The organism is Edaphosphingomonas laterariae (assembly GCF_900188165.1).
Taxonomy (GTDB): Bacteria; Pseudomonadota; Alphaproteobacteria; order Sphingomonadales; family Sphingomonadaceae; genus Sphingomonas_E; species Sphingomonas_E laterariae.
This window is the reverse complement of sequence record NZ_FZOS01000022.1, coordinates 1-56488: the sequence shown is the minus strand read 5'-3', so window position 1 is coordinate 56488 and position 56488 is coordinate 1. Positions and strand designations below refer to the sequence as shown.

General features: G+C 65.9%; 53 protein-coding genes, 1 tRNA gene, 1 other RNA gene and 2 pseudogenes (1 of these 57 cut by a window edge). 30 read left to right on the top strand and 27 right to left on the bottom strand.

Going from position 1 to position 56488, the window contains the following annotated elements; genetic code table 11:
* A protein-coding gene (locus tag CHB74_RS16080) for a hypothetical protein (RefSeq protein WP_089220657.1) crosses the window boundary here: on the bottom strand, positions 1 to 287 show its 5' portion. It extends 295 nt beyond the left edge of the window; only the first 287 of its 582 coding nucleotides appear in the window; its start codon is at positions 285 to 287; its stop codon lies beyond the left edge, outside the window.
* A gap of 127 nt (positions 288 to 414) precedes the next feature.
* On the opposite strand from CHB74_RS16080, the gene CHB74_RS16075 reads away from it, so the two are divergent.
* The 4 genes from CHB74_RS16075 (at position 415) to CHB74_RS16060 (ending at position 2329) form a co-directional block, all read left to right on the top strand.
* Positions 415 to 729 carry an MbcA/ParS/Xre antitoxin family protein gene (locus CHB74_RS16075; RefSeq protein WP_089220656.1) on the top strand — a complete coding sequence of 105 codons (315 nt, stop codon included), beginning with the start codon at positions 415 to 417 and terminating at the stop codon, positions 727 to 729.
* The gene (locus CHB74_RS16070; RefSeq protein WP_089220655.1) at positions 726 to 1478 is read left to right on the top strand and encodes a 3'-5' exonuclease family protein; all 753 of its coding nucleotides are present in this window, start codon (positions 726 to 728) and stop codon (positions 1476 to 1478) included. The genes CHB74_RS16075 and CHB74_RS16070 overlap by 4 nt, the downstream gene beginning before the upstream one ends.
* Positions 1479 to 1558: 80 nt before the next feature.
* Entirely contained in the window at positions 1559 to 1774 is a 216-nt protein-coding gene (locus CHB74_RS16065; RefSeq protein ID WP_089220654.1) for a helix-turn-helix domain-containing protein, read from the top strand.
* A gap of 120 nt (positions 1775 to 1894) precedes the next feature.
* A complete protein-coding gene (locus CHB74_RS16060; RefSeq protein WP_089220653.1) occupies positions 1895 to 2329 on the top strand; it encodes a hypothetical protein in 435 nt (144 codons plus the stop codon).
* A gap of 506 nt (positions 2330 to 2835) precedes the next feature.
* On the opposite strand, the gene CHB74_RS16055 is transcribed toward CHB74_RS16060, so the two are convergent.
* From CHB74_RS16055 to CHB74_RS16040, 4 genes are all read right to left on the bottom strand, one after another.
* Positions 2836 to 4764 (bottom strand): hypothetical protein, encoded by a 1929-nt coding sequence (locus CHB74_RS16055; RefSeq protein ID WP_218821449.1) that lies wholly within the window; start codon positions 4762 to 4764, stop codon positions 2836 to 2838.
* 230 nt (positions 4765 to 4994) lie between these two features.
* Complete coding sequence (locus tag CHB74_RS16050) at positions 4995 to 6374, bottom strand: site-specific integrase (protein ID WP_089220651.1); 1380 nt, start codon at positions 6372 to 6374, stop codon at positions 4995 to 4997.
* Between the two features lie 1339 nt (positions 6375 to 7713).
* The gene (locus CHB74_RS16045) at positions 7714 to 8424 is read right to left on the bottom strand and encodes an RES family NAD+ phosphorylase (protein WP_089220650.1); all 711 of its coding nucleotides are present in this window, start codon (positions 8422 to 8424) and stop codon (positions 7714 to 7716) included.
* 6 nt (positions 8425 to 8430) lie between these two features.
* Positions 8431 to 8841 carry an MbcA/ParS/Xre antitoxin family protein gene (locus CHB74_RS16040; RefSeq protein WP_245842973.1) on the bottom strand — a complete coding sequence of 137 codons (411 nt, stop codon included), beginning with the start codon at positions 8839 to 8841 and terminating at the stop codon, positions 8431 to 8433.
* A 286-nt stretch (positions 8842 to 9127) separates the two neighbouring features.
* On the opposite strand from CHB74_RS16040, the gene CHB74_RS16035 reads away from it, so the two are divergent.
* The 7 genes from CHB74_RS16035 to CHB74_RS16010 all read left to right on the top strand — a co-directional run bounded on the left by CHB74_RS16035 (position 9128) and on the right by CHB74_RS16010 (position 14991).
* On the top strand, positions 9128 to 9367 hold the full coding sequence (locus tag CHB74_RS16035) for an XRE family transcriptional regulator (protein ID WP_179220874.1): 240 nt from the start codon (positions 9128 to 9130) through the stop codon (positions 9365 to 9367).
* Between the two features lie 210 nt (positions 9368 to 9577).
* A complete protein-coding gene (locus tag CHB74_RS16030; protein WP_089220664.1) occupies positions 9578 to 9817 on the top strand; it encodes a ribbon-helix-helix domain-containing protein in 240 nt (79 codons plus the stop codon).
* The gene (locus tag CHB74_RS16025) at positions 9814 to 10140 is read left to right on the top strand and encodes a type II toxin-antitoxin system RelE/ParE family toxin (protein ID WP_089220648.1); all 327 of its coding nucleotides are present in this window, start codon (positions 9814 to 9816) and stop codon (positions 10138 to 10140) included. The genes CHB74_RS16030 and CHB74_RS16025 overlap by 4 nt, the downstream gene beginning before the upstream one ends.
* Before the next feature lie 239 nt (positions 10141 to 10379).
* On the top strand, positions 10380 to 10679 hold the full coding sequence (locus CHB74_RS21690) for a hypothetical protein (RefSeq protein WP_144033821.1): 300 nt from the start codon (positions 10380 to 10382) through the stop codon (positions 10677 to 10679).
* A gap of 317 nt (positions 10680 to 10996) precedes the next feature.
* Positions 10997 to 12085 (top strand): AAA family ATPase, encoded by a 1089-nt coding sequence (locus CHB74_RS16020; protein WP_089220663.1) that lies wholly within the window; start codon positions 10997 to 10999, stop codon positions 12083 to 12085.
* On the top strand, positions 11991 to 14447 hold the full coding sequence (locus tag CHB74_RS16015; protein ID WP_089220647.1) for a S8 family peptidase: 2457 nt from the start codon (positions 11991 to 11993) through the stop codon (positions 14445 to 14447). Before CHB74_RS16020 ends, CHB74_RS16015 begins: the two co-directional genes overlap by 95 nt.
* Before the next feature lie 310 nt (positions 14448 to 14757).
* Entirely contained in the window at positions 14758 to 14991 is a 234-nt protein-coding gene (locus tag CHB74_RS16010; RefSeq protein WP_144033820.1) for a hypothetical protein, read from the top strand.
* Between the two features lie 137 nt (positions 14992 to 15128).
* Here CHB74_RS16010 and CHB74_RS22055 read toward each other — a convergent pair whose 3' ends face one another.
* From CHB74_RS22055 to CHB74_RS15965, 9 genes are all read right to left on the bottom strand, one after another.
* The gene (locus CHB74_RS22055) at positions 15129 to 17234 is read right to left on the bottom strand and encodes a site-specific integrase (protein ID WP_179220873.1); all 2106 of its coding nucleotides are present in this window, start codon (positions 17232 to 17234) and stop codon (positions 15129 to 15131) included.
* Between the two features lie 80 nt (positions 17235 to 17314).
* Positions 17315 to 17389 (bottom strand) — tRNA-Gln (locus tag CHB74_RS16000).
* A gap of 77 nt (positions 17390 to 17466) precedes the next feature.
* The gene (locus CHB74_RS15995; protein ID WP_245842972.1) at positions 17467 to 18378 is read right to left on the bottom strand and encodes a TIGR03619 family F420-dependent LLM class oxidoreductase; all 912 of its coding nucleotides are present in this window, start codon (positions 18376 to 18378) and stop codon (positions 17467 to 17469) included.
* Complete coding sequence (locus CHB74_RS15990) at positions 18378 to 20081, bottom strand: FAD-binding protein (RefSeq protein ID WP_245842971.1); 1704 nt, start codon at positions 20079 to 20081, stop codon at positions 18378 to 18380. Before CHB74_RS15990 ends, CHB74_RS15995 begins: the two co-directional genes overlap by 1 nt.
* Before the next feature lie 10 nt (positions 20082 to 20091).
* On the bottom strand, positions 20092 to 20862 hold the full coding sequence (locus tag CHB74_RS15985) for an SDR family NAD(P)-dependent oxidoreductase (RefSeq protein ID WP_089220662.1): 771 nt from the start codon (positions 20860 to 20862) through the stop codon (positions 20092 to 20094).
* An 11-nt stretch (positions 20863 to 20873) separates the two neighbouring features.
* Positions 20874 to 21770, bottom strand: a complete 897-nt coding sequence (locus CHB74_RS15980) for a TIGR03619 family F420-dependent LLM class oxidoreductase (protein ID WP_089220642.1) — start codon at positions 21768 to 21770, stop codon at positions 20874 to 20876.
* A gap of 24 nt (positions 21771 to 21794) precedes the next feature.
* The gene (locus tag CHB74_RS15975; protein ID WP_089220641.1) at positions 21795 to 22556 is read right to left on the bottom strand and encodes an SDR family NAD(P)-dependent oxidoreductase; all 762 of its coding nucleotides are present in this window, start codon (positions 22554 to 22556) and stop codon (positions 21795 to 21797) included.
* Positions 22557 to 22763: 207 nt separating this feature from the next.
* On the bottom strand, positions 22764 to 23207 hold the full coding sequence (locus CHB74_RS15970; protein WP_089220640.1) for a nuclear transport factor 2 family protein: 444 nt from the start codon (positions 23205 to 23207) through the stop codon (positions 22764 to 22766).
* A 106-nt stretch (positions 23208 to 23313) separates the two neighbouring features.
* Positions 23314 to 24312, bottom strand: a complete 999-nt coding sequence (locus tag CHB74_RS15965) for a GDP-mannose 4,6-dehydratase (protein WP_089220639.1) — start codon at positions 24310 to 24312, stop codon at positions 23314 to 23316.
* A 137-nt stretch (positions 24313 to 24449) separates the two neighbouring features.
* Between CHB74_RS15965 and CHB74_RS15960 the strand changes: the two genes are divergently transcribed.
* Entirely contained in the window at positions 24450 to 24620 is a 171-nt protein-coding gene (locus CHB74_RS15960; RefSeq protein WP_089220638.1) for a YegP family protein, read from the top strand.
* A gap of 1 nt (position 24621) precedes the next feature.
* On the opposite strand, the gene CHB74_RS15955 is transcribed toward CHB74_RS15960, so the two are convergent.
* Positions 24622 to 25716, bottom strand: coding sequence for an NAD(P)/FAD-dependent oxidoreductase (locus CHB74_RS15955; protein WP_089220637.1), 1095 nt, complete (start codon positions 25714 to 25716; stop codon positions 24622 to 24624).
* Positions 25713 to 26666 carry an alpha/beta fold hydrolase gene (locus CHB74_RS15950; protein ID WP_089220636.1) on the bottom strand — a complete coding sequence of 318 codons (954 nt, stop codon included), beginning with the start codon at positions 26664 to 26666 and terminating at the stop codon, positions 25713 to 25715. Before CHB74_RS15950 ends, CHB74_RS15955 begins: the two co-directional genes overlap by 4 nt.
* Before the next feature lie 50 nt (positions 26667 to 26716).
* Here CHB74_RS15950 and CHB74_RS15945 point away from each other — a divergent pair, with 50 nt between their 5' ends.
* Genes CHB74_RS15945 through CHB74_RS15915 form a run of 7 tightly spaced genes read left to right on the top strand, consistent with a single transcriptional unit; the run spans position 26717 to position 33672 of the window.
* A complete protein-coding gene (locus CHB74_RS15945; protein WP_089220635.1) occupies positions 26717 to 27187 on the top strand; it encodes an A24 family peptidase in 471 nt (156 codons plus the stop codon).
* Between the two features lie 43 nt (positions 27188 to 27230).
* Positions 27231 to 28244, top strand: coding sequence for a Flp pilus assembly protein CpaB (gene cpaB / locus CHB74_RS15940; RefSeq protein WP_089220634.1), 1014 nt, complete (start codon positions 27231 to 27233; stop codon positions 28242 to 28244).
* A gap of 1 nt (position 28245) precedes the next feature.
* Entirely contained in the window at positions 28246 to 29742 is a 1497-nt protein-coding gene (locus CHB74_RS15935; RefSeq protein ID WP_089220633.1) for a type II and III secretion system protein family protein, read from the top strand.
* Positions 29743 to 29750: 8 nt separating this feature from the next.
* Positions 29751 to 30398, top strand: coding sequence for a CpaD family pilus assembly protein (locus CHB74_RS15930; protein WP_089220632.1), 648 nt, complete (start codon positions 29751 to 29753; stop codon positions 30396 to 30398).
* On the top strand, positions 30398 to 31675 hold the full coding sequence (locus CHB74_RS15925; protein ID WP_089220631.1) for a CpaE/TadZ family protein: 1278 nt from the start codon (positions 30398 to 30400) through the stop codon (positions 31673 to 31675). The genes CHB74_RS15930 and CHB74_RS15925 overlap by 1 nt, the downstream gene beginning before the upstream one ends.
* Before the next feature lie 4 nt (positions 31676 to 31679).
* Positions 31680 to 32654, top strand: a complete 975-nt coding sequence (locus tag CHB74_RS15920; RefSeq protein WP_089220630.1) for a type II secretion system F family protein — start codon at positions 31680 to 31682, stop codon at positions 32652 to 32654.
* A gap of 19 nt (positions 32655 to 32673) precedes the next feature.
* On the top strand, positions 32674 to 33672 hold the full coding sequence (locus tag CHB74_RS15915; protein ID WP_089220629.1) for a type II secretion system F family protein: 999 nt from the start codon (positions 32674 to 32676) through the stop codon (positions 33670 to 33672).
* A 35-nt stretch (positions 33673 to 33707) separates the two neighbouring features.
* On the opposite strand, the pseudogene CHB74_RS22820 reads toward CHB74_RS15915, so the two are convergent.
* The 5 genes and pseudogenes from CHB74_RS22820 to CHB74_RS15890 form a co-directional block, all read right to left on the bottom strand.
* Positions 33708 to 33809, bottom strand: a pseudogene (locus CHB74_RS22820) (PEPxxWA-CTERM sorting domain-containing protein); the annotation flags it as partial.
* A 1156-nt stretch (positions 33810 to 34965) separates the two neighbouring features.
* The gene (locus CHB74_RS15905; RefSeq protein WP_144033819.1) at positions 34966 to 35379 is read right to left on the bottom strand and encodes a hypothetical protein; all 414 of its coding nucleotides are present in this window, start codon (positions 35377 to 35379) and stop codon (positions 34966 to 34968) included.
* 51 nt (positions 35380 to 35430) lie between these two features.
* Entirely contained in the window at positions 35431 to 38094 is a 2664-nt protein-coding gene (gene ppdK, locus CHB74_RS15900; protein WP_089220627.1) for a pyruvate, phosphate dikinase, read from the bottom strand.
* Between the two features lie 86 nt (positions 38095 to 38180).
* A complete protein-coding gene (glyS, locus tag CHB74_RS15895) occupies positions 38181 to 40373 on the bottom strand; it encodes a glycine--tRNA ligase subunit beta (protein WP_089220626.1) in 2193 nt (730 codons plus the stop codon).
* Positions 40374 to 40490: 117 nt separating this feature from the next.
* Positions 40491 to 41363: a glycine--tRNA ligase subunit alpha gene (locus tag CHB74_RS15890; protein WP_089220625.1), complete on the bottom strand. Its 873-nt coding sequence runs from the start codon at positions 41361 to 41363 to the stop codon at positions 40491 to 40493.
* Between the two features lie 122 nt (positions 41364 to 41485).
* Here CHB74_RS15890 and CHB74_RS15885 point away from each other — a divergent pair, with 122 nt between their 5' ends.
* The 8 genes from CHB74_RS15885 (at position 41486) to CHB74_RS15850 (ending at position 46999) form a co-directional block, all read left to right on the top strand.
* Entirely contained in the window at positions 41486 to 42388 is a 903-nt protein-coding gene (locus tag CHB74_RS15885) for a TraB/GumN family protein (RefSeq protein WP_089220660.1), read from the top strand.
* A gap of 124 nt (positions 42389 to 42512) precedes the next feature.
* The gene (locus CHB74_RS15880) at positions 42513 to 43130 is read left to right on the top strand and encodes a 50S ribosomal protein L25/general stress protein Ctc (protein ID WP_089220624.1); all 618 of its coding nucleotides are present in this window, start codon (positions 42513 to 42515) and stop codon (positions 43128 to 43130) included.
* A gap of 25 nt (positions 43131 to 43155) precedes the next feature.
* Positions 43156 to 43569: a hypothetical protein gene (locus CHB74_RS15875; RefSeq protein WP_245842969.1), complete on the top strand. Its 414-nt coding sequence runs from the start codon at positions 43156 to 43158 to the stop codon at positions 43567 to 43569.
* A gap of 46 nt (positions 43570 to 43615) precedes the next feature.
* Complete coding sequence (gene pth / locus CHB74_RS15870; protein ID WP_089220622.1) at positions 43616 to 44185, top strand: aminoacyl-tRNA hydrolase; 570 nt, start codon at positions 43616 to 43618, stop codon at positions 44183 to 44185.
* A 4-nt stretch (positions 44186 to 44189) separates the two neighbouring features.
* The gene (locus CHB74_RS15865; RefSeq protein ID WP_089220621.1) at positions 44190 to 44792 is read left to right on the top strand and encodes a TIGR02466 family protein; all 603 of its coding nucleotides are present in this window, start codon (positions 44190 to 44192) and stop codon (positions 44790 to 44792) included.
* A 113-nt stretch (positions 44793 to 44905) separates the two neighbouring features.
* Positions 44906 to 46006, top strand: coding sequence for a redox-regulated ATPase YchF (ychF, locus tag CHB74_RS15860; protein ID WP_089220620.1), 1101 nt, complete (start codon positions 44906 to 44908; stop codon positions 46004 to 46006).
* Between the two features lie 11 nt (positions 46007 to 46017).
* The gene (locus tag CHB74_RS15855; protein WP_089220619.1) at positions 46018 to 46476 is read left to right on the top strand and encodes a MaoC family dehydratase; all 459 of its coding nucleotides are present in this window, start codon (positions 46018 to 46020) and stop codon (positions 46474 to 46476) included.
* A 91-nt stretch (positions 46477 to 46567) separates the two neighbouring features.
* Positions 46568 to 46999: an OsmC family protein gene (locus tag CHB74_RS15850; RefSeq protein ID WP_089220618.1), complete on the top strand. Its 432-nt coding sequence runs from the start codon at positions 46568 to 46570 to the stop codon at positions 46997 to 46999.
* On the opposite strand, the gene CHB74_RS15845 is transcribed toward CHB74_RS15850, so the two are convergent.
* From CHB74_RS15845 to CHB74_RS15825, 5 genes are all read right to left on the bottom strand, one after another.
* Positions 46971 to 47984 carry a diguanylate cyclase domain-containing protein gene (locus tag CHB74_RS15845; RefSeq protein WP_089220617.1) on the bottom strand — a complete coding sequence of 338 codons (1014 nt, stop codon included), beginning with the start codon at positions 47982 to 47984 and terminating at the stop codon, positions 46971 to 46973. The two genes, CHB74_RS15850 and CHB74_RS15845, sit on opposite strands and share 29 nt — an antisense overlap.
* Positions 47985 to 48098: 114 nt before the next feature.
* Complete coding sequence (gene purH / locus CHB74_RS15840) at positions 48099 to 49688, bottom strand: bifunctional phosphoribosylaminoimidazolecarboxamide formyltransferase/IMP cyclohydrolase (protein ID WP_089220616.1); 1590 nt, start codon at positions 49686 to 49688, stop codon at positions 48099 to 48101.
* Positions 49689 to 49806: 118 nt separating this feature from the next.
* Positions 49807 to 51552, bottom strand: a complete 1746-nt coding sequence (locus tag CHB74_RS15835; RefSeq protein ID WP_089220615.1) for a heparinase II/III family protein — start codon at positions 51550 to 51552, stop codon at positions 49807 to 49809.
* Positions 51549 to 52211 (bottom strand): ribulose-phosphate 3-epimerase, encoded by a 663-nt coding sequence (gene rpe, locus CHB74_RS15830; RefSeq protein ID WP_089220614.1) that lies wholly within the window; start codon positions 52209 to 52211, stop codon positions 51549 to 51551. Before rpe ends, CHB74_RS15835 begins: the two co-directional genes overlap by 4 nt.
* 62 nt (positions 52212 to 52273) lie before the next feature.
* Positions 52274 to 52804, bottom strand: coding sequence for an NUDIX hydrolase (locus CHB74_RS15825; protein ID WP_089220613.1), 531 nt, complete (start codon positions 52802 to 52804; stop codon positions 52274 to 52276).
* Positions 52805 to 52903: 99 nt separating this feature from the next.
* On the opposite strand from CHB74_RS15825, the gene mscL reads away from it, so the two are divergent.
* From mscL to CHB74_RS15810, 3 genes are all read left to right on the top strand, one after another.
* Complete coding sequence (gene mscL, locus CHB74_RS15820; RefSeq protein WP_089220612.1) at positions 52904 to 53332, top strand: large conductance mechanosensitive channel protein MscL; 429 nt, start codon at positions 52904 to 52906, stop codon at positions 53330 to 53332.
* Between the two features lie 3 nt (positions 53333 to 53335).
* Positions 53336 to 53691, top strand: a transfer-messenger RNA (tmRNA) gene (gene ssrA / locus CHB74_RS15815).
* A 214-nt stretch (positions 53692 to 53905) separates the two neighbouring features.
* Positions 53906 to 54175: a hypothetical protein gene (locus CHB74_RS15810; protein WP_089220611.1), complete on the top strand. Its 270-nt coding sequence runs from the start codon at positions 53906 to 53908 to the stop codon at positions 54173 to 54175.
* Between the two features lie 110 nt (positions 54176 to 54285).
* Here CHB74_RS15810 and pnp read toward each other — a convergent pair.
* A pseudogene (gene pnp / locus CHB74_RS15805) lies at positions 54286 to 56488 on the bottom strand (polyribonucleotide nucleotidyltransferase); the annotation flags it as partial.

The window sequence follows — 56488 nt, the reverse complement described above, 5'->3', positions numbered from 1 at the left end:
TTCGCCCACGCGTCGCGGAGCGCGTCGGCGATCGCTGGCCATTGGTGCAGCACCGTCGCCGCCGCGGACGCCGGGCGCACGCCGCAATCGAGCAGTTGGAAGGCCAGCGCGGTCTGGAGCACCGCCTCGCCGTCGTAGACCGCGCGCTGGCGCCCGACATTGGCTTGCGCCGGCAGGTGCAGCCGCTGAAAATATTTGAAGCGCCCATCGAGCGCCATGCGCTGTTCCGCAGGCAGATCGAACATCTGCTGGATCAGCTGGACGAGCGTGGCGTAACCGAGCTCCATACCGCATGGTAGCATGTCCCATCGGGAGCGGCATCCGCCGTGCGCCAATCCGTGATTCGACCCGGCGACACCTTGACGTTATGCTACATATATGTAGCATGGCAGTCCATTGGTAAAGGCCAGGGACATGATTTCCGACCAGCGCGCGATCGCCGCGGCCTGGCAGCTCTCCGCCGATGGAGACCAACGGCTGGCGCGCGCGTCGACCGCGCACGTGGCGGCCTGCCACGACATCGACCAGGCGCTGCTCCACCTGCTCGGCGAGCGCCGGCAGGTGGTGCGCTGGCTACGCCGGCCGCAACCCCCGCTTTACCACGGCCGACCGCTCGACATCATTCTGGCGACGCCCGCCGGCGCGCACCAGATCCGCCGCCTGCTGCTCGCCGAGCTGGCCGCGCGCGATCCGGGCGACGGCATCGTCGCGGCGGCGCTCGCCCGATGAGCCGGCACCGGAGCCTGGTCGTCGATATCGAGACCGCGCCCGATCGCGCCACCCTCGCCCAATGCGGTCGACGGCCACGCGATGCGGCGTCGCGGATCTGGCTGCATGGCCTGGCCGCGATCAGCTGGCTGGCCTTTACCGAACAGGACGATGGCACGGTTGGCGCGCTGGCGCTGACCAGCATCGCCGTCGCCTGCGCCAACGACGTGGATTCGGTCGCTATGCGCGAACGCGACGCGCTGGCGCGGCTCGAGTCCGCGCTCACCGCTCTCGATGACGGCGGGCGGCTGATCAGCTTCAACGGCCGCCGCCATGACCTTCCGTTTCTCAAATTGCGTCGGCACCACCACCATCTGTTCGACGCGACCCGGCTCGACCGCTTTCTGGGCGCGGACAGCGACCGCCATTGCGATCTGCTCGAGATATTGACGCGCGACGGCTTACGCTGGCCTTCGCTCGACGAGGCCTGTGCGGCGCTGCGCATTCCCCATGGGGTGGAGAACGTGGAGTGCGGCGGCTGCGCCCCGGCTGTCGCCAGGAGCCAGGTCGATGTGCTCGCAACCTTCCTGCTCGACCGCTTTCGGTTCGCGAGCGACGCCCATGCGCCTCTGGCGTTCGCGCGTGCCTGGTCGGTGCTGGCGGCGTGGTGCGTAGGGCAAGGTCGGCGATGGCCGCATCTGGTCCAATTTGCGACCCTCCCGGCGGCGCGGGCCGCATTGTTGGCGGCCGGCCGGGCGTCACCCGGCTGAGACCAGGCCACAGCGATCACGGCGTCCCGCGACCATGATCGGCGCTGGCGCATGGACAGGATTGGTGGCTAAAGGGCGGAATGGGTTCCGTCCTGGACAAAATTGGCGCCAACATCCGGCGGCTGCGCGAAGCGCGCGGCTTGACGCAGGCCGAACTTGCCAAAGCGATCGACGCCAATCGCAATACGATCAGCCGAATAGAGTGCGGACAGCAAAATGTATCTATCTTAATTCTGGTAGATATCTCCAAAGCCCTGCGCGTCAGCCTGGGAGCGATCCTCCAGGATTGCCTATAGAGCCAAGTCTCCCCGCGTTGCCTACCTCAACTCATCGATAATTCACATCAGCGTATCGGCAATTCCGATCGTTCGTGCTACATATATGTGTCATCGCCATCGACTGTCAAGCGACAAGGCATGCCCTATATTCTCGAATGGCAAAGCGAGCCCGATCGCGATCCGCTGTGCCTGGTGCGCCATGTCCGGGTGTTCCGCCGGGCGGGATCCTTGAAGACCTTTGTCGCCTCGCGGGCGTTCGCGCGTGTCCAGGTGCGCGAGCTGCGCCTGCAACGGCGGTTCGCGGGGGCAGCGCCCGAAATGGTCTTCACCTCGCCGGCCGCGATCGCGGCCTGGGATCCGACCCAAAGCGGGCTGCCTGCCCCGCTGGCCGACGCACGCTGGGCGGAGAGGCTGGCGGCGATGGGCGTGCGCGCGCATCTGGTCGAGCGGATCGCGGCCGATCTCGCCGACGCGGGTCGGCTGGAGCTGTTGAGCGGCGCCCAGATCGGATCGCTGCTTGCGCAGCTGAAGGCGATGCTCGCCGAGACCGCGGCCGCTTCCCCGCATCGCTGATCGCCGCGGGGACGACCGCGCCAGAGGCTTCCGCCACGCCGCCTACGGCATAGCGCGCATCGTCGGCGGCGCGGGCGGCGGCATCCTTGGTCGCCAGCTGTGTGATCAGCCCGCGCTGCACCCGGGTCTCTTCGCGCAAGGCCAGGACCATGGCGATCAACTCTGCCTTACCACGCCGTGCAAGCGCCGGATCATGGCGCAGATGATGGATCGCACGCGAGCGCGGGGGCGAGCGGCGCATCGCCCGGTACACGACAGCAATGCGCGGGTTGCGCAAGATCGTCGTTTCGGCGATGCCGACCCCATCGGGGTCGATGGCCCGGTCTCGGCGGCGATCCGGAACAGGCTGACCGAAGCACCGCGATCGCGCAGCCGGCGCAACGCGCGCAGTCCCAGCCAGGCCGCCCGGCGGAACCGCGACCGGCTGCGATCGGCGAAAGCGGCAGGTGCCGGTTTACGCGGTGGCGGATCGGTCGGCGCGCGAGTCCTCGCGAGAGCGAGACGGGTCATGACGGTCCCGTCTCGTCATGGGCCACGGCATCGAACAGGCGCGCCAGCCCGGCCTGCATCTGCGGGGTTGCCTGGCAATAAATCCGCGTCGCGCTTCGCCCGTCACCGGCGACCAGCGAACTTTCCCCCTCACGATGGTGGAGGATCAGGCCGATGGTCGGGATATCGACGCCCTTCTGCAGCAGATGCCGACCAAGGCCGTGCTTCAGATCATGACTGCGCACGTCGCGCGGCCACAGCGCGAGCGCGATCGCCATGTTAATTTCGCTGCGATCGCAGGCATAGCCGCCCCGCTGGTAGAGATAGCGCGCCGGTCGACATTTGCGATCGAGCGTGGCGGCCGGCGCCAGGGTCTGGAGCGGCCAGCCATTGGCCTTCATCACGCCGAGCACGGCGATGAGCGCATCGACGTCGGCGCCGCTCAGCCAGAAATCCTCAGGCTCGGTTCGCATCTTTGCGATCGCCCGATAGGCGTAGAGGGGCTCGGGCTGGACGGCGATCCGCGTCAGCTGACCGGGGCCATGGCATTGCTGCATCACTTCGCCGATGCGCGCGCCGCGCAGGCAGCTGCGCGCGGCCGCACGCGCGACGGTCATGGCATGGTGGAGTTCGTGCACGGGTATGAGGATGATCTTGTGGGCGAGACATCGGTTGGCGAGGGTCCGCGCCAGGCCATCCTGCGCGCGAAACAGGCGCAGATGGCGAAGCACCTTGGGCCAGCGGCGATCGCCGATCGCGCTCGCCAGCGCACGGGCCTGGTCGGCCGTCCGGTAGCGCGCCAGGCTGAACCCGCCCGCGGCATAGAGATCCAGGATCGGAAGGCCATCGCCCGGCTGCCGCGGCCCGAGATAGACAAGGTAGAGGTCGTGATCGGCGCCGGGCGCTTCGGCCATCCAGCGCGCCGCTTTGCCCCGATCGAGCCGGCGATAGAGATAGGCGCGGCTGACAACGGCAAAGTCGAGATCGCGCGTGCCGGCGTCCAGCCTGCCGTCAATCGCGGTGCGCGGCAGCGTGCAGGCGAAGCGGAGGCGGCCGCGCTGCAGCGCCAGCTCCCCTGCGCGGATCTTGGCGCACTGGGCATCGAAGCTTGCGCGGATCGCGGCGATTTCGCGGGTGCGATTTTCGAGCGCGGCATGGATCCCGGGAAGGTCATCGGCCACCGCCTGGCAGGTCGCGAGCCGCCGCGCCTCGGCCGCCGCCCGCGTGGCGGCCCGCAAGCGCCTGACCCCGGGCCGGGCCCGGTGTTCGGGCAGGGCAAAGCGGAGCGGCGCGCAGCGTGCGGCGATCTCAGGGTAGCGCGTCAGATAGCGATCGACGATCGCGACATCGGCAAGCCACTGCCCCCACAGCGCCTGGCGCGAATAGGTTGAGCGGTTCACGTCATCGAGAAAGTGGCCAATGCGCTGCGTCCGCCAGCGCGCGTCGCGCGGGTCGCCGCCGGCCAGCAGGCGATCGAGCGCTTCGGCGGCGTGGACGCAGGCATCGATCACCGAGCCGTCGCCGCGCGCAGCGCGGATATAGAGCGCCAGGCCCATCATCCACCGGATCGCCGGTGCGGTGAGCGCGCCGACGCGTGCGCGATGGCGCAGCGAGGGTGCCGGCAGCATCGCCGCCTGCGTCTCGGGGGCGGCCCCTGCCCGGCCGCCGGTCGCTTGCTCCCTCCCGCCGGGCAGGCGCAAAGCGGGGTCGAGGCTGGTCTCGGGCAGCGGTCCCACCTGGCCGAGGATCCAGGCCTCGAAGGCGGCCGCCGCCTGCGCATCCGCTGCGCGCCGTGGCGTGCGGTGGACGGGGGGATGACCGAGGACCTGACGCACGGATGCGACGACGGCGCGACCGGTCCGCGAGGTCGCGCCGATGGCGTCGTGAATTTGCGCGTCGGTGGGCGGCGGGCGATCGCGGAACATCGCGATCACCGCTTGACTCACGGCCTCGGGGTGGGGGTAGCGAACCACCCGCAAGGACCGCCGCAACCGGCTATAGTCGCGCAGGAACTGCGCCGGCGAGCGGGTTGGTGCCGCGGCGACGCACGCCTCGAGCACCGCAATCGCCCGCCGGTGACCACCGGGCTCGCGCCGCCAGGCCGGCGGCGCGAGACGCCCGCGCGACCGACGGCGGCGGGCTGGCGACCGCGGCATACGCGGGCGGACCTGGGGCATCAATCGTCTCCTGCCAGGAATTGGGCGATCCGCGGATCGTCGGCCGGGGGCGGCGGGACGGTGGACGGCGGTGCGCCATCGCGCCCTGCCGGATCCACGGCATAGAGGAGGCCGGCGAGCGCCTGATGGTCGTGTTCGCGCAGCTGGGGCGCATAATGGTCGACCATAGCCGCGCCCGTGCGCCAGCCCATCATCTCGGCGTAGATCGCGATCATCGCCGCTTCATGCGCCTTGTCGCGGGCGAGGCCGCGGATCTTGAGGAGGGCGCGGAGTGCGTGTTCGCGGCGCAGTCGGTGCGTGGTCACGCCGGGGAGGCCGATCGCGCGCATTGTCGGCCGGAAATAGTGGTCGGCAAAAAGCGAATAGGAGATCGCCGTGCCTTTGGCATTGAGAAAGAGCGGCATGGTGGCGAGCACATCGTGCCGCCCGTCGGCGGCCAGCCGCCGCGCCTGTGCCAGCGAGACGCCGGTTTGCGCGCGACGCGCGGTTTCGACATAGGCGACCAGGGCTTCGCGCGCGCGCGCCGGAAGGTAGAGGATTTTGGTGCGCGCGCCGTGCGATCCCTTATTGCTGGCGGCGATGCGGTTGCCGAAGTCGAACGCGGACCAATCGCCGAGCGTCAAGGCGAGCGCCTCGAAAATGCGATTGCCGCAGGCCGCGGTGAGCGCGGTGGCGGCGGCAAGGCCGGCGGGCCACGCCCGCGCGGCCTCGACAATGCGCGGCGCCAGAAAGTCCCAGTCGCGTGGCGGCCGTGCCGGTGGTGGCATCAGCACGACAAACTGACGCCCGGCATAGCCAAGATAGGCGTCACCGCGGCGAACCGAGGCCTGCGCCTCGCGCCGGACAAGCGCCGCGGCATTGTCGACGCGCATCGGATTGGGGAAACGCCAGATTTCGCGAAGGATCAGCTGGTCGTAGACATGCCCGAGCGCGATCAGGGCGAGCTCGATGCGGCGCGCTTGGCGGTGCGGCTGCGCGCCAGAGCGATGGCTCCGGTCGGCGAGCGCAACAGGGCTTGGCGCACCAGTCACATGATAGCTCCCGTCGCCATAGCGGCTCGGCTTGAGTTGTCCGCCAAGCGCGTGGAGCATCGCGGCGACCGCGGCGCGGGCCTGGGCGACGTCGTGGAACAGGCGCGCGACCCGCCTCGGCTGCGCTCCCGCCCAGCCGGTCAACGCCCACTCGAGCGCGCGCGCATAGGCGTCGATGGTGCGGGGCTCGAGTTGGCCTTCGAGCGCGGATAGCCCCACCGATAGCGGCCGGACGCAGGCACCTGCCGGATCGAGCACATAGCGTGAATATCGCGGGACGCTGAGCGTGAGGATCTGAAAGCGCGGGCCCGGCCAGGCCGGCGGCCGCGCAGCGTGGTTGGGGGACATGACCGCCCTCCCTGCAAACGGATCAGGCGGGTCGGGACGATCAGGCGACCGTCCCGGCCCAGCGGCTCAGGGCGCGCTCAGGGCGCGCCGCCCGAGGCGCGACCGCCGCGATGGCGCGGCGGGGTCCGCAACACCCGGGCGAGCCCGGCGCTGGCGCGTAGGCTCCCGACGGGGAGGCGGACATGGTGGCTCGAGCGGAGCGGCGGCGGTGTGGGCGCGCGATCGCGGTGGAAGTCGACTGTCACAGCGACGTGCGCGGCGTGACGGGGCAGCGTCAGTTTGAGATGCTTGGCCATTGTTCACCTCCTGCGGGCGCGCGGGCTTGCGCGCATCTTGGGGCCTTGCTGCCACCCCGCTCCCACGAGTCGGTTGGGAGAGTATACGCCCCAACCGGCCGCCGGGAAAATGGGGGGAAGCCCCCCATTAAGCGCGCGGCGGGTAGCCAGTACCGCACGCCTCATCCACGCTGACGCGACCGCCACGCGGCCCGCTTGGTCCTGCTGGTAGCGCTGCGCGAGGGCCCCGCGGACGCGTCGGTCGGACGCGTCCGGCGCCACTCGTGTCGCGGCCGACTTTTCACGAGTCCCGCGAAGCTCGCGAAACGCGCGGTGGGTCGACCATGGTCGCTGTGCTACCAGCAATGCACACACCTCAACGCGATTATCAGGTCACATAAATTCGTCTCAGAAACATACTATCCACGTCAACCCCAATAATATCGCGCTGTCTTGTGATTATATTTTTGGCCAGATCACTCCCCTAAACATTGCTCGTCCCAGCAATGTCAAAACTCCCTGCAAGATCCTTCCATTTTCACAAACCTTGCTTTCATCTATACGATGACTTTAATTTGTTTATCTTTTATATAGTTGAACTCCATGTAGGGACTATTGCAAACACCTCCCCGCCGGCAATGCTCCCTGATCGAAGCCGATCAATCCCTTAAGCGCGCTCCGCAATGGACCCTGTGCGCAAGAGGCAATGGTCCCTGAAGTCGACGAGCCGCTAGTACGCATCGGGACTACCGAAACCATCGGTCGCCCCCCCTCCCGCCGGCCAGAGACACCTCGTTGGACGCTCGGCCGCCCCTGGCGAATCGCGATTCGTACCCACTCCACGGACCGGAAACGTCATCGATTCGCACCCACGCCCACCGCAGCAGCACGCCGCCCTAGCCCTGAGTGCCAACGCCATCGGACGCCGCCAAGCCCTCGCCAGGAAGCCCCCCATCTCAATCGCCGATTTTCAGCACGCCCAAGATGCTCGAAGGCCAAACCGCGTCACCAACAGACAAAGCAAGCGACGTCACGTGGGTAGAAGCAACCCCGGGATCAGGATCTCACGGGTCGAGCCGGTAGATCGCCCCATCGCCATCGAGCCGGAGCTCGCGGATCATATCGATCCGCCTGCCGTCCCAATGATAGCGGAAGTGCCGCCCCTGCAACGGCTTGGCGACGACATCCGGCCAGAAGGCTGCAACGCATTCGCCCCCGGGGTTCCGCACAGATGGATAGACGATGCCATTGCGGCGAGCGTCGCGGCACGCCCGCGCGAACGCTTGCGATGGAGCATAATCGTCCGGCGCGAGCAGTGGGGCGAAACCACCACCCCGGATATCAGTCAATTCGGTCCGTACCGCGCCAACCAGCTCGCGCATGTCCGATATCCAGCCAGGCTCATCACGGCTGTCGGCCAGCCTCCGCGCCTGATGATATGCCACTTCGGCGACCGCGGTCTCAAAATTTCGTGCGGCGTAATACGCGCCATAGCTTCCGTCGTGGAACCGCCCCGGCTTGTCCGGCGAACAATGGGTGAAGGGCGCCATCACATAGCTCGCCCCCGGACCCGAGACGCGGCGTGCGACGGGCACCAGATCGAGATTGCCGATCGTCTCCGCAACCCTTGGATTGGTTCTGGTTTCGGCGGCCGCGAGCAGTTCCCAGTCCTCGGGGTCAGCGAGATCCTCGAACAGATCGATCGGCGGATATTTGCTTTCGATCAGGCGGACAGCCATCGGCCAGTCGACCACAGACAGAGGCGCATCGGGCATCCACCCTCACCATGCGCCACGATTGCTGTCGAGATAGCGGCGCACCCGCATCAGATCGGTCAATTGTCCACCGAGCATCACCTCCAGCGCCGAGCGATCGCCAAAAGCCTGGTTCGGCGCCTTGATCCAGCGATATCCCCGCTCCGCCTCCGTGTAGAGCAGGCGCAGTGCCTTATGAATGCCCATCAGGTTCGAAAGCCGGGCCGCGAGATCGACGTTCCAGCGACCATATTCGCCCTGCTTCCACCGCTGGTAGGTGCGCACGGCGATATCGCCGAGCAGCGTCGCCGCCTGTGCGTCCGTGATCTTCCAATGATCGAACAGACGGATCACCGCGCGCTGCATCGCCTGGACCTCTTCGGTCGAGAAATCCAATCCGGGCGGTGGAGCCTTACCCTCGATGGCAATGAGCTGCACAATAGCCTCCTTCAGCAATTGGCGCATATATCGATTTTTACGCCAATTGGCAATGTAGCACTAGATCGCCCCGAGCGACATCTCGATGGGCAGCATCGCGGCGCCGTTGTTCGGTGCGCCGAAGAGCCTACATGATGAGGTCTGCCGAACAGGTGATCCGCGCACGGAGATCAAGCGGGATTGGCCGGATGAAACGTCCGCCGGGGCGCCCGCCAAAAGTGAACCGGACGGCGGTTGAATGTAGAGGTTGGTCGACATGGTTACACACGCAGGTTCCAGCGGGAACGTGTTCGCCGATCTGGGCCTTTCCCACCCTGAAGATCGCCTGGCCCAGTCCAGGCTCGCTGCCGCCCTGCAACGGCGCCTGGAGGAATTGGGCCTCACTTACGCTGCCGCCGCCTCTGCCATGGATATGCCGCCGTCCAAATTGCTGGAGATTCTTCGGGGCCGCTGCGAGGGGTTAAGCGAAGGCTACGTCGCCGAGCGCCTTGCGAAACTCGAACGCACCGTCAAGAATGCCCACTAAGCATCCCTCGAGCTGTCCGCGCCGCGCTTGGGGTCGACAATCAGCCCCAAGTTCCAGTCACACCGCTCCCGCGGGGTCGGATCCAGATCTGAATGTCCCATGGCTCATCTCCTTGGGCCGGAATCCGCCGAAAGGATTCTGGCTCCGCTTCCGATCGCCGGCTCGTCCAACGATCTTGCCAATTTTTGCCAAAATCGCTATTTGCGGGACATGAGCACGATGAACATCTCGCTACCTGAGGCGCTCAAGGCATTCGTTGACCAACAGGTCTCGGGTCGCGGCTTCGGGACGAGCAGCGAATATGTCCGGGAACTGATCCGGAAGGACCAGGATCGCCAGTATCTGCGGGGGCTTTTGCTGGACGGTGCGGCTTCGGCGCCGACGGAAGCGGTGGATGCCGGATATTTCGACAGCTTGCGTGATCGCGTTCGGCGTCGCGCCACGAAGTGACTGCCAAGCCGGTGATCCCGCGCGCTACGGCCGGGCGGGATGTCGATGAAGCTGCGGACTATTATGCGGACGAGGCGGGCGCTGACGTTGCCCTGCGCTTCATCGATGCGCTTGAGCGAGCATATCGACTGATTTCTGCAAGGCCCGCGACAGGTTCGCCGAGATACGCCCACGAGCTGGATTTGCCGGGATTGCGCAGCCGCCAGTTGGCGGGCTTTCCGTATCTCGTTTTCTATCTTGAACGGGAAGATCACATCGACGTCTGGCGCGTGCTTCATGCCCAGCGTGACATCCCATCGTGGATGACCGAAACGGGTAGCTGATAGGCGCCACCTGCCCCATGGCTGTAATCTACCACCTCGCGGCGGCGCCCGAAACGCGCCGTTCATTCCGCTATCTATTGAGGTCACCACCTCGCTTGCGCGCGGGTTTTCCCCGAGTTGACGGCACACGCGCGGCGGGCATGTTGTCTGGCGGCCCACGTGGCCCGGAATGAATCAGGCAACCTGCAATTTTCTCGAGATCGCACGGTTTAGTTGAAAGCGAGGGGGGAGCGCACAGGATGGCAAAGGCACCCGATTTCCTCTGGGACGTTGCCAATGATGATTACCCCCCGGCAGCAGCATCGGCCGTCTCAGCCGACGCTGACATTTCAGCTGATCAATGGGAGCAGCTAAAGGCCGGAATGGTCTTGCTGCATCCGCGCGCTCGAGTAGCGCTCGAACGCGCGCGATTAGCCGGTATGCGGCCTGAGTGGCTCTTTGCTGCACTCGTCGCTGATCATGGCGATCCGAAGTGCCGGCGTGCCTCATTTCTCTTTCGGCAACCCGGTGGCGAAGGGCGAGGCGACTTCCACACCTGAAATGTGGAGCAGGTCGATACAGGCGCAAATTGGGTGCCGTCGCCAGATCTGCGGCAACCGCCTGCCCAAACATCGCTCGGCCTCAACCGGTTCATTCCAGCTGCACCGACACAGCGGACATTTCCAGCCCCCCTCGGGCGAGCGTCAGTTGCCGTCCCGTCCAGTAGCCGGCGGGGCCGACAGTGGGACCTCCGCGACGGTCCGGTTTGGAGCAGGGATGGGGGTAAGCGGCCGTTCTGGCGCAACGCCCAGTTCATGTGTTATCTAAGCGGACAACGGGGGGTGTATCGCGAGCAATTCCGCGATACATAATGGACATGGCATCAGCGCAGCAACTCATAGGTCTCGTAAAGAGCCACGCGGAGGGGGATTCCGATCGCTTCTTCGACCTCGCGATGCAGCTATCGGCTGCCGAGGAGCAGAAGGGACATAAACGGCTCGCCGAAACCCTGCGTCAATGGGCCAATGCTGGCCAGGCACCGCCGCAACCGGCCTCGCGAACGCCCAACCTCACACCGATCGCTGCGCCTCGCGGCGATCTCGCGCAATTCCTGTTCGCCTCCTATCCGAGCGAGCGGTTGAATAGCGTCATCCTGCCTCCTCTGATCGAGGAGGAACTCTCGCACATCGTCGTCGAGACGCGGATGCGCGAGAAGCTCGAGGAAAAGGGTCTCAAGCCGAGGCGACGCATTCTCCTGTCTGGGCCTCCAGGCACCGGCAAGACCTTGAGCGCCCATGGCCTAGCCGGTGAGCTTCAATTCCCGCTCTTCTCGGTGATGCTGCATGGCCTCATTACGAAGTTCATGGGTGAAACGGCCCAGAAGCTGAAGCTCGTGTTCGACGCGATCAAAACGACGCGAGGCGTATATTTGTTCGACGAGATTGACGCCCTCGCAGCAGCGAGAGGCGACGGAAACGATGTCGGCGAAGCGCGCCGCGTTCTGAACTCATTCCTCCAGTTTCTCGACGAGGACACCGGCCCCTCGATCGTGATCGCTACCACAAATCTCGCCGAGATCCTTGATCGCGCAGTGCTGCGTCGGTTCGATCTCGTTCTCTCCTACGAACTGCCCGATGCGGCCGCTATCCGCGAGGCTCTCGAACGACGTCTGACCGGTTTCTCCCACGCTCGCCTGTCATGGAAGAAGGTCACCGACTGTGCCATCGGCCTGTCGACGGCCGACGTCGTAGCGGCGGCCGAAGACGCCGCCCGCCGGGCCGTACTTGGCGATCGGAACACGATAACAACGCTTGATCTGGTAAACTCGCTGGAGCGCCGTCGCTCGCTACAGGAGCTGGGAAGAGGCGCGAATGCCACGGAATCTACGTCATTTTCTCCTGAAGGATCTCGGAAAGGCGCATCCGTTTCGAGCAAAAGGCGGGGGCGGCGGCAAACCGCCAAGTGACATCCTCAATCGGTCGGGCCACGCACAGGCTCTGCTCCAAGCCATTGATCTCCTCCCCCCGATAGCGACCGACGGCCTTCCCGGCGTCTATCTCGAGGTCAAAGGGCGACCGAACGAACCGCTGGCGAAAGATAGTCTGGGATCGAGTGGTATCGCGCTGTTGCGTAGCGATGCCGAGGTCAGCGAAGCGGGGACGACCGAGACAGCGACCGTTTTCGCCACGGCAAAGGGCGTCGAGAAGCTCCGCAAGAAGATCGAGCAGTTCGAAACGGAAGATACGCCCGACAGGGAAAAGGACGGCCATCTGATCCCTGGTCGGCCCAAGAACGCCAATCTCGTCCAGAGCCTGGCCGCCATCACCGAAGCTGGCCTGCGGGCGCTCTGGCGGGGTCCGCAGGACAAGTTCCCGGCGGGTAACGGCGCTACGCACTGGGAAATCTGGCTGGAACCCGAAGAAGCGGACGCCTTCATCGCGCAGGCCGCTGCCTATCAGGTGCAGATCGGAACCGATCGTCTGTATTTCCCGGAAGATGTCGTCATCATAGGACAGGCAACGCCGGATCATATCGCTCTCGCCGTGCGACGGCTTGGTGCCGTTCGCGCTCTCGCAGCGCCTGCGGCCACCGCCGATTTCTTCGACGCAATGGACGTGCAGGAGCAGGTTGCCTGGGTTGAGGACCTTTCCCAGCGAACGACCTATACCGGCGGGGCGAATGGCGGCTATGTCACCCTACTCGACACGGGCATCAGCCGTGCCCATCCGCTGCTCGTTCCTGTGCTTCTCGCGCAGGACCGGCATGCCGCTGACCCTGCATGGGGGCTGGATGACGTCAGGGGCCATGGAACCCAACTTGCCGGTCTCGCGCTCTTTGGCGATCTGACCCTCAACCTGCAATCGACGATGCCGGTCACGGTCTCGCATCGGCTGGAATCGGTGAAACTGATGCCGGATGCAGGAGTGAACCCGCATCACCTGCTGGGCGTTATGACCCGCCGCGCGATTAACACGGTCGAGCAGACGGTTCGCAGGCGGACCTTCACCATGGCCGCCACAACTGACGAGGACACTCCCCATGACGGTGCGCCGACGTCATGGTCGACCGAAGTCGACCAGCTTGCCGCCGGCGTATCGGGCGATCGCACAAACCCACGATTGATCTTGGTGTCAGCCGGCAACACCAACAATTTCAAGTTTACTGCGGATCCTTATCTCGACACCTGCGACCATCCCGACAATGAGCTGGAATCACCGGCGCAGGCGTGGAATGCGATCAGTGTTGGGGCCTACACCGAAAAGACGATGCTTCCGGCGGCCGATGGCCTCACCATCGTTGCGCCTTTCGGCGACCTCTCGCCCAGCTCCCGAACAGCATCGTGGTCATCTACATGGCCACTTAAGCCCGACATCGTCCTTGAAGGCGGAAACTGGGCTGCCAGTACGATGCCTCCACCCATGCGGCATCACGACCTGTCGCTGCTCACAGTCCATCATGCCTATCCACAACGCTCGTTCAGCCTGACCTATGACACGAGCGCTGCAACGGCGATCGCGGCCAAACAGATCACCGAGCTGTGGTCGGACTATCCACTACTCTGGCCCGAAACTATCCGGGCGCTCTATGTGACATCCGCCCGCTGGACGCCGCAGATGCGCTCGCACCTTCCCGCGCAACCGAACAAGGGCAGCTATGCGCGACTTTTTCAGCGCTATGGCTACGGGGTGCCCGATCTCGACAGAGCCCATCGCAGCGCATCCAATGCCCTGTCACTGATCGTTCAGGACGTCATCATTCCTTACGGCCTCTCGGAGCAAACGGGCCAAGACGTCCACAAGGAGATGCGGCTCTTCACCCTGCCATGGCCGGTCGAGGAGTTGCGCAAGCTAGGCAATACGGAGGTAACGCTCAGGGTCGCGCTCAGCTCCTTCATTGCCCCCAATCCCGCCGAAGCATCCCGCGGTTCGCGCTATCGCTACGCGTCCCACAACCTCCGGTTCAAGCTCAACCGCGCCGGCGAGAATGCCCAACAGTTCATGGCCCGCATCAGCAAGGCCGCCGAGCCGGCCGGACCCCAGATTGATGAAGATGATCTGTGGGACTTTGGAAGCAGCCGACGCGACGTCGGCTCCCTTCATATCGACCAGTTGACGTGCAAAGCGTCGGACCTTGCCCGGCGCAATCTCCTGGCCATTCATCCAGTCGCCGGATGGTGGAAACGCACTGCGATGTTGAAGGACGGAGAACCGCAGGTGCGCTTCGCTCTTATCGTCGAAATCGATACGCAAGGGGTCGAAGCGGATCTATACGCCGAGGTACAGACGGCCGTCACCGCCCTCAATGCGGCTCAGGCCATAATCATCTGAACCGCACCACGTACATCGCACATTATTATACCGATCGATGTCCGCTTCCGAGCAGTTGCCACGGCGGGCAGACCGTCCAGAAAGGGTCGACAGCCGTCGAAGCGCTGGCGCCAGGGCGGTCGGCAGTTCAATCGGAGGCGTCCTGGCCGCGCGCCCATCCCATCGGCACGCAATTTTGATAGTGGGGCGGTATAAATCCCATAGCTCAGCCAAAGAGGACATGGTCGAGCGATGCACGACGACCACCAAGGACGAAAACGCGGCTCTTAAGTGCGCCCACCGGCAGCAGCACCGTCTGGCGAGCATATCAATGGCCGATCAGAACCAGGCCTGCGAACTCCTCGGCCATGTCGGCGACGATCCATTCGCTTGGTTGGGGCGGAAGGTGGAGCAGCGCGAGGTGCTGCGCTTCATGGTCGACGGCCGCGCCGTCTACCCGCTCCTCCAGTTCGACCTGGCCGCGCACCGAATCTACCCTGCCATGCGCCACCTGCTGGCGATGGAGCCGACCATATCAGCGACCTCCGCCTGCTCTATTGGCTGATACGGCCGCATCTCGATTTCAACGATAGCCCGGGCGCGGCGCTCGGCAGCGAACCCGACGCCGTAATCGCAGCCTTCGCGCGCGAGATCGAACCCCAAACCCACGGGTGACCGCGACGCCCACTCGTCCTCGGGCCACTAGCGACCAGCTGGCACCTGCCTGGCGAGCGACGGCGTCCGTCGCCGCGGCCGCTCGACTGTCACCGGCATTGGCGATGTGCGCAGCCCGCTTGCCTCGCCGTTGGAGCGCCTCATCCGGCGTCGGACCGGGCGCGCGAGAACCGGAGGCGTCTCGCCGCAGGACCTCGCGACGCCTGTACCATTCGACCGCACCTGCTGAGGCACTGGCTCGAGATGCGCCGTCACATTGGGAATGAGGTCGATGATCGCGGCGAGCTTCCGCAGCCGTGTCGCCTTGGAGTAACGATGGGCCATGCCGCTGGTCGTGACATGGCCCAGCAGGTCATTGCGGGTCTCGACATAGACCTCGGCATCCTTGAGCTCGGTCGAGACCATGTGGCGGAACGCATGGACCGCCTGGCCGGGCTTGAGGAATGGCAGGTGGCGCGCGATGGCCCGCCAATGCCGCTTGTAGAAGACGTCGCCCATGGCGCGACCCGGTTTCGGCGGAACCAGCTCGGGAAACAGCACCGTATCGCCCCGCGCGCGGGCCGCTTCGACAAAGTCGAGGAAGCCGAGCCGGATCAGTTCCTGGGCGATCGGGATGAGCCGCTTCGACTGGCGGTTCTTGATCCGTCCGGTCGGCGTCACCGCAATGGCGATATACCTGATCCCCGCTGCGCCCCCGATGTCCGCCGTCATCAGCTTGCTGATCTCCTCGCGCCGCGCGCCCGAATACCAAAGCAGCAGCGGCACCCAGTAAGCAGCGCCGTGAAAGACACGATCGCCCGGCTTGAGGCACCGCGCCCGGCTGGCGCAGCCCGTCCAGATCGGCAGCGCAAACAGCGCCTGCCCCTGCTCGGGCGTGAACGCATCGCGCAGGTCGCGATCATCACGGTCGTCGGAGAACAGCAGGTCATCCCAATAGAGCGGTGCCATCTGCGGCACGTCGCGCCGCAGCCATTTGCACAGCTGGCGCAGGAAACGGAAATGGCGGTTGGTCGTCGGCGGCAACAGGCCGATCTTGCTCTCCGCGAGCTTGCCGGCCGCGACCATATCCGCCGCTTCATCGGCGATCGCCTCGAGGCTCATCGCGGCATGACGCGGGCTCTTGTGATGGCTCTGCGGTAACCGGTCGAACAGCGCCGAAAGGTCGAGCAGATCGTCCTGCGTGATCTGCCAGAGCGGCCGGGTGAAGCTCTTGCCGAGCAGCATCGCGGCGGTCAGGAACTGACGGCGGGTCTTGTCATCCCAGCCCCGCCGGGCACGCTTGGGCGGCGCCTTCGCGTCACCACCGGCGCGCGGCATGCTCGCGACGTAGCGCGCGGCGGCCTCAGTGACGCTGAGCGAGGTCCATGCCGGTGATGGCGTCGACCGGGGGCGCCCGCGCGGCTCGCGCGCGACCGTCCGGTGGCGTGGCCCCCAATCGCCGGCGGACGCGGGCAAGGGCGGCACGACATCACTCGGTGGCTCCGCCCCGTCGTCACCCGCGGGCGTCGCATCGTCGAGCCGGTAGGCCGTCGTCGGATCGGCAAGCCGCCGACGAAATTCATCGATCCCGGCCAACCGCGCTTCGTGGATCACCTTGAGCATCGCCCGGGTGACCGCCGGGGTGGCGACGAGCCCCTGCCCCTCGAGCGCACCGATCACCTCGGCCTGCCAGAGCTCACGACACCGCGCAGAGACCCCGGCCAGTGCGCTGCCGGCAACCGGCGCCGACGATGGCAGGCCGTCCTCGACGATCGCGCGCGACAGCCGCGCCAGATCGTCGAGCACCGCTGCGAGATGGTCGGCGGGGCGCATCACCGCCGGCGCCTGGCCCAGAATGTCGAGGTGAAGCGCCTCGAGCCGGTCGCGTCGGCGCGCAATTGGCTCCGAAAGATCGCTGCACGCTGCGTATAGGATAGAGGCGGATTCGCTGTGCCACCCTCGAGCTGGCGGCGAAGCGTTTCGCAGTGGTCGGCGAGACGGGCGGCGCAGGCTCTTGCCACGGCAAGTCTCCTCGTCAGCAGGCTTATCGCTATACGATAATTTGTCCCATCGGACCAGCGAATAGACCGGCGGAAGTAATAGACCGCACCACGCCGGAAGAGGTTGCTGTCGGTTCGCATCGGTATCGTCCACACCATGTGGCTACAGGTGCTGGTTACACACAAGCAGCCGGGACCCTGCCGCCCTGATTTATGGGATACTTAGCGAAATACTGGCTGGGGCGGCAGGATTCGAACCTGCGAATGCCGGTACCAAAAACCGGTGCCTTACCGCTTGGCGACGCCCCAGCATCGGAAAGCGGCGCCCTTATAGCGGGGGATTGTCCGCTGGGAAGGGGGCCGCTGCCTTTTCTTGATCGCTATGTTCAGCGGCGCAACGATGCCTTGAACGTGGCGAGCTTGGTTGCCAGCGCCTCGGCGCCGGCGCGATCCTTGGTGAAGTGGAGCGGGAAGAGTTCGATTTCCGTCACGCCCGCCTCGACCATGGCGTGGGCGTTGTCGAGCGTGCGATCCACGTCGAGCCGGCCGTCTGCGCCTTTCACCGCGCGCGGCACCGCGCGGACCATCAGGCTTTTCGGATCGCGGCCGCGTTCAACAAAGGCGGCGCGCAGCTTCACGATGCCTTCGGCGATGCTGGGCACATCGGCCTGGATCGGCAGCCAGCCATCGGCATGATCGGCGATGCGCGCGACATTGCGGTCGCTGGGCGCGATGCCGAGCATGATCGGAATGCGATCGCCCTGCACCGGGAAGGGCCGGCTGTGGATGCGATCGAAGCTGACGGTCTTGCCATGATAAGCGGCCGGCGCGTCGCGCCACAGCGCGCGACAGACCTCGATCTGTTCGACCATCAGGCCGAAGCGGCCCTCCCACGGCACGCCGCTCGCTTCATATTCCTCCTTCTGCCAGCCGACGCCGAGGCCGATCGAGACACGTCCGCCCGAAATCACGTCGAGCGTGGCGAGCTGCTTGGCGAGCAACACGGCGGGACGCAGCGGCGAGATCAGGATCGCGGTCTGCAACCGCACCCGCTTCGTCGCCTGCGCGATGGCCGACAACAGCGCGATCGGCTCCCACCACGGCCAATCGAGCGGCATCGGGAACGGGCCGTAGGGATAATTTTCCAAGGCCTCGCCCATCACCACATGATCGGTGAGCGTGACGCCGTCGATGCCCAGATCCTCGGCGACGGCCAGCCAGTCGATCATCGCGCGGACATCGCCGCCGAACAGGGTTTCGAGGCCGATCAGGCCAAGGCTGACACGCACATCACCCATCACACATTCGCCTTGGCTATATGGCGCGCCGCGCGGCGGCCGGAAAAAACGCAGTCGGCATAAGACAGGCCCGAGACATAGGTCTGCGATGCGATGCCGACGGCGGTGCGGCCGGCGGCGTAGAGGCCGGGAATCGGCTTGCCGCCGCCATCCAGCACCTGGCCCGTATTCTCCTCGACGCGCAAGCCGCCAAAGGTGATCACCGGCAACGGCAGGAACTTGCTCGCGATCGAAATGTCCATCGCATAATAAGGCCCCTGCTCGATCACCTGCATGTCGGGCGGCTCCTTTTCGAAGCGATCGGCCTCCTCGCCGCGCGCCGCGCGGTTATAGGCCGCAACGGTGGCCGCGATCGTCGCGCGGTCGAGCCCGATCTTGTCGGCCAGCGCATCCAGCGTCGGCGCCTTCTTGTAGTTGAACAGCAGGTTGAGCAGCGTCACATCGCGCTGGAAGGGGACCAGCACCGGATCGAACGCCTGGCTGAACGCCTGCTTGCGCAGATTGGCGTCGTAGATCAGCCAGCCCGACCCGCCATGATGATCGACGATATGTTCGCCCATGGTGGCGCCATAGACGGTTTCATCGACGAAGCGTTCGCCCTTGGCGTTGACGACGATCGCGTCGGACCACGCCTTGGGCGGATTGATGAAGCGCCAGGCCGAAACCTTGCCCATCAACGCGGTCGATCCGCCCGCCGTCATGCCCATGATGATGCCCGAACCCTGATCGCCCAGAGTGCCGTTGGGCATGCCGGCCGCATAGGCCGGGGCATAATGCTGGACCATCCTGGGGTTCATGATGAACCCGCCGGTCGACAGCAGCACGCCTTCCTTGGCGCGGATCCAGCGGGTTTCGCGGCCATGCGCCTCGATCCGCATCGCCTTCTTCAGATAATGGTTGCCGATGCCGATGGTGATCGCAGCAAAGGGCAGCGACGGCGGCAGCATCGCCAGGAAGAAATTGGCGCGGCGGATATGGTTGGTGAACGCCGTGGCGTCCTTCGATCCCGGCGGAATCGTCAGCACCTTCAGCCCGACGACGCGGCCATTGGCGTCGATGGCGAGCTGGCGCGCCTCGGTCAGCGGCCGGAATTTGAGGCCGAGCTTCAGCGCGGAATCGCGCAGCGGGTTGTAGATGCCGATGCCGACGCCCCAGGCCTTCTTGCCATTGGCGATATGGGCGCGGTGGCCGCGCGCGGCGGGCTTGGCGACCTTCTTGTAGCGGGCGACCAGCGAATTATCGGGGTGGTAGAGGAAGCGATCGAGCGGCGGATAGCTCGCCTTCTTCTTCCACACCGTGCCTTTCAGCTTGCCGCCATGGTGGAGAATCCAGTCCACCGTCGACACGCTTTCATCGACGAACTTGCGCAAGGTGGAATCGGCGACGACATCGCCGGCTTCCATCTTGAGATATTTGTACATCTCCTCCGGCGTGTCGTCCTCGCCCGCTTCCTTCTGGATGACGGTGCCGCCGCCGGCATAGAAGATGCCGCCATTGGCGGCGGTCGAACCGCCGCCTTCATAGCGATCGACGGCGATGACGGAGACGCCGCGTTCCAGCGCCTCCACCGCCGCGGCAACGCCCGCGCCGCCAAGGCCGGCGACGACCAGATCGGCCTCCTCGTCCCACATGTGGGCCGCCACGTCGTCGAGGATCAGCGGATCCTCGACATCGAGACCGACTTCCTGTGCCTTCGCCGCCACGCCCACGCGATCAGACCCCGAAGCCGCCCGAGACGGAGATGGTCTGCCCGGTCACATATTTCGCCCGGTTCGAGGCGAAGAACACCGCCGCCTGGCCGATATCCTCCGGCTGGCCCCAGCGCTTCAGCGCCAGCAGTTTGTGGGTTTCCTTCACCCATGCCTCGTCGAACACGCCCTGCTTGGTCAGTTCGTGGAACATGCCGGCGTCGATCACGCCGACCAGCACCGAATTGGCGCGGATCTCGAACTTGCCCTCTTCCTTGGCGATGCCCTTGATCAGCGCCTCATTGGCTGCCTTGGGCGCCACCGAAAGCCCGTCCATCGCCGGCCACCAATCATGCCCCGCCGAACCGAGATGGACGAAGGAGCCGCCGCCATTGGCGCGGAAATGTTCGATCAGCACCTGCGATGCGGTGAAGAAACCGAACACCTCGACGTCGATGGCGTTGCGATAATGGTCCTGCGTCCATTCCGCGATGTGGATCTGCGGCACGAGCGGGCCGGCGCCCCACACCATCGAGTGGACGCGGCCATGTTCCTTGGCGGCGGCGGCAACGGCGGCCTCCACCTGCGCCTTGTCGCGCACGTCGACCTGATGGATCGACGCCTTCACGCCATAGCCACGGATTGTCTCGGCGGTCTTTTCGGCCACATCCTGCTTGGAACGGTAGCAGATCGCGACCGCCGTGCCCGACTTGGCGAATTCGATCGCGACGCCCTGGCCGATGCCGCCGCTGCCGCCGAACACCATCACCGCGCCTTCGGGGAAATCCTTGCTCATCATTCCGTCTCCTAAATATGCTTGGCAATGATGCGATCGGCGTAACGGCTGATCGCGTCTTTCTTGACCTGAAGCTGGCGGAAATCCGCGCCGTCGTCGGTAAACCGCTCCACATCCCACGGGCTCGGCAGCCAGGGCATGGCGGACAAATGGCCACCCACCTCGTCCAGCCGGGCGATCGCGTCGGCGGTCAGCGGTTCGGCCAGCGACAGGATGGGGGTGAAGCCGTCGCGCGACTTGCCCTGTTCCTCGCGCAGGCCGAGCAGCTGGTTCACGATCGCGAGATTGCCCGCCAGATCGAGCGGCAGCCCCAGCCAGCCATCGTTGCGCGCCGCGCGGCGCAGCGCCGGAAGCGCCGATCCGCCGCACAGAACGGGGATCGATTCCGCCGGCGAAGGCTTCGTCAAAATCTTGTTGAAGTTGAAGAATTCGCCTTCATGGCTGACGATTTCGCCCGTCCACAGCTTGCGCATGACGGCGATCATCTCGTCGAGCTTGCGGCCGCGCGTGGTGAAATCGACGCCGACCGCGTCATATTCTTCCTTGAGCCAGCCGGCGGAAACGCCACACACGGCGCGGCCGGGTGCGAAGGCATCGACGGCGGCAATGGCGCGCGCCGCCGTGAAGGGATCGCGCAACGCCGCCAGATAGATGTTGGTCGCCAGCTTGATCCGCTTGGTCTGCGCGCCGATCACCCCCAGCGTGACCCAGGGATCAGGCCACGGGGTTTCGATCGGCCAGAACCATTCGCCATCCTGCGAATAGGGATATTTGGTCGAGAATTCGGTGGGCATGACAAGGTGATCGGCCACGGTGACACCGTGAAAACCGCATTCCTCGGCATGTTGCGACAGCGCGACCAGTTGGTCGACCTCGGCCACGCCCATCAGCACCAGCCAGAACTTCATTTGCTGTCCTCCCGCGCCTGCCGGTCAGTTGAAATTGGCCTGGCCACCGTCGAGCGGCATCGTCATGCCGGTGACGTAGCGGGCATCGTCGCTGCACAGGAACACCACCGCGCGGCCGATATCCGCCGCGCAATCGCCGATCCGGCCCAGCGGTACCGTCTTCTTGAACGCCGCCGCTTCTTCCGGCCGGTCGCGTTCCCAGCCTTCCAGCGCGGGCGACAGGGCGAAGGGGGCGACCGCATTGACGCGGATATTGTCCGGCCCCCATTCGGCCGCCGCCGCGCGGGTGAGCGAGCGGATCGCCTGCTTGACCGCGGCATAGGTGCCATAGCTCGACATATCCCAGCGCACCGCCGCCGACGTGGCGAGATTGACGATGGCGCCCCGGCCCGATGCCTTGAGATGGGGGTAAGCCGCCTTCATGAAACGGAAGGTGGCGAGCGGACCGGACTGGAAGCCAGCCTCGAACCCTTCGTCGCTCTGGTCGAGCAGCGGGCCGAGGAACACCTCCTGCGCATTGTTGACGAGGATGTCGACGCGGCCGAGATCGCGCGCGACCGTTTCCACGATCCGCCTGATATCGGCCGGATTCTTCACGTCACCCTGGATCGGCAGCGCCTTGCCGCCGGCTTCGGTGATTTTGGCGACCGTATCATGCAGCTTAGCTTCGGTCCGCCCGGTCACCGCGACGGCGGCGCCTTCGCGCGCCAGTTCCAGCGCGATGCCCTGGCCGACACCCTGGCCCGCACCCGTGACGATCGCCACACGCCCTTCGAGACTGCCCATCCGCTCTCTCCCAGATCAAGCGACATGCGTATTCCTTGTGCCGGAATATCGCCGGTTACGTCGCACAGGGTCTAGAGGAGCGCCATCATGCGGAAAAGTCCAGACTCGGGACCGCGAAAAGCGATGGCCCGATCAGTGGATGATGCAGCCCCGCCGATGTGGGCGAAATCCGCACCGCCGGGTGCCCCGGCGATGCGGCAATCGCGCTCAGCCGGTAATGCCGTTGCCCGGCTTGACGGTCTTGAGTTCGGTCCAGTCGATCAGCAGCGTGCGCGACGCGATCTTCCACACGCCGGCTTCACGCCGGAACTCGTCCTGATAACGGATCGACCACATGTCGTTGGTGGCGGTGCCATCCTCGGCAACGCTGATATGGTTGGCATAGCTCTTGGTTTCGCCACGGGCCTGATCGCCATCGACGGTCACGTCCTGCGCGATCACCTGATGCAGCGTGCGGGCGAACATCTGGCCCAGCATGCCGGGGATGGTGCGGATGCTTTCGATGCCCTCCATCCGGTTGAACGGCGTCACGATGAAAGCATCGTCGGTGAACAGCGCCGCGAAGCGCGCCGCATCGCCGGCATCGCCGGCAATGGTATAATCTTCGACAAGCGCGCGAATGGCGGCGCGATCGGCGGCGACGTCGGTCATGGCAAAGGCATCCTTCCTTGGTTGGCGCCCTTGTTCCGCCGCCCGTTGCCCAAGACAAGGGGCTTGGCGCGGCATGGCCCGATCGCCAATGCCTGCATGTCCCAAATCAGACAGAGCGATAGGCACGATACCAGTCGACGAAGCGCGGCACGCCAAGATCGATCCCGATGTTCGGCGCAAAGCCCAGATCGCGCTGGATGGCCGAGATGTCGGCGTAGGTTTCCTTGACGTCGCCGGGCTGCATCGGCTGATAGTCGCGGATCGCCCGCCGGCCGCATGCCTGCTCGATCACATCGATCAGGTGGCCCAGCTCCTCCGCGCGATGGTTGCCGATATTGTAGAGACGGTGCGGCGCATGGCTGCCACCGGCCTTTTCGGTGCCGTCGTCGGCCGGCGGCTGATCGAGCGAGGCGACCACGCCGCTGACGATATCGTCGATATAGGTGAAATCGCGGCGCATATCGCCGCCGTTGAACACGCTGATCGGCCGCCCTTCGAGGATCGCGGCGGTGAACAGCCACACCGCCATATCCGGCCGCCCCCATGGGCCATAGACCGTGAAGAAGCGCAGGCCCGTCAACGGCACGCGATAGAGATGGGCATAGGTCTCGCTCATCAGCTCATCCGCCTTCTTGGTGGCGGCATAGAGCGAGATCGGATGATCGACGCGATCTTCGACGCGGAAAGGCAGGCTGTCATTGCCGCCATAGACCGACGAGGAGGACGCATAGACGACGGGAAGCCCGCCGCGTTCGCGGGCGACTTCCAGCATGTTGAGGTGCCCGACGAGATTGGACTGCGCATAAGCACGCGGATTTTCGATCGAATAACGCACGCCGGGCTGGGCGCCGAGATGGACGATGCTTTCGATCGTCACGCCGCGCAACGCATCCGCCAGCGCGCCATGATCGGCGAAATCGACCTCGGCGAAGCGGAAGGCATCGCCATGGCGGGCCTGAAGATCGGCGATGCGATCGCGCTTCAGGGCGACGCTGTAATAGTCGTTCAGATTGTCGATGCCGAGAACGGACTGACCGCGCGCCAGCAGGCGATGGGCGACATGGAAACCGATAAAGCCCGCCGCACCCGTCACCAGAACCGTCATTCACACCACTCCATCCCTGCCCGGCTGCCTTGCAGGGATGGAACCATCGGTCATCCCAAAAGGCTGCTCCGGCCGTTGGCACATGCCGGCAACCCGGCTAGGCTGGCACCGCCGTAACAACTTCAGAAGGACATTTCATGAAGTTCACCGTCTACAAGGACAAGGCCGGCGAATTTCGCTGGCGGCTGGTTCACGCCAACGGCAACATCCTGGCGACCGCGAGCGAGGGCTATTCCTCCAAGGCCTCCGCGCTCAAATGCATCGACAATGTGAAGGCGTCGGCCTCGGCCGAGGTGATCGAGGAATAGATCAGGCGAAGCGGCCGGGGGCATAACGATCCGCGTCCACGGCGCGGACGGCCTCCGGCATCGCGCGGGCCATCAGCAGCGCCGCGCCCAGCATCGCCGCCGCCGGCGCGGTCTGGATGCCGAAGCCGCCCTGCCCGGCAAACCAGAAGAAGCCCGGCGCGCGTTCATCGAAGCCATAAACCGGCGCGCGATCCGGCGCGAAGCTGCGCAGCCCCGCCCAGGCATGATCCTTGGCGAGAATCCGGCCGACGCCCAGCCGCTCATACCGATCGATCGCGATCGCGATGTCCAGTTCCTCAGGCGCGGCATCGCAGGGTGGGCAGGCAATCTCGTCATGCGGCGAAAGCCATAGCCGCCCACCGGCTTCCGGCTTGAAGTAGAAGCGGCCCAGTGCATCGACGATCAGCGGCAGATCGGCCGGCGCGGCCGGATCGACCGCGATCTGCACCATCGTGCGGCGATAGGGCGTGATCGCGATCGGCGTCGCCTTTGCCAGCGCGCTCACCTCGCTCGCCCACGCCCCGGCGGCATTGACGATGATATCGGCCACCACCGGCCCCTGCCGCGTGGCGATGCGCCAGCCTGCGCCTTCGCGGGCAAGGCCGGTCACGGCGGCATCGGCCAGCAATGTCGTGCCATTCTGGCGCGCACGGCGGAGATAATCTGCATGGAGCGCAGCCACTTCGATATCCGCGCAGCTCGGTTCGGCAAGGCCAAGCGTCCATTCGGGCGCGAGGCCCGGCAGCAGGCGATCGAGGCCCGCGCGATCGACGGGATCGAGCGCGACGCCGGTGCCGGCGAATTCGGCCTGCATCGCGGCAAGCGCGGCGATGCCATCCTGATCGGCGATGTGCAGCGCGCCGCGATCCTTCAGGAAATTGCCGTCGCGCAGATAGGCGCCCGATGCCGTGGTCAGCGGCTGCACCGCCGGGCCGCCATAGGTTTCCGACCAGAAGGCGGCGGATCGGCCGGTGGAATGATAGCCCGGCTGGCTTTCCGCCTCGATCAGCACGACATCGACGCCCGCACCGATTTCGGCGGCGATCGATGCCCCCGCCATGCCGGCGCCGATGATGGCGATATCGGCGCGGATCATCGCGCAACCTCCTCCAGAAACCGATCGATCGCGGCGAGCGCGGGCAGCCGAACCGCGTCCGATTCGCGCAGCAACTCATGCGCGCCGTGATCGAACCAGTGCAAGCGGGCATCGGGCAGAAACCGGGCCGCGCGCGCGATCGCCTTCGCATCCACCAGCTTGTCCTGCCGCGTCGCGAGAATCAGCAAGGGCGTTTCCACCGTCGCCAGCACCTCGCGGCGCGCAAGCCCGGCCATCGATTCGGCGGCGGCGTGGATCCAGCCCCAGCTTGGCGCACCGACGACGAGTTCGGGATGCTGCGCGCGCCACCAGAGTTCATCCGCATAGCGTGCCGCACTATGCGTCAGGTTGCGCTGGCGGTGCGCGGGCATCGCATCGCGCCCGCCGCCCCATGCCGCCCGTTCGGCGAGGCCCAGCCGGCAGGCGATGGCCGAAAGCCCGCGCGCCAGCCACGCCGGCAGGCCGGACGCGGCAAAACCCAGCATCGGCGCCAGCAGGATCGCGGCATCCACCTGCGGCCGGCGTTCAGCCAGCAACCGCAGCACAAGGTGCCCGCCCATCGAATGCCCGACAAGCACATGGGGGCCGGGCGTGGTGGCCAGCCAATCGGCCACGATCGCGTCGAGATCATCCACCCAGCGGGCGAAATCCGGGGCATGGCCGATCGCGGGATCGGCGAGGAAGCGGCCCGATCCCCCCTGGCCCCGCCAGTCGAACCCGCGCAATTGCCAGCCGGCGCGATGCCAGTGGCCGAGCGGTTCGAGATATTTCTCGATGAAATCGCCCCGTCCGCCCTGAAACAGCAGGCTGCCGCGCGGCGGGCCATCCGTGGCTGCCGGCCAATCGAAGCGGCGCAGCGGCCAGCCATCCGCCGCCGGCACGAAATCGATCCTCATATCCGCCGGCCGGCAGCGCCGGTCGCCCGATTCCACATGCTTCGCCAAGTCCATGGCGGCTGGTTACGGTTTGGCAAGGGTGGCCGTCTAGCCTTGGCGGCATCATGGGGGTTGTGGGAATCATCATCCTGGCCGGGCTGGCGGCGGCGCTGCTCTACGTCATGTGGAGCGATCTGCGCACGCGCACCATTCCCAATGGCCTGAACGCGGCGATCGCGCTGGCGGCGCCGTTGTGGTGGTTCGCCCAGGGGCTGCCGCTCTGGCCCGACGCCGCGATCCAGATCGCGCTGGCCGCAGGCGTGTTCGCGCTGTTCGCCGCCTGCTTCGCCATCGGCGCGATGGGCGGTGGCGACGTCAAGCTGCTCGCCGCGCTGGCGCTGTGGCTGCCGCCGATCCCGATGGTGCGGATGCTGATGGTGATGGCGATCGCCGGCGGCGTGCTGACGATCGCGATGGTCGTGCTGCACCGCGCCCGCAAGGCCGAGGGCCGGCCGGAGATCCCTTATGGCGTGGCGATCTCGCTCGCCGGGCTCTGGGCATTAACCAACCATATCTTAACGACTCCGGCCGCATGATGCGGGCAATTCCTAGAAAAGGGCCGAAGGGACCACAGGCGTCATGGATGTGAAGAAGCTGGCACTGCTGATCGGTGCGCTCCTGCTCGCAGGTGTTTCGGCCTTCATGGCCAAGAGCATGTTCACCGGTGCAGCGGCACCGCAGGCGGCGGCGCAAGCTGCCGAGGCGGTTCCGACCGGGCCGGAGGTGCTGGTCGCCACCCGCGCGCTGCCGGTGGGCACGATCATCGAACCCGATAGCTTCCGCTATCAGCCCTGGCCGAAGGATCTTGTCGAAAAGGCCTATTTCATCAAGGGCGAGAGCGACCTGCAGGCGCTGACCGGCACCGTCGTGCGCGTGCCGATCACCGCCGGCGCGCCGATCACCCAGGGCTCGCTGGTCAAGCCGGGCGATCGCGGCTTCCTGGCCGCCGCTTTGGGGCCGGGCATGCGCGCCGTGACCGTTTCGGTGTCGGCTGCGTCGAGCGTCGCCGGCTTCGTCTTCCCCGGCGATCGCATCGATCTCGTGCTGACGCAGGATGTGGCCGGCGGCGGCGACGGCCCCGCGCTCAAGGCATCGGAAACGATCATCCGCAATCTGCGCGTGCTCGCCACCGACCAGCGCACCGACAATAGCGTGGGCGAGGACGGCAAGACCATCGTCGCCACCTTCTCCACCGTCACGCTGGAAGCGACGCCCAAGATCGCGGAAAAGATCGCGGTCGCGCAGAATATCGGCCAGCTCTCGCTGTCGCTGCGCTCGATTGCCGACAACACCGCCGAACTGGAACGCGCCATCGCCGCCGGCGAGGTGGACGTGCCCGAAAATGGCGATGCGAAGGCCGAAAAGCAGATGCTGCTCGCCGTCGCCAGCCGGCCGATCGACACCGACACCACCTTCACCGTCGGCGCCGATGTGTCGCGTTTCCAGCGCCGCAGCGTGCCGGCCAAGACCGCGCAGGCCCCGGCCGAAGGCGGCGCGGCGGTCGCGGCCAGCTATGCCGGCACGCCGTCCGGCCCGGTCGTGCGCATCGCGCGCGGCAACACTGTCACCATCGTTCCCGTGGGGGGGAAGTAAGATGCGGATTACCCGTAACAGCCATCACGCGCTGGGGCTGGCGCTTGCCGCCCTGCTCGCCGCAGGCTTCGCCGCCGCCGATCCGGCTCCGGTGGCCGCAGCGCCCGCCGCGACCGCGCCCAGCGATCGCGTCACGCTGTCGGTCGGCACCGGCCAGATGGTCCGCCTGAACGGCGCGATGAGCGATCTGTTCGTCGCCAACGATGCCATCGCCGATGTGCAGGTGCGTTCGCCCACCCAGCTCTACATCTTCGGCAAGGGCGCGGGCGAGACGACGGTTTATGCCACCAACAAGGCCGGCCAGGTCGTCTATTCGGCCAATGTCCGCGTCGGCGCCAATTTCAGCAATGTCGGCCAGATGCTCCGCGTCGCGATGCCCGACGCGCAGATCAGCGCGACGCCGATGAACGGCGCGGTGCTGCTGACCGGCACCGTCGCCACCCCCGGCGACGTGGAGGAGGCCCAGCAACTCGTGCAGGCCTTTGTCGGCAGCGGCACGCAGGTGTTCAGCCGGCTCAAGACGGCAACGCCGATGCAGGTGAACCTGCAAGTCCGCATTGCCGAGGTGAGCCGCGACTTTTCCAAGAGCCTCGGCTTCAACCTGCTCAGCCGCGACACTTCCGGCGGCTTCCTGTTCGGTATCGGGCAGGGGAACGCCGGCACCATTTCCGGCCCGGCGGGCTCGCCCAATTATCAGTTCAACTTCAACCAGACCGGAACCACGCTGGGCGCGGCCGGTCACTTGCTCGGCATGGACCTGCTGGCAACGCTCGATCTTGCCGAGAATGACGGCTTCGTCACCACGCTGGCCAATCCCAACCTGACCGCATTGTCGGGCGAGACGGCGAGCTTCCTGGCGGGCGGCGAAGTGCCGATCCCGATCAGCCAGGCGCTCGGCACGCTTTCGGTGGAATATAAGCAATATGGCGTGAGCCTTGCCTTCACCCCGACAGTGCTGGCCGACGGACGCATCTCGCTGCGCGTGCGGCCGGAAGTGTCGCAGCTTTCCACCGCCGGATCGGTGACGCTCAACGATTTCAACATTCCGGGCTTCATCACCCGGCGCGCGGAAACCACGGTGGAGCTGGGATCGGGCCAGGCCTTCATGATCGGCGGCCTGCTGTCCAACAACCAGAACAACGTGATCGATAAGGCCCCCTTCCTGGGCGACCTGCCGATCCTCGGCATGCTGTTCAAGTCGACCAAATATCAGCGTCGCGAAACCGAGCTGGTGATCATCGTGACGCCTTATCTGGTGAAGCCGGTTTCGGCCAATCAGGTCCGGCTGCCAACCGATGGCTACAAGGCGCCGACCGACGCCGAAACCTTCCTGATGGGGCAGAGCTTCAGCGGCCAGACCGGCGGCAGGCGGCCGGTGCCCACCGCCGCGCCGCCGGTGACGATGGCGCCCAGCGGCACGCCCGCCGCATCCGTCGCGCCGGCCGCGCCGGCCGGCACCAAGGGCGCGCTGCCCGCCCCCGGCTTCTCGTTCAATTGAGGCCCGCCATGGAGAGCATCAACATGCGCCGCATCCTCGCCTCCGGCATCCTCGCCTCCGCACTGGCGCTTGGCGCCTGCGGCCCGGTCAATCGTGGCCTGGAAGCCGCCAACCAGCCGGTCGTCACCCGCGCCAATTATGTGCTCGACGTGAACCCGGCCGGGCTGACATCGGCCCAGTCGCCCGAAGCCCGCCGCATCGACGGCTGGTTCGCCGCGCTCAACCTTGGCTATGGCGATGTCGTCGCGATCGAAGATCCGATGCCTTATGGGCATGAAGACGCGCGCGCCGCCGTAGCCGCCGTCCTCGCCGATCACGGCCTGCTGTTGAGCGAAGCCGCGCCGGTGACGCCCGAAGCGCCCGTCAACGGCATGATGCGCATCGTGGTGCGCCGCGCCAATGCCAGCATCCCCAACTGCCCGAACTGGGACCGCATCTCGCAACCCGAATTCGCGGGTTCGGGCATGTCCAACTATGGTTGTGCGGTGAACGGCAACCTCGCGGCGATGATCGCCAATCCCGAAGATCTGGTGCGCGGCCAGGAAGCCAATAGTTCGGACGCGCGCAGCGTGACCAAGGCGATCAAATCCTATCGCGATACCGCGCCCACCGGGGCCGGCGGCGCCATCAAGTCCGAATCGACCGGAGGCAAATAATGAACGCGCCTTTCCATTCGCGCGGCAGCGCGCTTCGCGATCCGTTCACCGCTTATGTCTGCGACGAAGCGACGGCGGACGTCCTCCGGCTGGTGGTCGGCGAATTGGGCTGGCCGCCGGAAAAGGTGAACAAGGGCGGCCTGCGCAACGCGGTCCAGTCGCTTTCGGTGTCGGCAAGCCCGGGCATCCTGTTCGTCGACATGTCGGAATCGGGCGATCCCCTGAACGACATCAATTCGCTGGCCGAAGTGTGCGAGCCGGGCACGGTGGTGATCGCCGCCGGCCAGGTGAACGACGTGCGGCTGTATCGCGATCTCGTCGCTTCGGGCATCCAGGATTATCTGCTCAAGCCGTTCAACCCGGATCAACTGCGCGATGCCTTCGCGCACGCGCAGATGACGCTGGCCGGCCCTCGCAACGGCGAACAGGCGATCGATCGGCCGCATCTGTCCACCGCCTTCATCGGCGTGCGGGGCGGTGTCGGCGCCTCGACGCTGGCATCGTCGATCGCCTGGCTGTTCGGTGACAAGACCGGCCGGACGACGGCGTTGCTCGATCTCGACATCCATTTCGGCACCGGCGCGCTGGCGCTGGACCTCGAACCCGGCCGCGGCCTGACCGACGCGATCGAAAATCCGAGCCGCATCGACGGGCTGTTCATCGAACGCGCGATGGTGAAGGCCAATGACCGGCTGGCCGTGTTGTCGGCCGAAGCGCCGATCACCCAGCCGCTCCTGACCGACGGTTCGGCCTTCCACCAGTTGCAGGAAGAGATCCGCGCCGCGTTCGAATGCACCGTCGTCGATCTGCCGCGTTCGATGCTGATCCAGCATCCGCACCTGACGCACGACATGCAGGCCGTGGTGGTCGTCACCGAATTCACGCTGGCGGCGACGCGCGATACGATCCGCGTCCTTTCCTGGTTGAAGACCAATGCGCCGCAGGCGCGCATCATCCTCGTCGCCAACCGCGTGCCGGCGGGCGCGATGACGGAAATCAGCCGCAAGGATTTCGAAGGCTCGATCGAACGCGCCGTCGATATCGTGCTGCCTTACGACCAGAAGACCGCGGCGCAGGCCGCCAAGCTTGGCAAGCCGCTGGCCGAAGTGGCCAAGACCACCAAGATCGGGCCGGCCCTCGTCGATCTGGCACAGCGCCTCGTCGGCGTCGTCGAAGGCGAAGGTGCCGTCGCGCCCAAGGCCTCGGGCAAGTCGCTCCTCGGCAAGATCGGCGATCTGAAGTCGATCCTGCCGGCCAAGAAGCAGAAGCAGGGCTAAGCGCATGGAGGCGACCCCGATCATCGTGTTCGCCGCCGCGATCCTGGGCGCCTTGCTGCTGCTCGTCGCGGCCTTTGCCGGGCCCTCCACCGCCAAGGCGCAGGGCCGGCGCCTCGCCGATATCCGCGATCGCCACGCCACCTCCAGCGGCGGCGCCGTGGAAGCGCAGATGCGGCGCATCCTCGCGCAGCGCGAAACCAAGCTCGACCTCGCCTTTACCCGCTTCATTCCCAATCCCGCGCAGTTCCAGAAGCGGCTCGACATGACGGGCAAGAACTGGACGGTCGGCAAATATGCCGTGACGTCGCTCGTCATCGCTTTGGTGCTCGCCGGCGGCATGGCCGTGCAGGGGCTGCCGATCCTGTTGGCGCTGTTCGTCGGCCTGCTCGTCGGCGTCGGCGTGCCGCACATGATCGTCGGCATCCAGATCGGCCGGCGCGTCGCCGCCTTCACTTCCAAGTTTCCCGATGCCATCGAACTGCTCGTGCGCGGTCTGCGTTCGGGCCTGCCGATCTCGGAAACCATGGGCGTGGTCGCGTCCGAAGTGCCGGGGCCGGTGGGCGAGGAGTTCCGCGCCGTATCGGACAAGATGAAGATCGGTCGGACGATGGACGCCGCGCTTCAGGAAACCGCGGACCGGCTGGGCACGCCTGAATTCCAGTTCTTCACGATCACGCTGCAGATCCAGCGCGAAACCGGCGGCAATCTGGCCGAAACGCTCGCCAATCTGGCAGAGGTGCTGCGCAAGCGTGCGCAGATGAAGCTGAAGATCAAGGCGATGTCGTCGGAATCGAAGGCGTCGGCCTATATCATCGGGTCGCTGCCGTTCATCGTCTTCGTCCTGATCAGCTACATCAACTACGATTATATGGGCAAATTCTTCACCGACGAACGGCTGATGATCGCCGGCGGCGGGGGAATCGTCTGGATGGCCATCGGCGCCTTCATCATGCGCCAGATGATCAACTTCGAAATCTGATCGGGGGACGCGAAGCATCATGGAAGCGCAGGCCGGCCCGACCCTGTTGGGAATCGATGTCTACACGGTGGCGACGATGCTCGCCGCCGTGGCGACCTTCGCGCTGCTCGTCGCCATCTACGCGGCGACCACGGTGCGCGATCCGATGGCCAAGCGCGTCAAGGCGCTCAACGAGCGGCGCGAACAGCTGAAAGCCGGCATCACCGCGTCGACCGGCAAGCGCCGCGCCAAGCTGACCCAGACCAATCAGACCGCCGATCGCATGCGCACCCTGCTCAATTCGCTGCAGGTGCTGCAGGACGAACAGCTGAAGCAGGCGCAGATCAAGCTGATGCGCGCCGGCATCCGATCCAAGGACGCGGCCGTCGCGGTGATCTTCGGCCGGATGGTGTTGCCGATCGTCATCGGCGGCGGCGTCGTGCTGGCCATCTATGGCTTCGGCTGGCTCGCCGACTGGTCGGCATTCAAGCGTTTCGGCGTCGCCGCCGGCGCGCTGATCCTGAGTTACAAGGCGCCCGACCTGTTCGTCGACAACAAGATCAGCAAGCGCAGCACGGCGATCCGCAAGGGCCTGCCCGATGCGCTCGACCTGCTCGTCATCTGCGCCGAAGCCGGCCTCACTGTCGATGCCGCCTTCCACCGCGTCGCCAAGGAACTGGGCAAGGCCTATCCCGAACTGGGCGACGAATTCGCGCTGACCGCGATCGAGCTGGGCTTCCTGACCGACCGCCGCACCGCATTCGAAAATCTGGCGATGCGCGTCGACCTGGATTCGATCCGCGGCGTCGTGACGACGATGATCCAGACCGAGAAATACGGCACGCCCCTGGCGTCGGCGCTGCGCGTGCTGTCCGCCGAATTCCGCAACGAACGGATGATGCGCGCCGAGGAAAAGGCCGCCCGCCTGCCCGCGATCATGACGGTGCCGCTGATCTGCTTCATCCTGCCGGTGCTGTTCATCGTCATCCTCGGCCCGGCGGCCTGCTCGATCTCCGACAACCTCCTCAACGCCGGCTGACGGCACATCCGGGGCGCCGCCAGCCGGCGCCCCGATCAGGCAAACGCCAACGTGCCACGACGGCGCAGGGCGCCGCCCACCAGCCCGAAGCCGGCGATCATCATGGCCCAGCTTGCCGGCTCGGGAACGGCGGCGCTCGCGGCTATGGCGCTGGCGAAATTGTAACGCCCGTCAGCCATTTGGATGAGGCCAGGTGCTTCGCTGGTGAAGTAGCTGCTGTTGCCGACAGTGATTCCGCTGATCACCGCTGCGCGTCCAAAATCGACAATACCTCCCTCAAGCTCTTCGAGGCTCATCAGGCCATAGACGAAGAACTCGCTGTTTGCGGCGACATCGAACCTCACCGTCAGCAGTTGATCGACGGCGCCTGGCGCGCAGCCATAATAGCTGCCACAGACCTTAGCATGATCCATGTGATAGCTGGCTTCCAGCTGCGCATATGTATTCTGACTGGCGTAAGGCCGCGACTGCCATTGGCCATGGATCAGCTGCTCCATGCGATCAGGATAATATCTCACCTGAATGAGCTGCGGAATCTGTCCAGATCCGGGAAGCAACTCGATCCAGGATTCATAATATCCGTCCTGCCGGGTGATGGTCATATTCTGCGTAGCCGTGCTGAGTTGCCGCACATAGGATTGATCGCTCAACCCGATGCGCTCGGTGCCGCCAGGCAACGGGCGCTCAACGCCGAAGCTGTAATTACCGTCCCCAGAATCGTTCATCGCGAACGTATCGACCCGGCCGCGGATCGCACCAAGCTGATAACCGAACTCCCCGGCCGCCTCGCTTGGCCACCCGATGTCCGGCGTCATCGAACCCTGGATACGAACGTCGAAACTCACCTGCACGCGGCCGCTGCCATCCAGACTGTCGCCGACGCGAAAATTGGCGCCCCAAAGCGAGTTGGCTCCAGCAGACCCGGTATCGGGATCGTCACCGGCCGCATAGATGCGGTTCACGCCCACGTCGGTGGACGCACGTGCCAGATTGCCATGGCGTTCCACAGTCAGCGTTTCGGTAGAGTCGTAGCCGGTAAGGTAGGCGGGGCCATCCGGGCGATATTCGCTTCCTGCGGTGACGGTCGTTATAATCAGCGCGGCTGGCGCTGGGACGGCAGAACCGAGCAACAAGACGGCCGCGACCACCGATCGACGCAACATCAACGAATCCCCCTGATAATAAAAGATTTTTACCCAACAGCGGGAAGCAATTTTTATGCCATCGTTGACTTCATTGGCGCGGCCATAGCTCCGATCCAGCAGCCTGTAAAAACTACCGACAATCCCGGCCCTATCCGCAGCGGCCGAGGGTGACTTCGGCGACGACGTTGCCGCCGGTGACGCGGGTGACTTTCATCCGTCCGTCCGCGAGCGGATCGAGCATCCAGCGTTCGCGGGTGTCCGTGCCTTCGGCGGTGCAGTGGAGGTCGAGCGCGATCACGCCGTCGAATTCCACGCGTTCGCCTTCGACCGCGCAGCTGGTTTCGCCGGCGGTCGCGATCCGGTCGCGCGCCATCCGCCAGCGGCCGCCATCGCACAAGGCGGCGGTTGCGGCCCATTCGCCGGTCCAGTCGAAAATCGGGGCCGCGGGGGGCGTGGCGGCATTGTCGATCGGCGCGGCATCGGGGTCCTGCTGATCGCGTGCCGTGTCGCCCGCTTCGCAGCCCGCCAGCATCAACGCCGCGCCCCAGGGCCATAATCGCATGTCTGCCTCCCTCGCCATCCTTCAAGGACAACGAGGGAGGCGCGATCGGGTTCAGCCCTTCTTGAGCGCCGCCTGTGCCGCGGCGAGACGCGCGATCGGCACGCGATAGGGCGAGGCCGAGACATAATCGAGGCCGGTCGCCTCGCAGAAGGCGATCGAGGCGGGATCGCCGCCATGTTCGCCGCAGATGCCGAGCTTGATGTTCGGCCGCGTCTTGCGCCCGCGCTCGGCCGCAAGCTCGATCAGTTCGCCGACGCCATCGACGTCGAGGCTGACGAACGGATCGCGGGCATAGATGCCCTTGTCGACATAGGTGGTCAGGAAGCGGCCGGCGTCATCGCGCGAAACGCCCAGCGTTGTCTGCGTCAGATCGTTGGTGCCGAAGGAGAAGAATTCGCCCACCTCGGCGATCTCGCCCGCCTTGAGCGCGGCGCGCGGCAGTTCGATCATCGTGCCGACCAGATAGTCGATCGTGCGGCCCTTTTCGGCGAACACGGCCTTGGCGGCATTGTCGATCACGTCCTTCATCAGTTCCAGCTCGCGCCGCGTGGCGACAAGCGGGACCATGACCTCGGGGATCGGCGCGGCACCGCTCTTTTCGGCGACCTCGACGGCGGCCTCGAAGATGGCGCGGGCCTGCATCTCGTAGATTTCGGGATAGGTGACGCCGAGACGGCAGCCGCGATGGCCGAGCATCGGGTTGAATTCGTGCAGTTCCGCCGCGCGGCGCTTCAACGCCTCGATGCCGACGCCGGCGGCCTCGGCCACCTCAGCGAACTCCTCCTCCGCATGGGGCAGGAATTCGTGCAGCGGCGGATCGAGCAGGCGGATGGTGACGGGCAGCCCAGCCATGATCTCGAAGATCTGGACGAAATCGCCACGCTGTTCGGGCAGCAGCTTGTCGAGCGCGACACGGCGGCCCTTTTCATCTTCCGCGAGGATCATCTGGCGGACGGCGGTGATGCGGGCCGCATCGAAGAACATGTGCTCGGTGCGGCAAAGGCCCACGCCCTCGGCGCCGAAGCTGCGCGCGACCTTGCAGTCGAGCGGGGTTTCGGCATTGGCGCGCACCTTCAGGCGGCGCACCTTGTCGGCCCATTCCATCAGCACACCGAAATCGCCGGCCAGTTCAGGCTCGACCGTCGCGACCTTGCCGACCATCACTTCGCCGGTCGAACCGTCGATGGTGATGATGTCGCCTTCCTTCACCTCGCGCCCGGCGACGCGGAACAGCTTGGCCTTGGCGTCGATGGCGAGGCTGCCCACGCCCGAAACGCAGGGACGGCCCATGCCGCGCGCCACCACGGCAGCGTGGCTGGTCATGCCGCCGCGCGCCGTGAGGATGCCCTTGGCCGCGTGCATGCCGTGAATATCTTCCGGCGAGGTTTCGACACGGACGAGGATCACGCTGTCGCCCAGCCCGGCGCGATGTTCGGCGGTATCGCTGTCGAACACGGCGACGCCCGAGGCGGCCCCCGGCGAGGCGGGCAGGCCCTTGGCGATCACGTCGCGCGGCGCGGCGGGATCGAGCGTCGGGTGGAGAAGCTGGTCGAGCGCGGCCGGATCGACGCGGGCAACGGCTTCCTGCTGGGTGATCAGCCCTTCATTGGCCATGTCCACCGCGATCTTGAGCGCGGCCTTGGCGGTGCGCTTGCCCGAACGCGTCTGCAGCATCCACAGATGCCCACGTTCGACCGTGAACTCGATGTCCTGCATGTCGCGATAATGGGTTTCGAGGAGGTCGAACACGCGGGCGAGTTCGCCATAGACCTCGGGCATCGCCTCTTCCATCGACAGCGGCTTGGCCCCGGCGGCCTCGCGCGCGGCCTTGGTGAGATATTGCGGCGTGCGGATGCCCGCCACCACGTCCTCACCCTGAGCGTTGATCAGGAATTCGCCATAATAAGCGCGGTCGCCCTTGCTGGGATCGCGGGTGAAGGCGACGCCCGTGGCCGATGTGTCGCCCATATTGCCGAACACCATCGCCTGCACGTTGACCGCCGTGCCCCAGCCGCCGGGAATGTCGTTCAACCGGCGATAGACCTTGGCGCGTTCGGACTGCCAGGAACCGAACACCGCGCCCACCGCGCCCCACAGCTGATCGTGCACGTCCTGCGGGAAGGGCTTGCCCCATTGTTCCTGCACGATCGCCTTGTATTTCTTGACCAGCGCCTGCCAGTCGGCCGCCGACAATTCGGTGTCGAGCGTGAAGCCCTTGTCTTCCTTGGCGATCTCCAGCGCTTCTTCGAATGCGCCATGATCGAGTTCGAGCACCACATCGGAATACATCTGGATGAAGCGGCGATAGCTGTCCCACGCGAAGCGTTCGTCGCCCGAAATCGCGGCCAGGCCGACCACGGTTTCATCGTTGAGGCCGAGGTTGAGGACGGTATCCATCATCCCCGGCATCGAGATGCGCGCGCCCGAACGGACCGACACCAGCAGCGGATCGGCGGCGACACCGAACTGCTTGCCCGTCACCTTTTCGATATGGGCGATGCCGCCCGCGACTTCCGTCTTCAGGCTTTCGGGGAAAACCTGCCCGTCTTCATAATAACGGGTGCACATTTCGGTGGTGATGGTGAAGCCCGGCGGCACCGGCAGGCCGATCGATGCCATGCCATCGAGATTGGCGCCCTTGCCGCCAAGGAGATTCTTGTTCCCCTTGCCACCATCCGAAACTCCGCCGCCGAAACGGTAGACGTACTGCGTCATCAACTCTCACCTTCGTTGAGCCCGCCGAAGTTGAGGAAGTTGAGGGTTGCGTGGGCATCCCTCAATCTTGCCCCGGCGGGCGCGCTTCAGCCTTCGATCTTCGAGAAATCGGCCACTTCGTGCACCGCCGCGCGGATGCGCGAAAGCAGCCCCAACCGCGCCGTCCGTTTGGCGGGGTCGGCATCGTTCACCGTCACCTTGTCAAAGAAGGCGTCGATCGGCCCGCGCAGGCCGGCCAACGCCTGCATCGCGCCTTCGAAATCCTCGGCCGCGACGGCGGACGCCGCCTTCGGCTCGGCCACGTCGAGCGCGGCGGCCAAGTCTGCTTCCTCTTTTTCAGGCGCGTAGGACAGTCCATTCTGGTCCGTCATGCCAGCGGAGGCTGGCATCGCTTGCGGCTGGCCGCTCGCGCCATCGCCTGAGACCCCAGCCTCCGCTGGGGTGACGGAAGTTTCGAAGCCTTCCTTCTTCAGGATGTTCGCCGCGCGCTTGTAGCCGGCCAGCAGGTTCGCCCCTTCTTCCGAACTGACGAAGCCCTGCAACGCCTTCACGCGGGCGAGCAGACGGACGAGATCATCCTCCCCGCCCAGCGCAAACACCGCGTCGATCAGATCGTGGCGAACACCCGCCTCGCGCTGCTGAACCTTGAGGCGGTCGGCGAAGAAATCGAGCAGATCGGCGGGGATCGCGAAACGCAGGCCGTTGTCGGTCAGCACGCGAATGATGCCGAGTGCCGATCGACGGAGCGCGAACGGATCCTTGGAGCCGGTTGGCGTTTCACCGATGGCGAAGAACTGCTGAAGGCTATCCAGCTTGTCCGCCAGGCTCACCGCCACGGTCACCGGCGCGGTGGGGACTTCGTCGCCCTGGCCGACCGGCTTGTAATGATCGCGGATGGCATCGGCCACGGCGTGGGGCAGGCCTTCGGCGCGGGCATAATAGCCGCCCATGATGCCCTGCAATTCGGGGAATTCGCCGACCATGCCGGTGACGAGATCGGCCTTGGCGAGACGCGCGGCCTGTTCGGCCTGATCGGCCAACACCGCTTTCGTCATGCCAGCGGAAGCTGGCATCGCGTGCGGCTGGCCGGTCGCACCTTCGCCTGAGACCCCAGCCTTCGCTGGGGTGACGGCAAGGGCCGGGGTGACGATCCCTTCTTCCACCAGCCAGCGGGCGAGCTTCGCCACGCGTTCCACCTTGTCGGCGACGGTGCCGAGCTTTTCGTGGAAGACGATCTGATCGAGCTTCTTCGCATTGTCGGCGAGGCTGATCTTGAGATCCTGTTCCCAGAAGAAGCGCGCGTCGGACAGGCGGGCGGCCAGCACCTTGCCATTGCCGGCGGTGATCGCGGCGCCGCCATCTTTGGCGTCCACATTGGCGACGCAGATGAAGGCCGCGGCCAACTGGCCGGCCGCATCGTTCAGCACGAAATATTTCTGGTTGGTTCGGAGCGTAAGCTGAATCACCTCACGCGGGACCGACAGGAAGTCCGTGTCGAAATGCCCAAGCAGCGGCACCGGCCATTCGGTGAGGCCGGCATTTTCCGCGACCAGCCCTTCATCGGGAACCACCGTCAGCCCGGCTTCGGCCGCGAGCGCATTGGCGCGATCGCGGATGATCGCCTGCCGTTCGGCGGGATCGAGGATGACGTGGCAGGCGCGCAGCTTCGCCGCATAATCATCGGCATTGCCGATGGTGACGGCGCCGGGATGGTGGAAGCGATGGCCGAGCGTCGACGCGCCCGAACGGATGCCATCCACCGTGCAATCCACCACATCATCGCCGAACAAGGCGACGATGCCCTGCAACGGGCGGACCCAGCGCATCGCGGCGCTGCTGATCGAAGCCGTGCCCCAGCGCATCGATTTGGGCCAGGGGAAAGCGGCGACGATCGCGGGGATGGCATCGGCCAGCACCTGCGGCGTGGCGCGGCCGGGCTTGTCGATCACCGCGAACAGCACGGCATTGCCCTTGGCATCGGTGCGTTCGACCAGCTGTTCGCGGGTCAGCCCGGTCTTCTTGAGGAAGCCTTCCAGCGCCTGCGCGGGCGCATCGGCGCGGGGGCCCTTCAGCTCCTCGCTCACCGCCGCCGTTTCCGCCGGCAGGCCACGCGCGATCAGCGCGAGGCGGCGGGGCGTGGCATAGGTTTCGATCGCGGCGGCCTTCAGACCCGCTTTGGCGATCTCCGCCTCGAACAGGCGGGCGAGATCGGCACAGGCCTTTTCCTGCATGCGGGCAGGAATTTCCTCGGACAGGAGCTCGAGCAGGAAGTCGGTCATGCCCGCGCCTCCATTTTCGTCACCCCAAAGGCCGGGGTCTCGTGCGGCAGGCGTTCCGAGATGCGGAGAGCGATGCCAGCCTTCGCCGGCATGACGATCTTGGGGAAGTCCGTCATCTCAGGCCTCCCACCCGTTATGCGCCATCCAGGCAGCGCAGCAGCCCTTCGCCAGATCGCGGACGCGGCCGATATAGGCCTGGCGTTCGGCGACGGAGATCACGCCCCGCGCCTGCAGCGTGTTGAAGATGTGGCTGGCCTTGATCGCCTGATCATAAGCGGGGAGCGGCAAGGGCTTTTCCCGATCCAGCAGCGCGCGGCATTCGTCCGCCGCGTCGCGGAACCAGCGGAACAGCGTTTCGGTGTTCGCGGCCTCGAAATTATAGGCCGAAAACTGGCGCTCATTTTCGAGGAACACGTCGCCATAGGTGACGCCTTCATCGTTGAAGGCGAGATCGTACACGCGGTCGACCCCCTGAATATACATGGCGAGGCGTTCGAGCCCGTAGGTCAGTTCGCCCGAAACCGGCTTGCAATCGAAGCCGCCGACCTGCTGGAAATAGGTGAACTGCGTCACTTCCATGCCGTCGCACCAGACTTCCCAGCCCAGCCCCCAGGCGCCGAGCGTCGGGCTTTCCCAATCATCCTCGACAAAGCGGATATCGTGGGTGAGCGGATCGATGCCGATCGCCGCCAGGCTGCCCAGATACAGTTCCTGCAAATTGGGCGGCGAAGGCTTCAGGATCACCTGATACTGGTAATAATGGCCAAGGCGATTGGGGTTTTCGCCATAGCGGCCGTCGGTCGGCCGGCGGGACGGCTGGACATAGGCCGCCTTCCACGGATTGGGGCCGAGCGCGCGCAATGTTGTTGCGGGATGGAAGGTGCCGGCACCCATCTCGACATCATAAGGCTGGAGAATCACGCAGCCTTGCTTGCTCCAATAATCATGGAGCGTCAGAATAAGTCCTTGAAAAGATAGCGGCTTTGCCATTGAACCCCGATATGCCTTCGCATCCGCACAAAATCGCGGCGGACCCTAGCGACCGGACCCCTTTGCGGCAAGCGGAACGGCAGCCGCTTGCCGAGCGGGCAACGAGCCCGGATAAGGCGGAAATGACCATCTTCCGGAAATTGCTGGCCGCGTTCGTGGCCGCCGGCCTCACCGCCTGCAACGCCGCCCCCTCCCCCGCCGCCAAGCCGCCCAAGGAAGGCCGGCCGGCGCTGTGGAAGCTGGCCGACGAGGATACGACGATCTGGCTGTTCGGCACGATCCACGTCCTGCCGCCGGGCTATAAATGGCGCGACGCGGTGATCGACAAGGCGGTGGCGCAATCGGACGGGCTGGTGATCGAGGCGATCCTCGACCGCACCGATCCGTCCAAGGCGATGGCGCTGCTGGCCCGCATCGGCATGACGCCGGGGCTGCCGCCGCTGGTCGATCGCGTGCCGGCGGACAAGAAGGCCGCGCTTGCCGCGCTGATCGCGCGCAGCAAGGTGCCGCCCAGGGTGCTCGACGGGATGGACACGTGGAGCGGCGCGCTGATGCTGATGCCGGTGCTGCTCGGCGATCTCGGCCTGGCCGGCGGGATCGGCGTGGAGGAACAGCTGGAGGGCGATTTCAAGGCCGTCAACAAGCCGATCGAGGGGCTGGAGACGGCCGAACAGCAGCTGCGCGTGCTGGACGGCATGCCGGAGGACGCGCAGCGCCAGTTCCTGATCGCGATGGTGGACGACGGGGCGGACCAGAAGGTCGAGTTCGAAAAAATGCTGACCGCCTGGGCACGCGGCGACGAAAAGGGCATTTCGGCGAGCTTCGACAAGGATGTCCGCGTGTCCCCCGAACTGCGCGAGGCGCTGCTCGTCCGGCGCAACGCGGCGTGGACCGAATGGCTGAAGGCGCGGCTGGACAAGCCCGGCACCGTGTTTGTCGCGGTGGGCGCCGGCCATCTTGCCGGCAATGATTCGGTGATCGCCATGCTCAAGGCGAAGAAGCTGAAGGTTCAGCGGGTGCAGTAAGGCTGGCTTTCGCGCGCCCCTGCTTTGACTCTCGCCGCCTGCTCGGCTATGCGCGCGCCTCCCCGATCCGGTCATCCCTGGAGGCGGTTCGGGCAGTGAAACCCAAGCGAACTGGAGACATGATATGAGCGACACGCTCAACCTGTCGGCCGAGGCGCGCGAGCGGGCAGGCAAGGGAGCCTCCCGCGCCGTTCGTCGTGAAGGCCGCGTCCCCGCCGTGATCTACGGCAACAAGCAGGAACCGACCTCGATCCACATCGAGGAAAAGGCGCTGGTGATGTCGATGGCCAACGGCCACTTCATGAACAGCGTCGTGCTGATCGGCCTGAACGGCGAAACGATCCGCACGCTGCCGAAGGACGTCCAGTTCCACCCGGTCACCGACCGTCCGCTGCACGTCGATTTCCTGCGCATTGGCGAGCACACCACCGTCAACGTCAAGGTGCCGGTCGCCTTCACCGACGAAGACCAGGCCCCGGGCATCAAGCGCGGCGGCGTGCTCAACATCGTCGAGCATGAAATCGAACTGATCGTCGACGCGGCGCACATCCCCGACGACATCACGATCTCGCTCGCCGGCCTCGATGTCGGCTCGTCGATCCACCTCGCGGACGTGAAGCTGCCCAAGGGCGCCAAGCCCGCGCACGCCGATCGCGACATCACCGTTGCAACAATCGTTGCGCCGTCGGCTCTTAAGAGCGAAGAAGGCGACAACGAAACTCCGGCGACCGACGCCGAGTAACGCGACGTTTGGACAGGAGGGCGATGTGCGCAGTGCCATGATTGCAATCGGGGCTGCGAGCCTCGTCCTCCTGCCCCACACGGCCTTTGCCCAGGCGGCCAAGGCCCCGGCGCCGGCCGTGAAGCCTGCCGACCGCGACGTCTTCTGCTTCGTCGCCACCGCGTTCAGCGCCACCGCGCTGCGCCAGAACGAAGCCAAGCTGACCGAACAGGACAAGAAGGCCGCCGCGGGCCTCAACCAGGCGGTGCCTTATTATGCCGGCCGCGTTTCGACGCGCCTGTCCGGCCCCGCGCTCGTCAAGGCGTTCAAGACGGCCGAAGGCGAGTTCAAGGGCAGCAATCGCGGCGTCGAGGCGCTGGGCTGCCTGAACGCGTTCGGCGCGACCATGAAATCCATGATCGAAGCCAGCCGCGCCGCAGGCGCGCCGGCCGCCAAATAACCGGCGGCGGCAACCCGCCGCCGCAACAGCCTTTCAGGACGTTTCGATGCAGCTCTGGGTCGGCCTCGGCAACCCCGGCGCGCAATATGCGCTCCATCGCCACAATGTCGGTTTCATGGCGGTCGACGCGATCGCCGAGGTCCACGGCTTCGGCCCTGAGAAAAAGGGCTTTCAGGGCTGGATCCGCGAAGGGCGGATCGGCAGCCACAAGATCCTGCTGCTGAAACCCGCGACCTTCATGAACGAAAGCGGCCGCGCGATCGGCGAGGCCCTACGTTTCTACAAGGGCGATGTCGGCGACGTGACGGTGTTCCACGACGAGCTCGATCTCGCCCCGTTCAAGGTTAAGGTGAAGACGGGCGGCGGCACCGCCGGCCATAACGGCCTGCGATCCACCGAAGCGCATATCGGCAATCCGTTCCGCCGGGTGCGGATCGGCATCGGCCATCCCGGCCACAAGGAGCGCGTGACCGGGCATGTGCTGGGCAATTATGCCAAGGCCGAGATGGACGATCTGGCCGAAATGCTGGGCGCGATGGCGGCGGAGGCCAAATGGCTGGCCGATGGCAACGACGCCCGGTTCATGAGCGACGTGGCGCTCCGACAGCAGGATTGAAACCATGCCCAGCCGTTCGCTGTTCGCGACCCGTTTCTACGAGGATAATATCGGCGACGACGCGCTTGTCGCCGAGCTGGAAGATGCCGTCCGCGCGCTGGCGGCCGAGGACATGGCCGGGCGGCGCTGGTCGCGCGAGCATGGCTATCGCGGCTATACGAGCTATGCGTCGCTGGCCGATCTGCCGCTGCGCGATCCGCGCTTCGCCGATCTCGTCCGCATCATCAACCGCCATGTCGCCCGCTTCGCCAGGGATTGCGCGTTCGAACTGGGCGGCCGCAAGCTCAAGCTCGATAGCCTCTGGGTCAATCTTCTGAAGCCCGGCGGCATGCATTCAGGCCACATCCACCCGCACAGCGTGGTTTCAGGCACCGTCTATATCGCCGTGCCGCCGGGCGCCGGCGCGCTGAAGCTGGAAGATCCGCGCCTGACGATGATGATGGCGGCGCCCCAGCGCACGGCCGATGCGCCCGAGGATCTGCAGACCTTCGTCCGCGCCGAGCCTGCGCCGGGCACCATCTTCCTGTGGGAAAGCTGGCTGCGCCACGAAGTGCTTTCGGGCGACGGCAAGCCCGATCGGATCAGCATCAGCTTCAACTATCGCTGAGCGCGCAACGGCGCCGCGCTGGCGACATTGCTGGATTTTGCGGGGATAAACGCCTATCGGCTTCCCCCGATCACGGGCCGCTTCAGGCTTCCTTCTAGACACAAGGTATCTCAATGGGTTTCCGCTGCGGCATCGTCGGCCTCCCCAATGTCGGCAAGTCCACCCTGTTCAACGCGCTGACCGAGACGGCAGCCGCGCAGGCCGCCAATTATCCCTTCTGCACGATCGAGCCGAATGTCGGCCAGGTCGCCGTGCCCGATCCGCGCATGCAGGAAATCGCCGCGATCGCGGGATCGGCCAAAATCATCGAGACGCAGCTCGCCTTCGTCGACATCGCCGGGCTGGTGCGCGGCGCATCCAAGGGCGAAGGGCTGGGCAACCAGTTCCTTGCCAACATCCGCGAGGTGGATGCGATCGTCCACGTCCTGCGCTGCTTCGAGGATGGCGACATCACCCATGTCGAAGGCAAGGTCGATCCGATCGCCGATGCCGAGACGGTGGAAACCGAACTGATGCTCGCCGATCTCGAATCGCTGGAAAAGCGCGTGCCGGCCTTCGCCAAGAAGGCCGCGCAGGGCGACAAGGAAGCCAAGGCTGCCGCGTCCGTGCTCGGCCAGGCGCTCGATCTGCTGCGCGACGGCAAGCCCGCCCGGCTGACCGCGCCGAAGGACGAGGATGAGAAGCGCATCTTCGAAACCGCCCAGCTGCTGACCGCGAAGCCGGTGCTTTACGTCTGCAATGTCGAGGAAGGCTCGGCCGCCGACGGCAACGCCTTTTCGGCGCGCGTGTTCGAAAAGGCGGCGTCCGAAGGCGCCAGGGCGGTGATCGTCTCGGCCGCGATCGAGGCCGAGATCGTCTCGCTCGCCACCGAGGACCGCGCGGAATTCCTGTCGGACCTCGGCCTCAAGGAAACCGGCCTCGCCCGCGTCATCCGCGCCGGCTATGACCTGCTTCACCTGATCACCTTCTTCACCGCCGGGCCGAAGGAAACGCGCGCCTGGACCGTTGAAAAGGGCGCCAAGGCCCCGCAGGCCGCCGGCGTGATCCACACCGATTTCGAACGCGGTTTCATCCGCGCCGAAACCATCGCCTTTGCCGATTATGTCGCCTGCAAGGGCGAAACCGGCGCACGCGAAGCGGGCAAGCTGCGGTCCGAAGGCAAGGATTATGTGGTGCAGGACGGCGACGTGATGCTGTTCCGCTTCAACGTGTAAGAGGGTGCGCGATGGTCGGTTTCTTCGAGGATTATGAAATCGGGCAGGTGCGGCGCTTCGGCGCCTATCCGGTGACGCGCGACGAGGTGATCGACTTCGCCTCGCGCTACGATCCCCAGCCCTTCCACCTCGACGATGCCGCCGCCGCCGCCAACCCGATCTTCGGCCGCCTTTCCGCCAGCGGCTGGCACACCGCCGCGATGGTGATGCGGATGATGGTGGACGAAGGCCAGCGCACCGGCAGCTTTTCCATGGGATCGCCGGGGCTGGATGAAATGCGCTGGCTGAAGCCCGTCTATCCCGGCGACACGCTGAGCGTGGAAACCGAGGTGATCGACAAGAGCGCGCCGAAATCGCGGCCCGAAATCGGCTTCGTCAAATTCCGCATCACCTGCTTCAACCAGCATGGCGAACAGGTGATGCGCCAGATCGCCAGCAACATCCAGCCGCGCCGGGCGGCGGCGGGCTGATCCCGGCCGGGCACTTTCCCGTCTTTCGCGCGTAGCCTTGAACGGTCATGATGCGGGCCTTCGCATCACCCGTTTGCCAAGGAGATCGCCGATGAAGATCGTCAACAAGGGTTCCGCCGTCTGGTCGGGCGGGCTGAAGGATGGGCGCGGCGCGATTTCGACGGGCAGCGGCGCGCTCGATGCCTATCCCTATGGCTTTGCGGCACGGTTCGAAGGGCAGAAGGGCAGCAACCCCGAAGAACTGATCGGCGCGGCCCATGCCGCCTGCTTCACCATGGCGCTTTCCGGCCAGCTCGACGGCGCGGGGCTGAAGGCCGACAAGATGGAAACCAGCGCAAAGGTGACGCTGGAGAAGCTGGAAAGCGGCTTCGCCATCACCGCCGTCGCGCTGAGCCTGACCGCCAAGATCCCCGGCGCCACCGATGCCCAGTTTCAGGAACTGGCCGCCAAGGCCAAGGCCAATTGCCCGGTATCGAAGGTGCTGAACGCCGAAATCAGCCTCGACGCCGTGCTGGAGGCGTAGCCACCGGCCAGACGGGGCGGCCAGGCGCCACCTGCACTGCGGCCAGCCCGTTCTGCCCCGCCCTGGCCAGCGCGCGTTCGGCATCCGCCAGCATCGCCGGCGCTTCATAAGCGAAGCCATTTTCCGCCGCCGCGATCGCGGCGCGCGGCCGCAATGCCAGCGCCCGGCCGCTCCAGTAGATCGGCGCGGCCAGCTGGGCGAGCGCGGCCGCCACCTGCGACTCGAAGTCACCGGACGCGCGATGGGCGTGGGTGAGGACGGCGAAATGCTCGTCATCGACACGTGCGATCAGCAGCGCATCGGGGAAGCCCGCCACAAGCCGGTTCGCCAGCGCGTCGAGGCAGGCGGCACCGGCGGCGGCACCCGGCCCATCGAAGACGCGGCCGACGCCATCGACCGCGATCAGCACGAGCGCGCCGAGCGGCCATAGTTCGACGCCGGTGGCCGGCCGATCCAGAAAACGGCGTTCGAAGCAGGATCGGCTGGCCAGCCCGGTTTCGGGATCATGATCGACGGCGCGGCGAAGCTTATCCCATTCCGCCCGGCTTTCGGTGATGTCGCGCTTCAGCCCATAGATACGCCGCGCCCGGCCGCCCTGGTTTTGCACCGCCGTTGTCAGCCGCATCCAGCGGCGCTGGCCATCGGGCCGGCAGATCTGCGCGTCGAGGGTGAAGCCCCGGCCGCGCGCGACGGCATCGGCACGCAGCCATTCCATCGCCTCGCGCGAATCGTCGCTATACATCTCGACGATGTCGCGCCGGTCGATCCGCGATCCGCGCGGCAGGCCGAACAGATCGAACACGCCGCTCGTCCAGCTCAGCGCCTGATCGGAAAGATCGCATTCCCACGCGCCGATGCCGGCATCCGCCGTCGCGCGATCGAGCAGCGCGGCGCCCGCCGCCACCCCGGGCTGGCGAACCAGATGCCGCCCCGCCAACCGGGCCGACAGGCCGGCCCAGCCATCGAACGCGCGCAGCCCCGGCATGGTGGCCCGCCAATGTTCAATCCAGTTCCGACCCACATTCGTCCCCCGCGGGCGGAGAGGCAGGCCCGCTGCCCCACCGCCGCGCCTTTCAGGGTAACGGCCAGCGCGCCAACATCAATGGCGGAAGTGGCGCATCCCGGTGAACACCATGGCCAGGCCCGCTTCGTCGGCGGCCGCGATCACTTCGGCATCGCGGATCGAGCCGCCCGGCTGGATCACCGCCGTCGCGCCCGCTTCCACGGCGGCCAGCAGGCCATCGGCGAAGGGGAAGAAAGCGTCGGAGGCGACCGCCGAGCCGATCGTGCGCGGTTCGGCCCAGCCGGCCTTATCCGCCGCATCCTTGGCCTTCCACGCCGCGATGCGCGCGGATTCGAGCCGGTTCATCTGGCCCGCGCCGACACCGGCGGTGGAACCGCCCTTGGCATAGACGATCGCGTTCGACTTGACGTGCTTGGCCACCGTCCACGCGAACAGGCAGTCTTCCAGTTCCTGCGGCGTGGGCTGACGCTGGGTCACGACCTTCAGCATATCGCGGGTGACGCGGCCATTGTCGCGCGACTGGACGAGCATGCCGCCCGCGATCGACTTCATCATCAGGCCGGGGCGCGCCGGATCGGGCAAATCGCCGGTGATCAGCAGGCGCAGATTCTTCTTCTTGGCGAACACGGCGCGCGCGGCTTCGTCCGCCGCCGGCGCGGCGACGACTTCGGTGAAGATGCCGGAGATCGCTTCGGCGGTCGGCCCGTCGAGCGGACGGTTGACCGCTATGATACCGCCGAAGGCCGAAACGCTGTCGCAGGCGAGCGCGGCTTCATAGGCCTGGATCAGCGTGTCGGCCGATGCGACGCCGCAGGGGTTGGCATGCTTGACGATGACGACGGTCGGCGGGCCATCGCGGAATTCGCTGACCAGTTCGAGCGCGGCGTCGGCATCGTTATAATTGTTGTAGCTCAGTTCCTTGCCCTGCACCTGTTCGGCCTGGGCGATGCCGCGCGCGGACGGGCCGGTCGGCAGATAGAGCGCGGCCGACTGGTGCGGGTTTTCGCCATAGCGCAGTTCCGCGCCCTTCTTGAGCGGCACCGACAGCGCGGTGGGGAAGCTTTCCTGCTGGTCGGCGAAGGCGAACCAGGAGGAGATCGTCGCGTCATAAGCCGCCGTCGCGGCAAAGGCGGTCGCAGCGAGGCGACGGCGCAGGCCAAGCGTCGTGGCGCCGGCCTTTTCGTCCATCTCGGCGATCAGCGCGCCATAATCGGCCGGATCGGTGACGATGGCGACGAAGGCGTGATTCTTCGCGGCCGAACGCACCATCGACGGGCCGCCAATGTCGATATTCTCGATCACCTCGTCGCGGTCCGCGCCCTTCGCCACGGTCTGCGCGAAGGGGTAGAGGTTGACGATCACGAGATCGATCATGCCGATCGCATGTTCGGCGGCGGCCGCCATGTGCGCCGCATCGTCGCGCACCGCGAGCAGGCCGCCATGGACCTTGGGGTGCAGCGTCTTGACGCGGCCATCCATCATTTCCGGGAAGCCGGTGAGATCGGAGATGTCACGCACCTCCAGCCCTTCGTCGCGCAGCGCCTTGGCGGTGCCGCCCGTCGAAACCAGTTCGACGCCATGGCGGGCGAGCGCGCGGCCGAGATCGGCAAGGCCAGTCTTGTCCGACACCGAAAGGAGGGCGCGGGTGATCTTCACGTCGGTCATGGGAAGCACGAGTCCTGATGGGGGATTTTGGCGCACCCGTTAGGGCAAAGGGCGCCGTTTTTCCACCGGAGTCTTGCACGCACCCGCGCAGCCGATCGGGCTGGCGCTCAGGCGGCGATCAGCTTGCCCGCTTGAACAGCCAGCTGACCGTCGATCCGCCACTGGCCGCCTGCCCTTCGACGACCAGCTGAACGGCCTCGCGCGGATGGCCCGCCGGGTCGATCCACAGGCTTTCCTCGGCCGTCAGCGTGCCGCCACGGCAGCGGAACTGCCAGGCCCGGCCATCGCCCAGCCGCAGCAGCGCGCCGAGCCCGTCGGCCGTGGGCGTCACTTCGACGCCCGGCGCCAGATGGAAGCGGACGGCAAAGCCGGTGCCGCCGCCACGTCGCCGGCGCCCGGCCGGCAACAGCACATCCTCGCCACGCAGCTCGCGGCCATCGGCGGCAAGCGCCAGCTGGCGCTGGTGGACGAAGCCGAAGCGGCGGACATAGCCGTCATGGCTGGCTTCGACCCGGCTACCCGCATCGCTTTCCTGCCGGTCCAGTTCCACCTCACCGACGCCGCGCCCCAGCGAGCCATCGGCATGGATCGCGGTCGAGTTGCTGTCGGCGATCACCAATGTCGAATGCGCGGCGGTCGAACGCAGCGCCTCGGTCAGCGATGGCGGCAGGCGCAGGCCGCCGCGCGTACCGCCGCAATTGACGACAAGCCGCTGCGGCCCATCGGACAGCTCGAACGCCAGCGTCGACGCGCAACCGCCCTGCGCCACGCGCGAAACCGGCGGCGGCGCGGCATCGACGACGACCACGGTCTGCCCGCAGGACAAGCGTTGATAGCCCCAGTCGCGCGCCTGGCGGAGCGGCCGGGCGCGTACGGTGGAGGCCTCGATCGCGGCCTGGATCCGTTCGGCCGAAACCGGCGTGCCGCCCTGCCAGCTCGACAGGCCGCCATCGCCCATGATGACGCCGAGCAGTGCTGGCACCGCGCGCGCCAGCGCATCCTCGATCAGCGGCGAAGGATCACGCCGACGGGCGAGATAGATGCTGCGGAGCTGCGACAGCAGTTCGACCAGTTCAAGCTGCGCCACCGCCGAACGATTGGCCAGCCCGCCATCGGCATAGAGCGCCTGCGCCAGCGCGCGGGCGAGCCCCGCTTCGCCATGGGCGAGCCGCTGGTCGCCCCCGGGCACCAGCAGGCCGGCCGCCACGACGCCGCACCAGGCGGCGATCCGGGGCAGCCCCTGCGGCGCCTTGTCCGCGCCGCGATCAAGATGGCGAGCGCCGCGCGCCAGCCCGTTGAGCACCGCCGAACGATAGACGAGATCGCCGCTGGACAGGATGAAGGGGGCATAAGCCGCCCAATAGAGGATGCGCCGGCCCCACAGATCGGCGCGCCATGCCGGTTCGGCAACATGGTTGCCGAAGGCCGCGATCCACTGCTTGAGCACCTGTTCGGCAATCGGCGCGCCGCGTTCGCGCGGGGCCGCCGCCGCCAGATCGCGCAGCCAGGCGAAGCTGTGGACATGATCGGCGCATTCCGCCGACACGCCGAGCGCGGAAAAATCGAGCTGGGCGAGATCGACGACCTCGCCCCCATATTCGATCCGGCCGCCGAGGATGGCCTGCCCGCGCACGGCATCGCCCGCAATCGGATCCGCCGGCACCGCCAGCAATTTCAGCGGGTAACGCCCGCGCAGCCGCAGCGCATGCAATGGCGTGCGCCAGGCAAGCTTGTGAAGGCGGTTGGCGAGACGTTCGGCCAAGGACAATCCCTGATCGCCCGCGACACGAATCAGCCGCTTGCCGGGTTCGATCCCGTCCTGCCCGTCGATCGCGGGCGGATCGACCGGGCCAGCCCTGCTCACGCCGCCTTCAGCGCCGCGATGTTGGCGGCATAGGCCGAAGGCCCGCCCCGGAAGGTGGCGGTGCCGGCCACGAACACATCGGCCCCGGCATCGCGCGCACTGCGGATCGTGCCGACATCGATGCCGCCATCGACTTCCAGGTCGATCGGCTTGCCCAGCTTGTCGATCGACTTGCGGATCGCCTCGATCTTGCGGAGCTGGCTGGAAATGAAGCTCTGGCCGCCGAAGCCCGGATTGACGCTCATCACCAGCACGAGATCGATTTCCTCGAGCAGATAATCGAGCATCTTGGCGGGCGTGGCCGGATTCAGCGAGATGCCGGCCTTCTTGCCCAGCGCCTTGATCCGCTGGACCGTACGGTGGGTGTGCGGCCCCGCTTCGGGATGGACGGTGATGATGTCCGCCCCGGCTTCGGCGAACGCCTCCAGATAGGCGTCGACCGGCGAGATCATCAGATGCACGTCGAACGGCTTGGCCGAATGCGGGCGAAGCGCCTTCACCACGGCCGGGCCGATGGTGATGTTGGGCACGAAATGGCCGTCCATCACGTCGACGTGGATCCAGTCGGCGCCGGCGGCGTCGATGGCGCGAACCTCTTCACCGAGCTTGGCAAAGTCGGCCGAGAGGATGGACGGGGCGATGCGGATAGGTGCAGTCATTACATATCCGCTTTATCACCCCGGGCGGCCGGGGCAAGCGGCCTTGCGGCCGCTCATCGCCCTTATGCCGAGGTTGATCCGATCAGGCCGGCCCCCAGCAGCAGCAGCAGCTTGGCATCCATCATCAGCCCATCGCGCCGCCGGGCGGCGATGAAATCGGCGATTCCGGCCAGCGGGACGCGGTGAACGGTGATATTCTCGCCATCGACGCCGCCGCCTTCGCCGGTTTTCACCAGATCATGCGCGACCATCAGGGTGAAGGTTTCGGAAACCATGCCCGGCGACGAGGCGAAATTCCCGGCATTTTCGATGCGTGCCGCGCGATAGCCGGTTTCCTCCTCCAGCTCGCGCGCAGCCGCGATCTCGATCGCCTCGCCCGCCTGTTCGTCGCCGACAAGGCCCGCCGGCAATTCAAGGCAATTCGCCCCGAGCGCGGTGCGATATTGTTCGACCAGCAGGACATGGCCGTCATCGACCGCCAGAATCACCGCCGCGCCGATACCGCGCGCGCGGCCGACAAATTCCCAGGTGCCGCTGCGCCGCGCCTCGATATAGCGGCCGCGCCACATGATTTCGATTGGATCATCCTTCATGCCCGCCGCGTTAGGCGAGCTTGAACGGCGCCGCAATCGCAAGCCTTGATCTCCACCGGCCAAGGCGGGAAAGTGGCGTCACCAAGCAGGGAGACCAGCATGCTGAATGAATTCAAGGCCTTCATCAACCGAGGCAATGTGCTCGACCTTGCCGTCGCGGTGATCATCGGCGCGGCGTTCGGCAAGATCGTCAGTTCGCTGACCGACGACCTGATCATGCCAGTGATCGGCAAGCTCTTTGGCGGACTGGATTTCGCCAATTATTTCATCATGCTGGGTGATCCGCCCGCCGATTTCAAAGGATCGCTGGCCAGCTATGCCGATCTGAAGGCGGCGGGGGTGCCGCTGCTCGGTTACGGCCAGTTCATCACCGTCGCGGTGAATTTTCTGATCGTCGCCTTCGTGATTTTCCTGCTGGTGCGCGCCGCCAACAAGGCCTTCCACCGCGCCGAGGATGCGGCCGATCCGGCCGATGTGGTGCTGCTGCGCGAAATCCGCGACGAACTGAAGAAGCGCCCGATCGACTGACCGGGCCTTCTCAATCGCTTCCGACCGCACTATATGCATCCGTGCCGGGCTTGCCCGGATATGGCGATAAATGATGTCGTGTAATAGATGCAGCGGACCCGGGGGCGGTACCCGGCGGCTCCACCAGAAATCCCGGCGCCGGCAACGGCATCGGGGCTCCTGACGGGGCCGAACTAGGATCGACGTGTATTCAAAGACGATGTTTTTGCCCGGCCTGAATGCGCCGTAAAACCGTTCAAACCTACAAGTGCCAACGACAACGAGGCGCTCGCTCTTGCGGCGTAACTGAGTCCTCACGGACGACGTTACGATCGACAATAGCGCGGTCCGGTCCGCACCGGGCAACAGAAGCGGAATCCAGCGGTCCGGGGGGCACCGGGCAACAGAAGCCCCCCACTTTCCAAGCAATCACATATGGTTAACGTGTCTTTTCGGGAGCGATAGAACCATTTCGTCGGGCATTTTGCCTCGCTTCGTCGCGATTTCGGGAACCGCAGGGGTTTTCATCGCTTACAACCCCTCGACCGCAGGGCTCCGTCCGCGGTCGCTCCCGAGACAGAGCAGGGGTTATACATGAACCGGATCATCAAGTTCACCGCCATCGCCGCCTTCGCGGCGCTCGCCGCCTGCGGCGGCCAGGGCGATGACGCGTTGGCCGAGAATGTCGAGCAGGCCTATGACAACCAGGCCGATCAGCTCGACGCGATTGCCGACAACACCACCAACGAGGTGCAGGCCGACGCGATCGAGGATCAGGCCGACGCGGTGCGCCAGGAAGGCGAGAATCGCGCCGACGCCATCGATGCCGCGGACGTGAACGCCCAGGCCATCAACGGCATGTGACAGGCGGCCTGTGGCGGCCGCGCAGTCGGCCGCCGCCCCGTTTCAAAAGCCGAAAACAGAAAAGGGGGCCAATCGGCCCCCTTTTCCTTATCTGCGATCCGTACGGACGATCAGTCGTCGTCGCGCTTCAGGAAAGCCGGCGCGAATTCGGGCGCCGGGCCTTCGTCGCGGTCGCGACGCGGGCCGCGATCACCACGGTCGCCACGGTCGCGGCGCGGGCCGCGATCGCCGCCGTCGCGACGACGGTCGCCACGGTCGCCGCGCGGACGATCGCCGCCTTCGCGCGGTTCGCGCGCGGGCCGCGTGTCTTCCAGCTCGGCGCCGGTTTCCTGATCGACGACGCGCATCGACAGGCGAACCTTGCCGCGCTGATCGACTTCCAGCACCTTGACCTTCACTTCCTGCCCTTCGGACAGGACGTCGGAGACCTTGGCGACGCGCTCATTCTTGATTTCGGAGACGTGGACGAGACCGTCCTTGCCGCCCATGAAATTCACGAATGCACCGAAATCGACGAGGTTGACGACCTTGCCGGTGTAGATCTTGCCGACTTCGGCCTCGGCGACGATGCCGATGATCCAGTTCTTCGCGGCCTCGATCTTGTCGAGGTCGGACGAGCTGATCTTGACGGTGCCGTCGTCTTCGATGTCCACCTTCGCACCGGTCTGGGCGACGATCTCGCGGATCACCTTGCCGCCGGTGCCGATGACGTCGCGGATCTTCTCCTTGGGCACGGTCATCGTCTCGATGCGCGGCGCGTGGGCCGACAGCTCGGTGCGGGTGTGATCCAGCGCCTTCGCCATTTCGCCCAGGATGTGCGCGCGGCCGTCGTTCGCCTGGTGCAGCGCGACCTTCATGATCTCCTCGGTGATACCGGCGATCTTGATGTCCATCTGCAGGCTGGTGATGCCTTCGGACGTGCCGGCCACCTTGAAGTCCATGTCGCCCAGATGATCTTCGTCACCCAGGATGTGGACAGGACGGCGAAGTCCTTGCCTTCGAGGATCAGGCCCATGGCGATGCCCGAAACCGGACGCTTGATCGGCACGCCGGCATCCATCAGCGCCAGCGAGCCGCCGCAGACGGTGGCCATCGACGACGAACCGTTCGACTCGGTGATGTCCGAGGTGAGACGGATCGTGTAGGGGAATTCCTCCTTCGTCGGCAGCACGCCGTGCAGCGCGCGCCACGCCAGCTTGCCATGGCCGACTTCGCGACGGCCCGGCGCGCCGAAGCGGCCCACTTCGCCCACCGAATAAGGCGGGAAGTTGTAGTGGAGCATGAAATGCTCGTAGCGCAGCCCGTTCAGGCCATCGATCATCTGCTCCGCATCCTTGGTGCCAAGGGTGCAGGTCGAGATCGACTGGGTTTCACCGCGGGTGAACAGCGCCGAACCATGGGCGCGCGGCAGGAAGTGCGCTTCCGCCACGATCGGGCGGACGGTCTTCGTGTCGCGGCCGTCGATGCGGCGGCCGTCCTTGAGGATCGCGGTGCGGACGATTTCCGCCTCGAGCTTCTTGACGAGCTTGTTGGCGACCATCTGGTCGTGCGGGGCCGCATCGGCGAACGCCGCCTTGGCCTTGGCACGCGACTCGTTGAGCGCGTTCGAGCGGGCCGACTTGTTGGTCAGCTTGTAGGCGGCGGTGATGTCCTTGCCGACGAGCTTCTTCAGCTTCGTCTTCATCGCGCTGGTATCGGGCTGGGCAGCCAGTTCCCACGGATCCTTGGCGGCTTCCTCGGCGAGGTCGATGATCGCGTCGATCACCTTCTGCATCTCCCGATGGCCGAACATCACGGCGCCGAGCATGACGTCTTCCGAAAGCTCCTTGGCTTCGGATTCGACCATCATCACGGCGTCATGGGTGCCGGCGACGACGAGATCGAGATCGCCTTCGGCAACCTGCGCGTCGGTCGGGTTCAGGATATATTCGCCATCCTTGTAACCGACGCGGGCAGCGCCGATCGGGCCCATGAAGGGCACGCCGGAGAGCGTGAGCGCGGCCGACGCGGCGACCATCGCCAGAATGTCGGGCTCGTTCTCGCCATCATAGCTCAGCACCTGGGCGATGACGTTGACTTCGTTGTAGAAGCCTTCCGGGAACAGCGGGCGGATCGGGCGGTCGATCAGGCGGGAGACGAGCGTCTCCTTCTCGGTCGCGCCGCGTTCACGCTTGAAGAAGCCGCCGGGGATGCGACCCGACGAGAAATACTTCTCCTGATAATGGACGGTGAGCGGGAAGAAATCCTGCCCTTCCTTGACGCTGCGCGAAACCGTTGTGCTCTGCGCCGTCACGGCTGCGCGCAGCGTCAAGG

Excerpts from the sequence above, each read along its gene's own strand:
- CHB74_RS15935 (WP_089220633.1), top strand. The coding sequence starts at position 28,246 with ATGCGGATTACCCGTAACAGCCATCACGCGCTGGGGCTGGCGCTTGCC.
- CHB74_RS15915 (WP_089220629.1), top strand. The coding sequence starts at position 32,674 with ATGGAAGCGCAGGCCGGCCCGACCCTGTTGGGAATCGATGTCTACACG.
- CHB74_RS15955 (WP_089220637.1), bottom strand. The coding sequence starts at position 25,716 with ATGATCCGCGCCGATATCGCCATCATCGGCGCCGGCATGGCGGGGGCA.
- CHB74_RS15865 (WP_089220621.1), top strand. The coding sequence starts at position 44,190 with ATGCCCAGCCGTTCGCTGTTCGCGACCCGTTTCTACGAGGATAATATC.
- CHB74_RS16065 (WP_089220654.1), top strand. The coding sequence starts at position 1,559 with ATGGGTTCCGTCCTGGACAAAATTGGCGCCAACATCCGGCGGCTGCGC.
- CHB74_RS21690 (WP_144033821.1), top strand. The coding sequence starts at position 10,380 with ATGGCAAAGGCACCCGATTTCCTCTGGGACGTTGCCAATGATGATTAC.
- CHB74_RS16020 (WP_089220663.1), top strand. The coding sequence starts at position 10,997 with ATGGCATCAGCGCAGCAACTCATAGGTCTCGTAAAGAGCCACGCGGAG.
- CHB74_RS15850 (WP_089220618.1), top strand. The coding sequence starts at position 46,568 with ATGAAGATCGTCAACAAGGGTTCCGCCGTCTGGTCGGGCGGGCTGAAG.
- mscL (WP_089220612.1), top strand. The coding sequence starts at position 52,904 with ATGCTGAATGAATTCAAGGCCTTCATCAACCGAGGCAATGTGCTCGAC.
- CHB74_RS16050 (WP_089220651.1), bottom strand. The coding sequence starts at position 6,374 with ATGTCCCCCAACCACGCTGCGCGGCCGCCGGCCTGGCCGGGCCCGCGC.
- CHB74_RS16010 (WP_144033820.1), top strand. The coding sequence starts at position 14,758 with ATGGCCGATCAGAACCAGGCCTGCGAACTCCTCGGCCATGTCGGCGAC.
- CHB74_RS15825 (WP_089220613.1), bottom strand. The coding sequence starts at position 52,804 with ATGAAGGATGATCCAATCGAAATCATGTGGCGCGGCCGCTATATCGAG.
- CHB74_RS15980 (WP_089220642.1), bottom strand. The coding sequence starts at position 21,770 with ATGAAGTTCTGGCTGGTGCTGATGGGCGTGGCCGAGGTCGACCAACTG.
- CHB74_RS15930 (WP_089220632.1), top strand. The coding sequence starts at position 29,751 with ATGGAGAGCATCAACATGCGCCGCATCCTCGCCTCCGGCATCCTCGCC.
- cpaB (WP_089220634.1), top strand. The coding sequence starts at position 27,231 with ATGGATGTGAAGAAGCTGGCACTGCTGATCGGTGCGCTCCTGCTCGCA.
- purH (WP_089220616.1), bottom strand. The coding sequence starts at position 49,688 with ATGACCGACGTGAAGATCACCCGCGCCCTCCTTTCGGTGTCGGACAAG.
- CHB74_RS15855 (WP_089220619.1), top strand. The coding sequence starts at position 46,018 with ATGGTCGGTTTCTTCGAGGATTATGAAATCGGGCAGGTGCGGCGCTTC.
- ychF (WP_089220620.1), top strand. The coding sequence starts at position 44,906 with ATGGGTTTCCGCTGCGGCATCGTCGGCCTCCCCAATGTCGGCAAGTCC.
- CHB74_RS16070 (WP_089220655.1), top strand. The coding sequence starts at position 726 with ATGAGCCGGCACCGGAGCCTGGTCGTCGATATCGAGACCGCGCCCGAT.
- CHB74_RS15905 (WP_144033819.1), bottom strand. The coding sequence starts at position 35,379 with ATGCGATTATGGCCCTGGGGCGCGGCGTTGATGCTGGCGGGCTGCGAA.
- CHB74_RS15885 (WP_089220660.1), top strand. The coding sequence starts at position 41,486 with ATGACCATCTTCCGGAAATTGCTGGCCGCGTTCGTGGCCGCCGGCCTC.
- CHB74_RS15925 (WP_089220631.1), top strand. The coding sequence starts at position 30,398 with ATGAACGCGCCTTTCCATTCGCGCGGCAGCGCGCTTCGCGATCCGTTC.
- rpe (WP_089220614.1), bottom strand. The coding sequence starts at position 52,211 with ATGACTGCACCTATCCGCATCGCCCCGTCCATCCTCTCGGCCGACTTT.
- CHB74_RS15945 (WP_089220635.1), top strand. The coding sequence starts at position 26,717 with ATGGGGGTTGTGGGAATCATCATCCTGGCCGGGCTGGCGGCGGCGCTG.
- CHB74_RS15970 (WP_089220640.1), bottom strand. The coding sequence starts at position 23,207 with ATGACCGACGTCGCCGCCGATCGCGCCGCCATTCGCGCGCTTGTCGAA.
- CHB74_RS15995 (WP_245842972.1), bottom strand. The coding sequence starts at position 18,378 with ATGGGTGATGTGCGTGTCAGCCTTGGCCTGATCGGCCTCGAAACCCTG.
- CHB74_RS15950 (WP_089220636.1), bottom strand. The coding sequence starts at position 26,666 with ATGGACTTGGCGAAGCATGTGGAATCGGGCGACCGGCGCTGCCGGCCG.
- CHB74_RS16015 (WP_089220647.1), top strand. The coding sequence starts at position 11,991 with ATGCCACGGAATCTACGTCATTTTCTCCTGAAGGATCTCGGAAAGGCG.
- CHB74_RS16075 (WP_089220656.1), top strand. The coding sequence starts at position 415 with ATGATTTCCGACCAGCGCGCGATCGCCGCGGCCTGGCAGCTCTCCGCC.
- CHB74_RS16030 (WP_089220664.1), top strand. The coding sequence starts at position 9,578 with ATGAGCACGATGAACATCTCGCTACCTGAGGCGCTCAAGGCATTCGTT.
- CHB74_RS15985 (WP_089220662.1), bottom strand. The coding sequence starts at position 20,862 with ATGAGCAAGGATTTCCCCGAAGGCGCGGTGATGGTGTTCGGCGGCAGC.
- CHB74_RS15810 (WP_089220611.1), top strand. The coding sequence starts at position 53,906 with ATGAACCGGATCATCAAGTTCACCGCCATCGCCGCCTTCGCGGCGCTC.
- glyS (WP_089220626.1), bottom strand. The coding sequence starts at position 40,373 with ATGACCGACTTCCTGCTCGAGCTCCTGTCCGAGGAAATTCCTGCCCGC.
- CHB74_RS16045 (WP_089220650.1), bottom strand. The coding sequence starts at position 8,424 with ATGCCCGATGCGCCTCTGTCTGTGGTCGACTGGCCGATGGCTGTCCGC.
- ppdK (WP_089220627.1), bottom strand. The coding sequence starts at position 38,094 with ATGACGCAGTACGTCTACCGTTTCGGCGGCGGAGTTTCGGATGGTGGC.
- pth (WP_089220622.1), top strand. The coding sequence starts at position 43,616 with ATGCAGCTCTGGGTCGGCCTCGGCAACCCCGGCGCGCAATATGCGCTC.
- CHB74_RS15975 (WP_089220641.1), bottom strand. The coding sequence starts at position 22,556 with ATGGGCAGTCTCGAAGGGCGTGTGGCGATCGTCACGGGTGCGGGCCAG.
- CHB74_RS15845 (WP_089220617.1), bottom strand. The coding sequence starts at position 47,984 with ATGCCGGGGCTGCGCGCGTTCGATGGCTGGGCCGGCCTGTCGGCCCGG.
- CHB74_RS15920 (WP_089220630.1), top strand. The coding sequence starts at position 31,680 with ATGGAGGCGACCCCGATCATCGTGTTCGCCGCCGCGATCCTGGGCGCC.
- CHB74_RS15880 (WP_089220624.1), top strand. The coding sequence starts at position 42,513 with ATGAGCGACACGCTCAACCTGTCGGCCGAGGCGCGCGAGCGGGCAGGC.
- CHB74_RS16060 (WP_089220653.1), top strand. The coding sequence starts at position 1,895 with ATGCCCTATATTCTCGAATGGCAAAGCGAGCCCGATCGCGATCCGCTG.
- CHB74_RS15890 (WP_089220625.1), bottom strand. The coding sequence starts at position 41,363 with ATGGCAAAGCCGCTATCTTTTCAAGGACTTATTCTGACGCTCCATGAT.
- CHB74_RS15965 (WP_089220639.1), bottom strand. The coding sequence starts at position 24,312 with ATGACGGTTCTGGTGACGGGTGCGGCGGGCTTTATCGGTTTCCATGTC.
- CHB74_RS15960 (WP_089220638.1), top strand. The coding sequence starts at position 24,450 with ATGAAGTTCACCGTCTACAAGGACAAGGCCGGCGAATTTCGCTGGCGG.